Source organism: Nocardiopsis halotolerans DSM 44410 (assembly GCF_000341065.1).
GTDB lineage: Bacteria > Actinomycetota > Actinomycetes > Streptosporangiales > Streptosporangiaceae > Nocardiopsis > Nocardiopsis halotolerans.
In genome coordinates this window covers 1-51,709 of sequence record NZ_ANAX01000048.1, presented here as the reverse complement: position 1 = coordinate 51,709, position 51,709 = coordinate 1, and the positions used below count along the sequence as shown (strand labels likewise).

The 51,709-nt window shown below is 72.2% G+C and carries 45 protein-coding genes and 5 pseudogenes; 24 read left to right on the top strand and 26 right to left on the bottom strand.

Annotated elements, in window-relative coordinates; genetic code table 11:
* Positions 1–102 precede the first annotated feature (102 nt).
* Positions 103–1,310, bottom strand: a pseudogene (locus D455_RS29110) (sensor histidine kinase).
* A 240-nt stretch (positions 1,311–1,550) separates the two neighbouring features.
* Here D455_RS29110 and D455_RS29105 point away from each other — a divergent pair.
* A complete protein-coding gene (locus D455_RS29105) occupies positions 1,551–2,873 on the top strand; it encodes a DUF418 domain-containing protein (RefSeq protein WP_017569455.1) in 1,323 nt (440 codons plus the stop codon).
* Here D455_RS29105 and D455_RS0103870 read toward each other — a convergent pair.
* Positions 2,762–3,046: a MoaD/ThiS family protein gene (locus D455_RS0103870; RefSeq protein ID WP_026122289.1), complete on the bottom strand. Its 285-nt coding sequence runs from the start codon at positions 3,044–3,046 to the stop codon at positions 2,762–2,764. The genes D455_RS29105 and D455_RS0103870 overlap by 112 nt on opposite strands.
* 1 nt (position 3,047) lies before the next feature.
* A complete protein-coding gene (locus D455_RS0103865; protein ID WP_026122288.1) occupies positions 3,048–4,151 on the bottom strand; it encodes a WD40/YVTN/BNR-like repeat-containing protein in 1,104 nt (367 codons plus the stop codon).
* 459 nt (positions 4,152–4,610) lie between these two features.
* On the opposite strand from D455_RS0103865, the gene D455_RS0103860 reads away from it, so the two are divergent.
* Entirely contained in the window at positions 4,611–5,216 is a 606-nt protein-coding gene (locus tag D455_RS0103860; protein WP_026122287.1) for a TetR/AcrR family transcriptional regulator, read from the top strand.
* Between the two features lie 197 nt (positions 5,217–5,413).
* On the opposite strand, the gene D455_RS0103855 is transcribed toward D455_RS0103860, so the two are convergent.
* The 3 genes from D455_RS0103855 to D455_RS0103845 form a co-directional block, all read right to left on the bottom strand.
* Entirely contained in the window at positions 5,414–5,803 is a 390-nt protein-coding gene (locus D455_RS0103855) for a nuclear transport factor 2 family protein (protein ID WP_017569452.1), read from the bottom strand.
* A gap of 702 nt (positions 5,804–6,505) precedes the next feature.
* Positions 6,506–7,684, bottom strand: coding sequence for a beta-1,3-glucanase family protein (locus tag D455_RS0103850; protein WP_017569451.1), 1,179 nt, complete (start codon positions 7,682–7,684; stop codon positions 6,506–6,508).
* A 294-nt stretch (positions 7,685–7,978) separates the two neighbouring features.
* Positions 7,979–8,464 (bottom strand): GreA/GreB family elongation factor, encoded by a 486-nt coding sequence (locus D455_RS0103845; protein WP_017569450.1) that lies wholly within the window; start codon positions 8,462–8,464, stop codon positions 7,979–7,981.
* Positions 8,465–8,661: 197 nt separating this feature from the next.
* On the opposite strand from D455_RS0103845, the gene D455_RS0103840 reads away from it, so the two are divergent.
* Positions 8,662–10,206: a PucR family transcriptional regulator gene (locus tag D455_RS0103840; protein WP_017569449.1), complete on the top strand. Its 1,545-nt coding sequence runs from the start codon at positions 8,662–8,664 to the stop codon at positions 10,204–10,206.
* A 93-nt stretch (positions 10,207–10,299) separates the two neighbouring features.
* Here the strand turns inward: D455_RS0103840 and mnhG are convergent, their stop codons facing one another.
* Genes mnhG through D455_RS0103810 form a run of 6 tightly spaced genes read right to left on the bottom strand, consistent with a single transcriptional unit; the run spans position 10,300 to position 17,191 of the window.
* Positions 10,300–10,791 (bottom strand): monovalent cation/H(+) antiporter subunit G, encoded by a 492-nt coding sequence (gene mnhG / locus D455_RS0103835; RefSeq protein WP_017569448.1) that lies wholly within the window; start codon positions 10,789–10,791, stop codon positions 10,300–10,302.
* The gene (locus D455_RS0103830; RefSeq protein ID WP_017569447.1) at positions 10,788–11,144 is read right to left on the bottom strand and encodes a monovalent cation/H+ antiporter complex subunit F; all 357 of its coding nucleotides are present in this window, start codon (positions 11,142–11,144) and stop codon (positions 10,788–10,790) included. Before D455_RS0103830 ends, mnhG begins: the two co-directional genes overlap by 4 nt.
* On the bottom strand, positions 11,141–11,758 hold the full coding sequence (locus D455_RS0103825) for a Na+/H+ antiporter subunit E (RefSeq protein ID WP_017569446.1): 618 nt from the start codon (positions 11,756–11,758) through the stop codon (positions 11,141–11,143). Before D455_RS0103825 ends, D455_RS0103830 begins: the two co-directional genes overlap by 4 nt.
* Complete coding sequence (locus D455_RS0103820) at positions 11,755–13,416, bottom strand: Na+/H+ antiporter subunit D (RefSeq protein ID WP_193789412.1); 1,662 nt, start codon at positions 13,414–13,416, stop codon at positions 11,755–11,757. Before D455_RS0103820 ends, D455_RS0103825 begins: the two co-directional genes overlap by 4 nt.
* A 2-nt stretch (positions 13,417–13,418) precedes the next feature.
* Positions 13,419–14,249, bottom strand: coding sequence for a Na(+)/H(+) antiporter subunit C (locus tag D455_RS0103815; RefSeq protein WP_017569444.1), 831 nt, complete (start codon positions 14,247–14,249; stop codon positions 13,419–13,421).
* Positions 14,246–17,191, bottom strand: a complete 2,946-nt coding sequence (locus D455_RS0103810; RefSeq protein ID WP_026122286.1) for a Na+/H+ antiporter subunit A — start codon at positions 17,189–17,191, stop codon at positions 14,246–14,248. Before D455_RS0103810 ends, D455_RS0103815 begins: the two co-directional genes overlap by 4 nt.
* Before the next feature lie 249 nt (positions 17,192–17,440).
* Between D455_RS0103810 and D455_RS0103805 the strand changes: the two genes are divergently transcribed.
* The 3 genes from D455_RS0103805 to D455_RS0103795 all read left to right on the top strand — a co-directional run bounded on the left by D455_RS0103805 (position 17,441) and on the right by D455_RS0103795 (position 19,610).
* Positions 17,441–17,917 (top strand): MarR family winged helix-turn-helix transcriptional regulator, encoded by a 477-nt coding sequence (locus D455_RS0103805; protein WP_017569442.1) that lies wholly within the window; start codon positions 17,441–17,443, stop codon positions 17,915–17,917.
* Between the two features lie 422 nt (positions 17,918–18,339).
* Entirely contained in the window at positions 18,340–18,999 is a 660-nt protein-coding gene (locus tag D455_RS0103800; protein WP_017569441.1) for a ClpP family protease, read from the top strand.
* Entirely contained in the window at positions 18,996–19,610 is a 615-nt protein-coding gene (locus D455_RS0103795) for an ATP-dependent Clp protease proteolytic subunit (RefSeq protein ID WP_017569440.1), read from the top strand. The genes D455_RS0103800 and D455_RS0103795 overlap by 4 nt, the downstream gene beginning before the upstream one ends.
* A 67-nt stretch (positions 19,611–19,677) precedes the next feature.
* Here the strand turns inward: D455_RS0103795 and D455_RS0103790 are convergent, their stop codons facing one another.
* Positions 19,678–20,781, bottom strand: coding sequence for an NAD(P)-binding domain-containing protein (locus D455_RS0103790; protein WP_040684388.1), 1,104 nt, complete (start codon positions 20,779–20,781; stop codon positions 19,678–19,680).
* Between the two features lie 58 nt (positions 20,782–20,839).
* Positions 20,840–21,241, bottom strand: a complete 402-nt coding sequence (locus D455_RS0103785; RefSeq protein WP_017569438.1) for a helix-turn-helix domain-containing protein — start codon at positions 21,239–21,241, stop codon at positions 20,840–20,842.
* A gap of 246 nt (positions 21,242–21,487) precedes the next feature.
* On the opposite strand from D455_RS0103785, the gene D455_RS0103780 reads away from it, so the two are divergent.
* Positions 21,488–21,766 carry a GlsB/YeaQ/YmgE family stress response membrane protein gene (locus D455_RS0103780; RefSeq protein ID WP_017569437.1) on the top strand — a complete coding sequence of 93 codons (279 nt, stop codon included), beginning with the start codon at positions 21,488–21,490 and terminating at the stop codon, positions 21,764–21,766.
* A 47-nt stretch (positions 21,767–21,813) separates the two neighbouring features.
* Here D455_RS0103780 and D455_RS0103775 read toward each other — a convergent pair whose 3' ends face one another.
* From D455_RS0103775 to D455_RS0103755, 5 genes and pseudogenes are all read right to left on the bottom strand, one after another.
* Positions 21,814–22,728 (bottom strand): Gfo/Idh/MocA family protein, encoded by a 915-nt coding sequence (locus D455_RS0103775; protein ID WP_017569436.1) that lies wholly within the window; start codon positions 22,726–22,728, stop codon positions 21,814–21,816.
* Between the two features lie 287 nt (positions 22,729–23,015).
* Positions 23,016–24,130: pseudogene (gene galK, locus D455_RS29100) on the bottom strand (galactokinase).
* 40 nt (positions 24,131–24,170) lie between these two features.
* Positions 24,171–25,133 carry a UDP-glucose 4-epimerase GalE gene (gene galE, locus D455_RS0103765; RefSeq protein WP_017569435.1) on the bottom strand — a complete coding sequence of 321 codons (963 nt, stop codon included), beginning with the start codon at positions 25,131–25,133 and terminating at the stop codon, positions 24,171–24,173.
* Positions 25,130–26,212 carry a galactose-1-phosphate uridylyltransferase gene (gene galT / locus D455_RS0103760; RefSeq protein WP_017569434.1) on the bottom strand — a complete coding sequence of 361 codons (1,083 nt, stop codon included), beginning with the start codon at positions 26,210–26,212 and terminating at the stop codon, positions 25,130–25,132. The genes galE and galT overlap by 4 nt, the downstream gene beginning before the upstream one ends.
* On the bottom strand, positions 26,209–27,003 hold the full coding sequence (locus tag D455_RS0103755; RefSeq protein ID WP_017569433.1) for a DeoR/GlpR family DNA-binding transcription regulator: 795 nt from the start codon (positions 27,001–27,003) through the stop codon (positions 26,209–26,211). Before D455_RS0103755 ends, galT begins: the two co-directional genes overlap by 4 nt.
* Before the next feature lie 212 nt (positions 27,004–27,215).
* Between D455_RS0103755 and D455_RS0103750 the strand changes: the two genes are divergently transcribed.
* The 5 genes and pseudogenes from D455_RS0103750 (at position 27,216) to D455_RS0103725 (ending at position 35,469) form a co-directional block, all read left to right on the top strand.
* Positions 27,216–28,508: an ABC transporter substrate-binding protein gene (locus tag D455_RS0103750; protein WP_017569432.1), complete on the top strand. Its 1,293-nt coding sequence runs from the start codon at positions 27,216–27,218 to the stop codon at positions 28,506–28,508.
* Positions 28,509–28,527: 19 nt separating this feature from the next.
* Positions 28,528–29,499: a carbohydrate ABC transporter permease gene (locus tag D455_RS0103745; RefSeq protein ID WP_017569431.1), complete on the top strand. Its 972-nt coding sequence runs from the start codon at positions 28,528–28,530 to the stop codon at positions 29,497–29,499.
* Entirely contained in the window at positions 29,496–30,395 is a 900-nt protein-coding gene (locus D455_RS0103740; protein ID WP_017569430.1) for a carbohydrate ABC transporter permease, read from the top strand. The genes D455_RS0103745 and D455_RS0103740 overlap by 4 nt, the downstream gene beginning before the upstream one ends.
* Positions 30,392–32,531: pseudogene (locus tag D455_RS29095) on the top strand (alpha-galactosidase). The gene D455_RS0103740 and the pseudogene D455_RS29095 overlap by 4 nt, the downstream one beginning before the upstream one ends.
* A 1-nt stretch (position 32,532) precedes the next feature.
* Positions 32,533–35,469 carry a glycoside hydrolase family 2 TIM barrel-domain containing protein gene (locus D455_RS0103725; protein ID WP_017569427.1) on the top strand — a complete coding sequence of 979 codons (2,937 nt, stop codon included), beginning with the start codon at positions 32,533–32,535 and terminating at the stop codon, positions 35,467–35,469.
* Here D455_RS0103725 and D455_RS0103720 read toward each other — a convergent pair.
* Both D455_RS0103720 and D455_RS0103715 read right to left on the bottom strand, forming a co-directional pair.
* Complete coding sequence (locus D455_RS0103720) at positions 35,386–36,348, bottom strand: EamA family transporter (RefSeq protein WP_017569426.1); 963 nt, start codon at positions 36,346–36,348, stop codon at positions 35,386–35,388. The two genes, D455_RS0103725 and D455_RS0103720, sit on opposite strands and share 84 nt — an antisense overlap.
* The gene (locus D455_RS0103715; RefSeq protein ID WP_017569425.1) at positions 36,345–36,998 is read right to left on the bottom strand and encodes a nitroreductase family protein; all 654 of its coding nucleotides are present in this window, start codon (positions 36,996–36,998) and stop codon (positions 36,345–36,347) included. Before D455_RS0103715 ends, D455_RS0103720 begins: the two co-directional genes overlap by 4 nt.
* A 346-nt stretch (positions 36,999–37,344) precedes the next feature.
* Between D455_RS0103715 and D455_RS29090 the strand changes: the two are divergent.
* From D455_RS29090 to D455_RS0103695, 3 genes and pseudogenes are all read left to right on the top strand, one after another.
* Positions 37,345–37,850: pseudogene (locus D455_RS29090) on the top strand (GNAT family N-acetyltransferase).
* Between the two features lie 445 nt (positions 37,851–38,295).
* Entirely contained in the window at positions 38,296–38,808 is a 513-nt protein-coding gene (locus tag D455_RS0103700; protein WP_017569423.1) for a MarR family winged helix-turn-helix transcriptional regulator, read from the top strand.
* A 123-nt stretch (positions 38,809–38,931) separates the two neighbouring features.
* Positions 38,932–39,978: a ferric reductase-like transmembrane domain-containing protein gene (locus tag D455_RS0103695; RefSeq protein ID WP_017569422.1), complete on the top strand. Its 1,047-nt coding sequence runs from the start codon at positions 38,932–38,934 to the stop codon at positions 39,976–39,978.
* 70 nt (positions 39,979–40,048) lie between these two features.
* Here the strand turns inward: D455_RS0103695 and D455_RS0103690 are convergent, their stop codons facing one another.
* Both D455_RS0103690 and thiD read right to left on the bottom strand, forming a co-directional pair.
* A complete protein-coding gene (locus tag D455_RS0103690) occupies positions 40,049–40,240 on the bottom strand; it encodes a CsbD family protein (protein ID WP_017569421.1) in 192 nt (63 codons plus the stop codon).
* Between the two features lie 358 nt (positions 40,241–40,598).
* Complete coding sequence (gene thiD, locus D455_RS0103685) at positions 40,599–41,399, bottom strand: bifunctional hydroxymethylpyrimidine kinase/phosphomethylpyrimidine kinase (protein ID WP_017569420.1); 801 nt, start codon at positions 41,397–41,399, stop codon at positions 40,599–40,601.
* 14 nt (positions 41,400–41,413) lie between these two features.
* Between thiD and D455_RS35800 the strand changes: the two genes are divergently transcribed.
* Together D455_RS35800 and D455_RS35065 are read left to right on the top strand one after the other, a co-directional pair.
* Positions 41,414–41,683: a TetR family transcriptional regulator C-terminal domain-containing protein gene (locus tag D455_RS35800; RefSeq protein ID WP_275040872.1), complete on the top strand. Its 270-nt coding sequence runs from the start codon at positions 41,414–41,416 to the stop codon at positions 41,681–41,683.
* A 31-nt stretch (positions 41,684–41,714) separates the two neighbouring features.
* Positions 41,715–42,251, top strand: a pseudogene (locus D455_RS35065) (DUF418 domain-containing protein); the annotation flags it as partial.
* A 156-nt stretch (positions 42,252–42,407) separates the two neighbouring features.
* Here the strand turns inward: D455_RS35065 and D455_RS0103670 are convergent.
* Both D455_RS0103670 and D455_RS0103665 read right to left on the bottom strand, forming a co-directional pair.
* Complete coding sequence (locus D455_RS0103670; RefSeq protein ID WP_017569417.1) at positions 42,408–43,073, bottom strand: pyridoxamine 5'-phosphate oxidase family protein; 666 nt, start codon at positions 43,071–43,073, stop codon at positions 42,408–42,410.
* A 108-nt stretch (positions 43,074–43,181) separates the two neighbouring features.
* Positions 43,182–43,721 (bottom strand): globin domain-containing protein, encoded by a 540-nt coding sequence (locus D455_RS0103665; protein ID WP_017569416.1) that lies wholly within the window; start codon positions 43,719–43,721, stop codon positions 43,182–43,184.
* A gap of 686 nt (positions 43,722–44,407) precedes the next feature.
* Here D455_RS0103665 and D455_RS0103660 point away from each other — a divergent pair.
* The 6 genes from D455_RS0103660 (at position 44,408) to D455_RS0103635 (ending at position 49,525) form a co-directional block, all read left to right on the top strand.
* Positions 44,408–45,316, top strand: coding sequence for an ABC transporter ATP-binding protein (locus D455_RS0103660; protein ID WP_017569415.1), 909 nt, complete (start codon positions 44,408–44,410; stop codon positions 45,314–45,316).
* 26 nt (positions 45,317–45,342) lie between these two features.
* Positions 45,343–46,092, top strand: coding sequence for an ABC transporter permease (locus D455_RS0103655; protein WP_026122282.1), 750 nt, complete (start codon positions 45,343–45,345; stop codon positions 46,090–46,092).
* Between the two features lie 7 nt (positions 46,093–46,099).
* Positions 46,100–47,341, top strand: coding sequence for a sensor histidine kinase (locus D455_RS0103650; protein WP_026122281.1), 1,242 nt, complete (start codon positions 46,100–46,102; stop codon positions 47,339–47,341).
* Positions 47,338–47,958, top strand: a complete 621-nt coding sequence (locus D455_RS0103645) for a response regulator transcription factor (RefSeq protein WP_017569412.1) — start codon at positions 47,338–47,340, stop codon at positions 47,956–47,958. The genes D455_RS0103650 and D455_RS0103645 overlap by 4 nt, the downstream gene beginning before the upstream one ends.
* A 77-nt stretch (positions 47,959–48,035) precedes the next feature.
* Positions 48,036–49,082, top strand: a complete 1,047-nt coding sequence (locus D455_RS0103640; protein ID WP_017569411.1) for a type III polyketide synthase — start codon at positions 48,036–48,038, stop codon at positions 49,080–49,082.
* A 14-nt stretch (positions 49,083–49,096) separates the two neighbouring features.
* Positions 49,097–49,525: a nuclear transport factor 2 family protein gene (locus D455_RS0103635; RefSeq protein WP_017569410.1), complete on the top strand. Its 429-nt coding sequence runs from the start codon at positions 49,097–49,099 to the stop codon at positions 49,523–49,525.
* Positions 49,526–49,551: 26 nt separating this feature from the next.
* Here the strand turns inward: D455_RS0103635 and D455_RS0103630 are convergent, their stop codons facing one another.
* Complete coding sequence (locus tag D455_RS0103630) at positions 49,552–50,571, bottom strand: methyltransferase (protein WP_017569409.1); 1,020 nt, start codon at positions 50,569–50,571, stop codon at positions 49,552–49,554.
* Positions 50,572–50,948: 377 nt separating this feature from the next.
* On the opposite strand from D455_RS0103630, the gene D455_RS29085 reads away from it, so the two are divergent.
* On the top strand, positions 50,949–51,709 hold a 761-nt coding region (locus tag D455_RS29085; protein ID WP_017569408.1), incomplete at its 3' end, for an ABC-2 family transporter permease.

Here is a 51,709-nt window from a genome sequence, read left to right as displayed (position 1 = left end):
CGCCCCCCAGCAGCACCCGGATCGGCCCCCGACCGGCGGTCGCCGGCTCTCCGGCCGCTTCCGACGGTTCTCCACCAGACGTCACTTCCGCACCCCGCCCCGTCATCCGTTCACCTGTTCGTCTTCTGCTCCGTCCACCGGCAGCCACGCCTCCACCTTCCAGCCCGGTCCCCTCCCGTGGGGACCGGCGGAGAACCTCCCGCCGATCAGGCGCACCCGCTCCGCCATTCCGACCAGTCCGAAACCACCGCCCGATCCCGTGGCCGCGCGGCCGTCGTCGCGTACCTCCACCCGGACCCCGCCCGGCCCGGCCTCCACCACCACCTCCACACGGGCCGCGCCGCGAGCGTGCCGCAGCGCGTTGGTGACCGACTCCTGGGCGATCCGCAGCACCGCCGTGCCCACGGTCGGCGGAAGGCCGTCCACCGGGCCCCCGCACCGCACCGCCACCTCNNCAGACGGGCCAGTCCTCCGGCGGGGTCCGGATCCAGCGGAAGGTGCCCCGGGTCCCGGAGCCGGGAGACCATCCCCCGCATGGACTCCAGGGCCCGTGCGCCCGCCGCCTCGATCTCCGGCAGCGCCGACCGCACGGTGGCGGGGTCGCGGTCGGCGACGTGCCGCAGCGCCTGCGCCTGGACCACGATGCCGGTCACCTCGTGCGCCACGACGTCGTGCAGGTCCCGGGCGATCGCCAACCGCTCCTGGGCCCGCGCCCGCTCCACGTGGGCGCGCCGTTGGGCGTCGCGCCACCGCAGGTACAGCGCGGGGGCCAGACCCGCGGCCACCAACGACAGCGACGCGGTGACCAGACCCTCGTAGTAGGGCATCGGTTCACGCAGGTAGTCGGAGAGGGCGGCCGTGAACGAGCACAGCGCCACGGCGCCGATCTGCCAGGGGCGGCAGCGAAGACCGGCCAGTACGAGCAGTACGAGCAGCGCCGAGACCTCCGAACTGGCGAAGCCGTAGCCGAACGCCTCGCCCATGGGCAGCGGCCACAGCGACACCGAGGCCGCCAGTACCACGGCTCCCGCCGCCCCACCGGCCACCGTGGTCAGCGCCGGGCCCGACGCCGGGCGCAGGGCGAGCACGGCGAGCACACAGACCACCCCGCCGGAGACCACGGGCGCGTGGTCCATGGCGGAGTGCGGAGGGCCCAACCAGTTCGGCGCGGAGAGGTTGCCGTGGACGCGCGCCAGGTCCGCGCACCACACCGCCACGAGCGCGCACGCCACGGCCCACGGTGCGATCCGGGACAGCGCGCCGCCGGCCCGGGGACCGCCGAGCGCCGCGAACATCCTGTTCATGGCCATGGCGACCAGGCTAGACCGCCTCGACCAGGGCGGGCGTCGGCCAAAGGTACGAGACGGCGGTCGCGGGGGCTCGGCCGTTCGGTCGATGTGCGGGACCGGGGTCCGAAGCGACGCTTGGGGGTGTTCCGGGCGGCCGGTGTCCGTGGCCGTCGAGCGCGACCGCGTGAAGGCCCGCCCGGCACCCCCGGGCCGTCAGGACCCCCGACTGGCCCGTTCAACCCACGAACGAGGTAGGACCGCATGAGCGAGGTACACACGGACAGGACGGGCACGGGCGGAGCGCGCCCGGTCGCGGGTGACGCCGTGCGGGACGGCACCGGCCGGGGCCAGTCACCGACCGCACGGCGCGTGGTCTTCCTGGACGTGGCCCGGGCGCTCGCGATGATCGGCGTGGTCATGATGAACGTGTCCACCGTCGTCTACCCGGCCGAGATGCTGGGGGAGGTGGCCAGCGGCACGCTGACCACCATCGTGGACGTCGGACTCACCGTGGTGATGTCGGGTAGGGCCAGGACGATGCTCATGGTGCTGCTGGGCGCGGGCGCCGTCCTGGCCTGGCGCTCGGCCGCCCGGCGGGGCGGGCGGCCGATGGCGGTCATGCTGCGCCGCTACGCGGTCCTGGGGGTGCTGTTCGGGCTGCCGCACCTGGCGGTCTTCCCCGGGGACATCCTCGCCCACTACGCGCTCACGGCTCTGCTGCTGGCCCCGCTGATGCCGCTGCTGCTCGGGGGATCGCGCCGCCGCCCGCTGGTCGCGGCGGCCGTGTCCTTCGCCGCGGTGCCGGTGGCGGACCTCCTGCTCTCTCCGGTCATCCCCGAACTCGGCCAGGGTCTCTCGGTGGGTCTCGTTCCGCAGACTCTCGGGTTCTTCTGTGTGGGCGTGTGGTTGGCGCGCCGTCCCGAGCTCACCGCCGGAGCCGACGCGGCCGAGCCCGGTGGTACGGTCCGGCCGCCCCGTCTACCGCTGCGCATGCTCGTGCTCGGGGCGGGCACCCTGGTCCTCAGCACGGTGCCCATGTTCCTCGCCAGCGTGCTCTTTCCGGTCGAGTTCGGTCCCGACGGCATTCCGGTGCGGTCCGTGGGCGAGACCGTGCTCGTGCTCCTGGGGGACACGTTCATGAACCTGGGCGGCGCCCTGATCTACCTGGGCCTGGTGTGGTGGTTGGTGCTCAGGGGCAGACGGGCCGCACGTGTGCTGGGTGCCCTGGCACCGCTCGGACGGATGACCCTCACGATGTACCTGGGCAGCACGGCGGTCTTCCTGGTGGTCATGGGCCCGTTCGAGGGCACCGTCCCCCTGCTGGCCCAGTACGGCCTGGCCGCCGCCTACTTCGTGGTGAGCGCCGTCCTCGCCGGTCTGTGGGCGCGCCGGTTCCGGCTCGGCCCGCTGGAGTGGGCGTGGCGGAGCCTGACGTACCTGCGCCCCGTGTCCCTGCGTACCGCCGCCGGGCCTCAGCCCCCCGCCACGGACGGGAGCACGCGCACGTCCGCGCCGTCGTGGACCGGCGCCGACAACCCGCCGGCGCCGCGGCACTCGTCCTCGTCCACGAACACGTTGACGTAGCGGCGCAGCTGGCCCCGCTCGTCGCGGATCCTCCGGTCCAGGCCGGGGTACCGGACGGTGAGCGCGTCCAGCACACCGCCCAGCGCGGTGCCGTCCTCGACCTCCACCGGTACGTGGGCGGCGCCGTCGGCGTCCGCGCGCAGCAACCCCGGCAGGTGCACCGTCACCCGCATCTCACACCTCCGTGGCGCGGACGCACAGGACGTCGGGCAGGTGCTCGGCCACCCGGTGCCAGCGCCCGTCGTCGTCGGTCGCGGCGTAGACGTCGCCCGTGCGGGTGCCGAAGTAGAACCCGGGCACGTCCGCGCCGTCGGTGCAGGCGCCGTCGCGCAGCACGATCCCGAAGTAGGGGTCCTCGGGCAGCCCCCGTGTGAACGGCCGCCAGCTGACGCCCCCGTCCTCGGTCCGGTACACCCCCAGACGGTCGTCGGGCGGCAGGTGCACCTCCTGGCTGACCACCGGGAAGTTGAGCGCGGTCTCCGGCCGGTGCGGGTGGGCCACCACCGCGAAGCCGAAGTCGGTGGGCAGCCCGGTCTCCACGGAGGTCCACCCCTCCTTGGCGGGGTCCGCGCTGCGGTACACCCCGTGGTGGTTCTGGGCGTAGAGCACGCCGTTCGGCGCGGCGGTCACCTTGTGCACGCACTGGCCGTACTCGGGCTCCTCGTCGGGCAGGAACACCGCCGAGATGCCCCGGTTGGCCGGGGCCCAACTGGCACCGTCGTCGCGGGTCTGGTAGACACCACCGGTGGACATGGCCACCGTCACGGCGCCGGGCGTGCGCTCGCCCGCGCCCAGGATCCCGGGCAGGATCGTGTGGACCGCGCCGCCGCCCGCCCCGGGGAACCAGTTGGCGCGGTGGGGGTGGTCCCACAGGGCCCGGACCAGTTCGAAACGCAGACCTCCGTCGGAGGACCGGAACAGGGCGTGTGGTTCCACCCCGGCGTACACGGTGTCGGGATCGTCGCCGAAGGCGAACTGCCAGGCGCGTGTGAGGGAGGCGCCGGTGTCCTCGGGGAAGGCGATGGGCGCGGCCTCGGGCTCGTGCCAGGTCCGCCCCCGGTCGTCGCTGTACCAGACGCTCGGCCCGAAGTGCGAGCTCTCCGCCCCGGCGAGGACGCGTCCGCTGTGGGGGTTGATCCCGACCGCGTACACCGCGCTCATGCTGGCGTAGTCCGCGGCGTCGAGCCGGTGCGGTCCGCTCACCTCCCATCCCCGGCGATCTTCGCTGCGGGCCGTGAAGAGCCCCTTGCGCGTGCCTATGACCAGGAGATACGTCATAACCAACTCCAGAACGGGATCGAGGGCTCCACTGTGACACAGGCCACCGACAATCGGTGGTGACGCGGCGGTCGACGGATCCGGACCGCGGGGGCGAGAATAGTTAGGTTTCTGAACGTTTTTCGTGGAAGAGAACCAATGGGCGATGACCGAAAATGGATCTCCGGTCCTCCGTGGCGGCTCCGCGGAAGGCGAAACTGTCGGGAGGGAAGCGCCTTTCGGGGAGGCTCTCCCGCGCAGTGGGGAAGGCGGTTGTCAGACGGAGCACCCTTTGCAATAAAATTCCGGGCCAACCAGTACGCCCGCGTGGGTCGCGCCTGTGCCCACCGCTCGCGTTCCCACGACGAACAGGACAGAAGACTTCCCGCTCTCCCGGTCTCCGAGATGCGTTTCAGGACTACCGTCCTAATGGTCCTGCGTACCAAAGAGAACCGGGTTCCCACTCGATAGGGTCGCCTCATGCACCACCCCCCGGACACGCTTCACGCCCGCAAGCGGCGTAAGGCACGAGCCATGATCGTGTCGGCAGCCTTCCAGCTCTTCGCCGAACACGGATTCGACAACGTCACGGTGGCCGCGATCGCCGAACGCGCCGAGGTCGGCCGGACCACCTTCTTCAGGTACTTCGGCGACAAACAACAGGTGCTCTTCGCCGACGACGGAGCCGAAGCCGACCGCGTGTGCGCCTACGTGCGCGACAGGGCGGACCGGCCGCTGGGCGACGACCTCCGTGCCGCCGTCGAGCTGCTCCGGGAGGCCGACGCGGCCGCCAGGCCGCACACCGCGCTCTCCCCCGCCCACTCCGCCGTCCTGGCGCGTCTGTTGCGGGAGAGCAGCGAACTGCGTTCCCGCTACCTGCTCACACGGCAGCAGCGCGCGCACCGGTTCGCCGGTGCCCTGGCGGAGGCGGGAGCGGACGAGAAGGTCGCCGTGCTCGCCGCCCACACCGCCATGGCCTGCGAGCTCACCGCCATGCGGCTGTCGGAGAACCCGGAGGCCTTCCCCGCCCGCCTGGACGAGGCCCACGCCCTGCTGGGCTCCCTCGGAGAGCGGACGGCCCCCTGAACCGGACCGGTCCGACGTCGTGAGTACCGCCCCGGGACGCACCGTGAACGGCGACGGTCGGCCCGCGCCGACCCGTGCGGCCGGTGCGCCCCGGGGAATCCGGCCAGGACGGGCGCGTGAGCGGCACACACGACACGCGCGCGGTGACGGTCACGGCGCCGTCGCCCAGCCGGGCAGGAACGACTCCCGGCACGCTGTCAGGGGTTGTGCCGGGCCGCTTCGAGGGCGGCCTCCACACCCTCGTCGTAGCGGAGCGCGGCGGTGACGAGGCCGTGGCGCACCTCGAACAGGGTCGCGGTGCGTGTCGGCGCCGGGTCGGGGCCCGAGTCGGCGCGGTGGGGCCAGGTGGCGTCCTGCTCGACCACGACGCGCCGGTCGTCGACGGTGTGCCACGCGACCGGTTCGAGGCGGATGCCGGATTCGCGTACCCAGCCCAGGAAGACCTCGACGCCCCGCGTGGAGCCTCTGGGGCCGCCGATCCTGATGTCGGGGTCGACCACGGCCTTCGCCGCCGTCAGGTCCCGCCCGTTCACCGCCGCGTGCCAGTCCCTGACCGGTGCCCAGCGCGCGTCCTCGTCCTCGGCCATGTGTCCGCCCTCCCCGCTCCCGTCCGTCGGGCCTTCCGGCCGCATGCTCTCACGGGTGGGGCTCGGGGCCTCGGCGAACCACGACTCCGTTCGCCGTGTTCGCCGTCGGCCGTGCGCGGCCGACGCGTGGGGGCGGGGCGGCCCGGTGTCCCTCGTGGGGGAGTTCCGCCGGGACACGGGGAATGGATGCGGGGAATGGGCGCGGAACCGGTTCCGAAAGGGGGACCCGCACCGTCAGGGGGCGGCTTCGACAGTTCTCCGTTCCGGCGGAACGTGCGGACCAGGCCGGTGGCGGAACGCGTGGGGAACTCCGGTCGGAAGTCGGCCGTGGCGGGGGTCAACGGAGAGGAAGGCGCGCGGAACGGAGTCGGGGGACACGATCCGGGCGACTGGGCCGCTCGTGGCGGTCGGGGGAGGTCGGGCGGCGGACGTGCTCCGGGACGGAGGGCGCTGTCGGAGGAACCTGAGGTCTTCGCTCTCCGGTTCCCGTGTTCGCCGTATCCTTTTCCGTGAAGAATAAGCGGGGGGCGATTTCACCCCGTGCGGACTTTCTCCGGGGTGCGCGGTCACCACGGGAAGCGAATTCCCTTTCCCCGGCCTCCTTTCCGGGAGGCCGGGTGGATTCCGTTGGCGCGGAGGCACTGCGGGGGCGTCCCCGCGCCACCCGGCACGGGGCGCTCCCGCGGTTCTCCGGCCGCGCGCCTAGAACGGCGTCAGGGTGATCCCGAACTCGGCGGGGCCGTGGTCCTGGATGTAGGACGCGAACCCGGCCACGTCGTCGAAGGCGAAACCGTAGGCCCTGCCGTCCACGGTGTTGTCGTGGAAGACCTTCGCGTAGCGGTTGGTGATGTCCGCCAGGTAGAAGGTGTCGGGGTCGTCGGTGGGCTGCGCGGAGGAGGCCAGCAGGGTGGACCGGTTGAGGGCGGCGCCCAGGATGGCGGCCACGGGGCCGGTGATCCCGTCGTTGGGGGCGGCCAGGCTTCCGTGGCAGAAGAGGACGTCCCTGGTCGAGGGGCGGGAGAAGGGTGACACACCGCCGTCGAAGACGAGCCGGTCACCCTGCACCCGCCCGGTGAAGGTTCCCGCGTTGGTGGTGACCCGCAGGTCGTTGGCGGCGTAGTGGGACCAGACCCTGTCGACGTACGGGTCGTAGTAGTCGGCGGGGAACAGCCCGGCGTCGAGCCCGTGGCCGGGGGCGATCACCCGCAGGTCGTCGACGACGAGCGGGGAGAAGACGGGGTCCGCGGAGAGCGTCTCGAACACGGCGTCGCGTCCGCCGGGCACGAACGTGCCGGTGGTCTGGTCCGCCTCACCGGTCAGCCGGATGCCGATCGGGACGCTGAACTGGTCGACCATGCTGGTGTTGCAGTACATACCGGACGCGTCGTGGGTGAACTCGACCGAGTCGTGCAGCACTCCGTACCCGTGGTCGCTCTCCACCCAGCCCGCCGGAAGCTGGAGGGCCGGGTTGCCGTTCCCGTCGATCACGATGCGGATACCGAGCTTGCCGCCGAGCGCGACGTAGATCCGTCCGGACATGTAGGGCAGCGTCATGTCGGCGGGCAGCGCGTCGAGCGGGATGGCGTAGTCGGTGTAGCCGCCGTCGGTGTTGTCGTCCAGGCTGACGGGGCGCGGGGTCCCGTCGGAGTCCACCCAGCAGTGCCGGTTGGTGGTCAGGTCGGTGCCGACGACGTAGACGAGGACCTCGCTGTCGGGGTAGCGCCCCGTTTCGTTGACGATGCCGACCGGGAGCGCTCCCGTGTTGGCCGCGGTCGTGCCGGACCGGAGCGAGGCCCGGGCGGTGGCGCAGCCGCTGGCGCCGAGCAGGGGGACTCCCGCGGCCAGGGACGCGCCTCCGAGGAAGAGTCTGCGGTTGATCATGCCGTCTCCTCGAGTAGCGGGTAGAGACTGGAAACTAAGTGATCATTTAGTAACGCATGCGTCAACCGGGGTAACCGCACGTATTTTCCGTGGCGGATGTTTCCTGCGGTGGGGGTGTTGTTATGTGACTCAGCTCACAGATAAAGCCGCGCGGAGGAGGGACCGGTGAGCGCGGGCTCCCGGTCTCCTCCGCGCGCGGCTCGACCCCGCGGGTGGAAGCTCGAAGGGGCGTTCCGGGTCCGGAGGGGAGATGCCGCCCGGGGCGCGCGCCGGGACCCTCCGTCCCGGACGGGATCAGCCCGCGGCCGCCGCCCGGTACGGCTCCGCCTCCACCAGGGTGACCCCGATGACCGTGCCCCGGGGCGCCGTGAACGTGCGCCGCTCGCCCCTGCGAGCGCCCATCAACGACGCGCCCAGCGGGGACTCCGGTGAGTAGACGGTCACCCGGTCCGCCACGGACGCGTCCCGGACACCGAGCAGGAACGTCTCGGTCTCCTCCTCGCCGTCGTAGCGGATGGTGAGTACCTTGCCGGGGGCGGCGATCCCGTCGTCGGGCGCGGCCTCGTCCACCACGGCCTCGCTGAGCAGTCGCTCGATGGTGTGTACGCGCGCCTGGCGCACGGCCGGGTCGTGAATGTAGCGGGGCGCGGGGAGTGTGTCCCCCGCGCCCCCGTCCGCCCCGGTGCCCGGGGTGTCGTCAGGGAGTTCGCGTAGCGTCCGGAGCTCCTCCCGGAGTCGGTCGTAGGCCTCCCGGGTCATCCATCGTTCGGCGGTCCTCATGGAACATTCCTTGTCTTCACGGGCCCTCACCGCGGACGGTCCGGGGCGGGGCGAGCACAGCGGGATCCGACGAGGGGGTATCGCCGCTCATCCTGAGTGTGTCCACGGGCCAGGGGGCGGGCGTTATCCTCGGGCGACAATCACACGGTGTCCTTTTGTGGCTGTCGAACAACACTGCTGAGGGGAGAGGAGGGGACGTGATCAACCTCGACCGGCTCGTCAACGTCCTGGGCGGCTACGGGGCCAGGCTGGTCGGCCCGGAGCCGCTGCGGCGCAGGGAACTGCGCAGCGTCGCCATGCACGACCCCACCGACGACGTGCCGCCGCTGGGGGACGCGTTCCTCGCCGTCGGCGTGGACTCGTCGGCCGAGGCCGTGCGCCTCGCCGAGCAGGCCCGCGCGACCGTCGCCGTCGTCCGCTCCGCCCGCGACCCCGACGACGGCGTGCGGGCGCGCCTGCGGGAGAGCGACATCGCCCTCCTGGTGGTGGAACCCGCCGTGTCGTGGAGCCAGGTGTCCGGCGTCGTCTACGGACTGGTCCTGGAGGGCCGCGAGACCGAGGCCGGGCGCGGCCCCAGCGATCTGTTCACCCTCGCCGACACCGTCGCCGCCGAGGTCGGCGGTCCCGTCACGATCGAGGACCGCGCCTCACGCGTGGTCGCCTACTCCGCCTCCCAGGGGGACACCGACCGGGTCCGGCGCGACACCCTCGTCGACCGGCGCGTCCCGGCCCGGGTCCGCGCCAGGCTCGACGCCGACGGGGTGTTCGCCCGGCTGGCGTCGGACACCGGACCCCGGTTCGTGCCGGGGACCCCCGAGCTCGGCATGGGCGGACGCACCGCCGCGCCGATCCGGGTGGGGCGCGAACTCCTGGGATCGCTGTGGGTGGTGTGCGACGCCCCGCTGGACGCGGAGCGGTCGCGGGCGCTGCGCGAGGCGGCGCACACGGTCGGCCTCCACATGCTGCGTGCCAGGGTCAGCAGCGACCTGGAGCGGCAGGTGGAGTCGGAGTCGGTGATCGACCTGCTGGAGGGTTCGGCCGATCCCGCGCAGGTGGCGGGGCGGATCGGCCTTCCCTCCGGGGGGTTGCGGGTGATCGCCTTCCAGGCGCGCGCCCGGACCGAGCCCGAGGCCGCGATCCTGCACCTGTTCGAGCAGGTCACCACCGGCTTCGGATGGTCGCGTCCGGGACGCAGCACCCTGCTGGGAACCACCGTGTACACCGTCCTGCCCTGCGGGGGCGATTCCGTGCCAGCGGTGGAGTGGGTGCGTTCGACGCTGCACGGCCTGCCCGACCGCCCGGGGGTGGTCGCCGGTGTGGGAGGTGCGGCCGACGCCTCCGGCCTGCCCGCCAGCAGGCAGGAGGCGGACGAGTGCCTGACGCTGCACGGGCAGGAACCCGGGGGGACCGACGCGGTCGTCTACGACGACGCCTGGCACTCCGTGCTGCTGCGCCGCCTGCGCCTGGTGGCCGAGGGAGGGCGCCTGCCCACCCGCAACCCGGTGGTGGAGCTGGTCCGCCACGACGCGGAGCACGGCACCGACCACGCCCGGACGCTCCGCGCCTGGCTGTACTCCCACGGGGACCTGGGGCTGGCGGCCGAGTCCCTGGGCCTGCACCCCAACACGGTGCGGTACCGGTTGCGCCGGATGGGCGCGATCGCGGACCTGCGGCTCCACGACCCCGAGGCCCGGGTGGCGATGACGGTCGCCCTGGCGGCCCTCGCGCGCGATCCCGCGTAGACGTCGCCGCGGTGGTGGGGACCCGCTTCCCCACCGCCCTCGTGCGCGCCTTCCGGGACGGCCGTGGACACCGGACCCAGCGGCCCCTGCCGCCTACTCGGCCCTGTCGCCGTCGCCGTCGCCGTCGCCGTCGCCGTCCTCGTCGCGTTCGGCCCTCTCCCGCCCGGCCCTCGCCCGCCCGGCCTCGGCCTGCTCGGCGTCCAGACGGTCGGATTCCGCGCGCTTGGCGTCCAGGCGCTCGGACAGCTCGTCCAGGACCATCACGTCCCGTTCGATGCGCCCGGTCCGGTACCCCACCCGCGCGACGATGTGGCCCGCCACCGGGATGGTCACGATCTGGAAGAGCGCCACCAACAGCAGCGTTCCGACGCTGAACACGTTGGTCTCCACGGGTGTCAGCCGGATGCCGATCCCCACCAGTACCAGCAGCAGTCCCAGCACCTGTGGCTTGGCGGTGGTGTGCAGGCGCGAGAGCAGGTCGGGGAAGCGGATCAGCCCCACCCCGGCCACCAGGGAGAGCGCGGCCCCGGACAGGAGGCACAGCATCGCCGCCCAGTCCAGGACGGTCGCGATCTGGTCGCTCACGAGCTCTCCTCCCTCTCCGATCCGGGGACCGCGTCGGTGGGCGTCGCGGAGCTCGGGTGCGCCCCGGTCGGGGCGGCGAGGTGCTCCTGCTCCTCATGCCTCCTGCGGGCGACGAACTTGGCGATGCTGACCGAACTGACGAACCCCAGCAGGGACAGCACCAGCAGGGTCGGCAACACCGTGGGGTCGCGGCTGAAGGCCGCGTAGGCGCCCACGCCGGTCAGGGCCGAGGCGAGCAGCACGTCGACGGAGATGGCCCGGTCCAGGATGTCCGGGCCGATCAGCATGCGGGTCACACCCAGCAGCGCCGCCACGCCGAGCATGACGCCGATGGCGATCCACAGGACGTTCACACGCTCTCCTTCCCGCCGCGCCCCACGGCCTCCTCGGCCCGCAGCGCGGCGATGTCCTCACGGGTGCCCAGGGCCCTCACGATCCGCTCCTCCAGCCGCCAGACGTCCCGGCGGCCCTCCTCGACGGCCCTCTCGTCCCCCGTGCCCAGGAGGTGCACGTACAGGACGGGGCCGGGCCGGGCGACCTCGACGACCACCGAACCCGGGATGATCGAGCTGGCGATCGAGACGCACACCAGCATCAGGTCGGAGTCGGTGCGCAACGGCACCCCCACCACCGCGTTGCTGACCCGGGTCGGCCTGAAGGTCCACTTGGTCACCTGGAAGCTGGCGACGGCCATCCTGGCGAGGACGTACAGGACCATCCTGACCAGGTACACCGGCCGGAACCGGAAACCGGGGTAGATCGGCGGCAACGGGAACAGCAGCATGATCAGTACCGACACCAGGAACCCCAGTACCAGCAGACCGAGCGACTCCGGACGGAGCCGGAAGCCTTCGAAGAGCAGCATCCACACCAGGGTCATGCCGAGCGCGACCGGGATCTGCACCTTGCCCAGCCGCCTGCGCAGCGACGCCAGGCCGATCCTCTTCTTCTCCTGTAGGTCGATCACCGGTCGCCTCCGAGAACCGCCTCGATGTAGGGGGTACGCGCCTGGAGTTCGACCGCCGCGTCCGACGCGTACGTGATGAGCGGGCCCGCGAGCGCCGTCAGGGCGAGACTGAACACCACCAGAGCCACCGTGGCGCCGACCATGCTCTTCGGCAGCGCGACGGACGTGACCACCGGAGTGGTCGCGGCCGTGGCGCCCTCCAGTCGGGAGGACGGACCGACGGCCTCACCGGGCCCGAAGGCCGCGGTGGAGGACTCGTCGGCCTCGGTGTCCTCCTCCAGCACGGTGCCGGGCTCGGCCACCATGCCCTCGGACGGCGACCGCCAGAACGCGTAGTTCCACACCCGGGCGATGACGTACAGGGTCAGCAGGCTCGTCAGCACCGACGCGCCCACCAGGACGTAGGCGAGCGGCGTGCCCGCCTCCACGCCGGCCTGTATCAGGCCGAGCTTGCCGAGGAAGCCCGACATCGGCGGGATGCCGCCCAGGTTCATCGCCGGGACGAAGAACAGGACGCCGAGCACCGGCGCGATCCGGCTCAGACCGCCCAGGTGGTCCAGCGACGCGGACCCGCCCCGGCGTTCGATCAACCCCGTGACCAGGAACAGCGTGGTCTGCACCGTGATGTGGTGCGCGATGTAGAACACCGCGCCCGCCATGCCCTGCACGCTGCCCAGGGCCACGCCGAACACCATGTACCCGATGTGGCTGATCAGCGTGAACGACAGCAGACGCTTGATGTCGGTCTGCGCGACCGCGCCCAGGATGCCCATGATCATGGTCGCCAGGGCCACGACCATCAGCAGGTTGTTGAGCTGCTCGCTGGGGAACAGCAGGGTCTGCGTGCGGATGATCGTGTACACGCCCACCTTGGTGAGCAGGCCCGCGAACACCGCCGTGACCGGCGCCGGGGCCGTCGGATAGGAGTCGGGCAGCCACGCGGCCAGCGGGAAGACCGCCGCCTTGATGCCGAAGGCGAACAGCAGCACGATCTGGAGGACGGCCCGCAGGTCGTTCGACAGGTCGGGCAGCCGCTCGCCGAGCTGCGCCATGTTCACCGTGCCGGTCGCGCCGAAGATCAGCGCGATGGCGATGAGGAACAGTAGCGACGACACCAGCGACACCACGACGTAGATGGCGCCCGCCCGCATCCGCGACTGTGTGCCGCCCAGGGTCAGCAGCACGTAGCTGGCGGTCAGCAGGATCTCGAACCCGACGAACAGGTTGAACAGGTCACCCGCCAGGAAGGCGTTGGAGACGCCCGCCACCAGGATCAGGTAGGTCGGCTGGTACACCGACAGGGGCGCCACCTCGGCCTTGCCCACCATGCCCTGGCCGATGGAGTACACCAGTACGGTCAGCGTGATCGCCGCCGACACCGTCACCATCAGCGCGGACAGCCGGTCGGCGACCAGGGTGATGCCGATCGGCGCCTCCCAGCCGCCCACCTGCACGGTCTGCGGGCCGTAGGCGTGGGAACCGATCATCAGCACGAAGCCGATGACCAGGACCAGGGTCAGCGAGACGACGCTCAGCCACCGCTGGACGCGGGGCCAGCGGGCGCCGAGGGCCAGCTTCACCCCGGCCGCGAACAGTGGCAGTACCACCGGCAGGGGGATGAAGTAGTGCAGCAGACCGACGAAGTAGTCCGCGTCCATGGTCACTCACTCCCCTGGAGGTCGCTGTCCTCGGCACGGGCGAGGCGTTCGCGTTCGGCGCGCATGGCCTGGCGCGCCTGGCGCCGCTGCGAGCGGATGCGGCGGCGCAGCTCGCGCCACAGTTCGCGCTCGGCGGCGCGGTCGGCCCGCCGGTGTTCGCGCAGGCGCCTGCGCCCCTGGCGGATGTGTCCGCGCAGCTCCTGCACCTGGGCGGTCATGGACTCCGCGCGGTCGCTCAGACGGCGCATGGTCTCGCGGGACTTCTCGTCGGGGGCGCTCTCCTCCGCCTCCAGCTCGTAGCGGGCCAGTTCGGCCTGTGCCCGTGCGATCTCGGCCTTGATGCGGGCCTGCTCGGCCAGCTCCCGGGCGTCGGCCGTGGCGATGGTCGCCTGGAGTTCGGCGCGCTGGCGCCGGATGTCGGCCTGGAGCCTGCGGCGCTCCTTCTTGAAGCGCTGGCGCACGGCCCGGCGGCCCTCGCCCTGGACGATGCGGATGTCCTCGGCGTCGTCCTGGACCTCGTCGTTGCCCTCCAGCTGCCAGGTCCGGTAGGCCATGGCCAGCAGGAAAGCCGTGATACCGAGGGTGATGACGATCGCCGTCAGGATCATCGCCTGCGGCAGCGGATCGGTCATCCCCTCGGGGTCGGTCAACCACAGGAGCGGCGGACCGCCGGGTTCCCCCGCCATGGACAGGATCATCAGGTTGGCGCCGTTGCTCAGCACGATGACGCCGAGCAGCACGCGGGTGAGGCTGCGTTCCAGCAGGAGCACGACTCCCACGGCGACGAGGACACCGATGACGACGACGAGGAGCAGGCTGGGTGACTCGTTCACGAGATGACCTCCTCGGGGCGTGCCGTGGAGCCGTTCTCGGTCTCCTCCTCGTGCGCGGCGTCCCGCTCGATCTGCTCGTCGATACGGGCGCCGAGACTGCGCAGGATGTCCAGGACCAATCCGATGACCAGCAGGTACACGCCGAAGTCGAAGAGCAGGGACACCGTGACGTGGGCCTCGCCCAGGATCCAGAAGTCGATGTAGGCGTCTCCGCCCGCCAGGACGTCGGTACCGAAGACCGCACCGCCCAGCGCGGTGCCGGTGGCCACGGCCAGACCGGTGCCGATGAGCGCGCCCGGCTGCACCCACGCGGTGGCGTACAGCTCGAACCTGCCTCCGGCGAGGTAGCGGACGATGAACGCCAGGCCCGCGACGATGCCGCCCGCGAACCCGCCGCCGACCGCGGTGTGCCCGGTCAGCAGCAGGTACACCGAGATCACCATGACCACGGGGAACAGGAAGCGTGAGACGACCTCGAAGATGACCGACCGGCGTTCGGTGGGCAGGGCGTCGGCGCCCGGCAGCCAGGTGCGCTCCCAACGGGGTTCGACGTGCATGTTCCGCGGCGCGAACCGCAGTCCGCCGAGGTCGAGCTCGCTCCGGCCGTCGGCGGGCGGCGGGGGCTCGGTGACCGACAGGGCCATCAGCCCGCCCGGGGTCTTGCGGGGCTGGACGCGGCGGCGCACGAACATCAGGCTGGCCACACCGGCGGCGGCCGCGGCGAGCACGGAGATCTCGCCCATGGTGTCCCAGGCGCGGACGTCGACCAGCAGGACCGAGACGATGTTGTCGCCGCCCGCCTCCTTGGCCGCGTCCACGTAGCCCTCCGAGATGGACGGCTCCTGGCGGCCCACCAGGGCGAACCAGGACATCGACGCGACCACGACGCCGGTGGCCAGGCCCAGGGCCAGGTTCCACATCCGGCGTCCGCGCAGCGCGGGCGCGGAGAAGCGGGAGGGGAAGCGGCGCAGCACCAGGACGAAGACCACCAGGCTGACGGTCTCCACGAGGAACTGGGTGAGCGCGATGTCGGGCGCGCCCATCATGTAGAAGAGGACGGCGATGCCGTAGCCGACGGTTCCGACGAGGACCACCGCGTACAGGCGGCGCCGTACGAACAGCGTCATCAGGGCGGTGACGACGATGGTCACGGCCGGGATGAGCTGCACGGGGCTGTGCCACAGGCGCAGGTCCGGATAGTCCCCCTCCCAGATCTGGCCGCCGACCATCCACCATCCGGCGGCGATGACCAGGGTGACCAGGATGGTGCCGAGGTAGATCGGCAGGGAACCGCGCTGGGTGCGGCCCGTGACCTGGAGGGCGAAGGTCTCCAGCCAGGCGAGCATCCGGCGGTAGATCCGGTCGGCGTCGGGCAGAGCCGTCCTGGTGCCCAGCCACACGACCTCGTGTCGGAGGCGGAACAGCACCAGACCGCCGACGACGCACACCGCCGACAGCAGCAGGGGGAGCTCCAGACCGTGCCACAGGGCCAGGTGCTTGGCCTCGGAGCCCGGGGCGACGGGGACGCTGTCGGCGTACACGGCGAGGAAGGGGTCCACCAGGGTGGAGAGCAGGCCGCCCAGGAGGCCGAGTCCGGCCAGCACCGCGGCGGGCGCCTGGAAGAGCGGGCCCGGGGAGTGGACCGGCGTGGGGGTGACGTCCTCCTTGTCCCAGAAGGCGCCCCACAGGAAGCGCATGCTGTAGGCGACGGTGAGGACCGAGCCCAGGACGAGGCCGGTCAGGACGGCGATGTCGACGACGCCGTGGTCGAAGGTGCCGAAGGCCAGTTCCTTGGCGGCGAACCCGAGGGTGGGCGGCAGCCCCGCCATGGAGGCCAGCGCCACAACCGTGATCCAGAGGGTGCCGGGCATGGACCGGCGCAGGCCGGAGAGCTCGCGCAGGTCGCGGGTGCCGGTGCTGTGGTCGATGACGCCGACCACCAGGAACAGCGGCGCCTTGAACAGCGAGTGCGCGATCAGCATGGAGATCCCGGCGATGGCTCCCGCCTGGGTCCCGGCGCCGAGGAGGGCGATGAGGAAGCCGAGCTGGCTGATGGTTCCGTAGGCCAGAAGGAGCTTGAGGTCGAACTGGCGCAGCGCCTTCCAGCCCGCGAGGATCATGGTGAGCGTGCCGAAGAACAGCGCCGTGTACTTCCAGACGGCGACGTCGTGGAAGGCTGGAGTGATCCGGGCCACCAGGTAGACGCCCGCCTTGACCATCGCCGCGGCGTGGAGGTAGCCGGACACCGGCGTGGGGGCGCGCATGGCGGCGGGGAGCCACAGGCTGAACGGCAGCAGCGCCGACTTGGACATCGCGCCGACCATCAGGAGGACGAGCGCGACGTCGACGAGGGTGCCGCTGGGCGGCGCGGCGACGATCTCCGAGATCACGTACGTTCCGGCGGCCTCGCCGAGCATGATCATGCCGACGAGCATCGTCAGGCCGCCGAAGGTGGTCACGGTCAGGGCGGTCATCGCCGCCCGGCGGCTCTCTTTGAGCTCGGAGTTGTGGCCGACGAGCAGGTAGGAGAAGACCGTGGTCAGCTCCCAGTACACGAAGAGCTGGATGAGGTCGTCGGCCAGGACCAGGCCGAGCATGGCCCCGGCGAAGGCGACGAACACACCGGCGAAGCGCGCGAGTCCGGGTTCGGAGTCGTCGAAGTAGCGGGCGCAGTAGGCCAGGATCAATGCGCCCACGCCCGCCGCGATGAGCGTCATGACCAGGCCCAGGGCGTCCATGTACAGGCCGAGCCGGAGGGAGAACTCGGGCGCCCAGGCCATGGAGCTGGAGAGTGCCTCGCCGCGCATGATGGCGGGGACCTGGAAGAGGGCCCAGACGGTGGACACGCCGGGGACCGCGGCGAGCACGAAGAAGGCGTTACGGCCCCACAGACGCACCAGTAACGGCGCGACCGCAGCTGCGATGAAATGCGCGATCAGCACTGTTGTCAATGCGCCCCTCCCGGACCGATCCGGGCCCGCCCCGTCGTGGGCGGACGTCCACTGCCCCCGGCAGCGGTCCGTGTCGCCCACAACCGAATCAGTGGACGGGGGTGTCGCTCCGGTTTGACGGGGGCAAGGATGTATGTGAACTTGCGTGCCCAAGCTATTTAATAGCTAAGCTACACAAACGTCAAACCACCGCGCGGATTGTGGACCCGCGGTGCCCGCCCAGCCTGCGAGGACCGTTTCGTGCCCGACGAGACCCATGAGACCCGTGCCGAGCCCGATGACTGCGAGCTCGAGGAGTTTCAGCGCGCTTGGACCGAACTCATCAACGCGGCGATCCATGCCCGCTCACGCAGTGGGCACGGCCATCGGGGTGCCGAGGATCTCACTCTCACGCAGGCGCTGCTCATGGAGGCGGTGCGCGGCATGGACAGTCCCGGCGTCGGTGCCGTCGCCCAGATCGTCGGTGTCTCGTCTCCCTCCGCCACCCGCATGATCCAACAGCTGGAACGCAAGGGCATGATGGCGCGCCGTCGTTCCCTACGCGACGAGCGCAGCACCGTGGTGACCATCACCGAGGAGGGAGAGCGCGTGCTGGCGGCCCGCCGCGGGGACATGGAGCGGAAACAACGCCAGGTGTTCGACGCCATAAGGCCGTCACTGCGCCCGTTGGTGCTCACCCTCCTGCGCGACCTGCGCGAGGCCCTCGACGAGACCTGAACAGCAGGGGGAGTTTCGGTCAGCGTTCGACTCTCGTTCTCCGGGCCGATACCGCGACGTATGGGGTGGCAGGCCTGCGAGGGACGAGTTCTCCGGAAGGCCCCGACCACGTGACCGTGGAGCCCGAGCCCGGGCCGACCGTCCGCCCGGAGGCCGACCCGCCTACCTGGCCGACGCCCTGCTCACCCCGCTGGAGGACGCGCTCCGCGTCCACCAGCGGCGGACGCGGGGCATGGGCGTGGACCGGATCCGCGCCGGGGCGCACGAGGTGGTCGACCGCCTCGTGCGCAACGCCTGACCCGGAACCCGTGCGGGGCCTCTGCCCTCGGCAGATCTGCCCCCGGCCGAAACGCTGGAAGTCGCCCTCTCCGGCGCCGCAGGCTGGGTTCACCGGCCACGGGGGCCGGGGAAGGGAGAGTGCCATGTCGACCCATGCCGCCGCCTCGGACGAGACCTCCGGCGGTGCCTTCGACGACCAGCTGGCCGCGCGCCTGCTGCGCAGCCGCATCGTGATGCTGGGCACGCAGGTCGACGAGACCAGCGCCAACCGGGTGTGCGCGCAGCTCCTGCTGCTCGCCGACGAGGACCCACGCAGGGACATCACGCTGGCCGTCAACAGCCCCGGCGGCTCGGTCTCGGCCGGACTGGCCATCTACGACACGATGAACTTCGTGCCCAACGACGTGTCCACCCTGGTCATGGGGTTCGCGGCGAGCATGGGCCAGTTCCTGGCCTGCGTCGGTACGCCGGGCAAGCGCTACAGCCTGCCGCACTCGCGGATCATGATGCACCAGCCCTCCGGGGGCCTCGGCGGTACGGCCGCCGACATCGCGATCCAGGCCGAGAACCTCGCGCACACCAAGCAGACCATGGTGCGGCTGATCGCCAGGCACAGCGGCCAGACCGAGGAGACCATCGCCCGGGACCAGCACCGCGACGCCTGGTTCACCGCGCAGGAGGCCAGGGAGTACGGGTTCGTCGACCACGTGGTCGCGTCCGTGTCGGAGATGGACGGCCACGGTATCCGGCTGGCCTCCCACTCCCCCGGGTTCGCCACGTACGTGAGGGGAGGGGACCGGTGAGCGGTCGTTACACGGTGCCGATGGTGGTGGAGCGCACGCCCCACGGCGAACGGTCCTTCGACGTGTTCAGCCGACTGCTGTCGGAACGGATCATCTTCCTGGGCACCCCGATCGACGACGACGTCGCCAACGTGGTCATGGCGCAGATGCTCCACCTGGACCACGAGTCGAGCGACACCGACATCCAGCTCTACATCAACTCGCCGGGCGGCTCGAACACCGCCCTGACCGCCATCTACGACACCATGCGGTTCGTGCGGGCGGACGTGTCCACGGTGTGCATGGGTCAGGCGGCCTCCGCCGCGGCGGTGCTGCTGGCGGCGGGCACGGCGGGCAAGCGGATGGCCCTGGAGCACGCGCGGGTCCTTCTGCACCAGCCCTCCGGGGAGGGCCAGGGGGTCGCCGCCGACCTGGAGATCCAGGCCGGGGAGATCATGCGGGTCCGCTCCCAGGTGGAGGAGATCCTGTCCCGGCACACCGGGCAGACGCAGGAGCGGCTGCGCGCCGACACCGACCGGGACAAGATCCTCACCGCCCAACAGGCCAGGGAGTACGGCCTGGTGGACGGGATCATCACGACCCGGGAACTGCCCCGGAGCGCCGCCGCCTAGGGTCCGTCCGGGGCCGCTCCGCGGCCCCGGAGCCCGTCCGCCGAGGGTGGTGGAGGCCGGCCGTCGCTCAGCCCGCAGGAGGAGTCTCCTCGGCGACGCGGAAACCACCCAGGTGGTCGGCGAGCTCGCGGACGGCGCCGCGCCCGGCGCGGTTCGCGCCGATCGTGCTGGCGGTGGGGCCGTAGCCGATCAGGTGGACCCGCGGGTCCGCGACGGCCCTGGTGCCCTCCACCCGGATCCCCCCGCCGGGCTCCCGCAGGTTCAGCGGGCCCAGATGGGCGACACTCGGCCGGAACCCGGTGGCCCACAGCAGGGCGTCGGCGGGGACGAACCGGCCGTCGTCCCAGGCCACACCGTCGGGGGTCACCCGGTCGAAGGTCCGTCCCAGCGTGACGCGGCCGTCGTCCACGGCGTCGGCCAGTTCCGGCGGCAGGCGCAGCCCGGTGGCGCTGACGATGCTGCCGGGCGCCTCGCCGCGACGCACCCGGTCGGCGATCACCGCGACGGAGGCCCGTCCGTGTTCGGGGGTGAAGGGGCCGGTCATGAGGTTCAGCGGGCGGCGGGTCAGCCAGGTGATGTCGCGCGCCACGCCCAGCAGGTCCAGCAGCATGTCCACGGCGGAGCCCCCGCCGCCGACCACCACCACGCGCTGTCCGGCGAACTCGGCACCGCCCGCGAAGTCGGCGGTGTGCGCCTGGCGTCCCAGGAAGGACGAACGGCCCGGGAAGTGCGGCCAGAACGGGCGTTCCCACGTGCCCGTCGCGTTGATCAGACCGCGCGCCGACCAGGTTCCGTCGGTGGTCTCCACCCGCAGGCGCCCGTCGGGTCCGTCACCGACCCGGCGAACGCTCACGGGGCGGTGTACGCGCAGGTCGAACTCGCGCTCGTAGGCGGCGAAGTACCGCGGGACGACGACGTTCACCGGTGCGGCGCGGCTCGGCGCCGACCACGGCATCCCGGGCAGGGAGTGCACGCCGTTCACGGTCTCGGTGGTCAGCGAGTCCCAGCGGTGCCGCCAGGCGCCTCCGGGACCGCTGTTGTGGTCGACGACCACGAAGTCGCGTTCGGCCACCAGTCCCGCACGGCGCAGGTGGTGGGCGCCCGACAGTCCTGCCTGTCCCGCGCCGATCACCACGACCTCCACCGGCCGCGCGTCCTCGTCTCGTCCCACGCGTCTGCCAACAGCGCCGCCGCCGGGGGGATTCCGGCGGCCGTGGAGGCCCCGGTCGTCAGGCGGCCAGCGACATGACCTGGGCCCTCCGGGCGGGCGCGGCGACGGGGAGCGTGGTGCCCGCGGGCCGGTAGTCGCCGAGGCCGGCGCCCGTCCGCCGGAGCCGGACCGCCACGGTCCGCTCGTACAGTTCGCCCAGCACGTCGGACAGGTTGAGCCCGAGCGACCGGTAGATCGCGGCGAGCACCTCGGAGGAGGCCTCCTTGCGCCCGCGCTCGATCTCGGACAGGTAGGGCAGCGACACCTGGGCGTCCTCCGCCACGTCGCGCAGCGTGCGACCCTGCTCGGTCCGGGTGCGCCGCAGCAGGTCGCCGATGAGGTCGCGCATGAGCGGATCCTCCGGCTCCTCCGCGCGCCCGCCCACGCGGGCCTCGTCCAGGGAGCGTAGGACGTCGGTCATCGGGGGCCTCCACGTTCGTGCGCGACGGTCTCCCGTCGAGCCTACGCCGGGGGCGGGCGGAGGGGGAGCCGTCCACAGGCCTTCTGCGCACGGCAGAAACGGGCGCCCGGGCCGGAACGCACTTGCAGACGAAGGAAAGGCTCAGGTCAGGAGCAGGCCAAATCTTCGTTCCCGGGGTGTGTCCCTCCCGTTTTCCCGTGCACGGAGAGGGCAGGGGGAGAGCGCGTCAACATCCGGGAGGAACCCATGGAGATCACCGGAATCATCAGCGCGATCATCGTCGGACTGATCATCGGCGCACTGGGACGCCTCGTCGTCCCCGGAAAGCAACACCTGCCCATCTGGCTCACCCTGGTCCTGGGCATCGTGGCCGCCTTCGTCGGCGGCTGGATCGCCGCCGGGCTCTTCAGCGCGGGGTGGATCATCACCCTGATCGTCCAGATCCTGGTGGCCGCCGCGATCGTCTACCTCGCGGACGGCTTCTACTCCCGGGGCAGCAAGGGCGCCCGGGGCAGGACCGTGTAGGCCCCGCACCGGGCGCGGTCGTGTGGTGCCGTCGGGCCGCCGGGTGCCTATCCGGCGGCCTCGTCCACGCCCACGGCCCTGCCCAGGCGCACCGAGGCCTCGGCCGCCTCCAGCACGGCCACCACGTCGCGGCCGAACCGCACGTCGCACGGGTCGCCGACCGTGCCCTCCACCTGCTTCACCAGTCGGTCGATCGCGGCGCCGAACGCCTCCACCGGGGTCCGGTCGCCGTTCGGCACCGGCACCCAGCCGCGCTCGCCGTGCAGGACGACCTCGAAGGTCATCGCCTCGGGAGCGGAGTCCAGCGTCACCGCGAACGAGCCGACCGCGCCGCCCTCGTGCCGGGTGAGCATGTGCACGGTGTCGCGCGGACCGGCGAACGCCGTCACCTGGGTGACCGGGCCGAGCACCGGCAGCACCTGCGACAGCACGTGCGGACCCACGTCCCACAGGCCGCCCTTCTGCCTGCGCCAGGGCGAGGCGCCGAAGGGGTTGTCCGGCTGGAAGATCGACGCGAACAGGGTCGCCCGCACCCCGTCCCAGCCGCCCTGCCCGGCGGCCTCGTCCACGAACTCCGCCACGTTCTCGGAGAAGCGGTTGGTGAAGAACACCACCGACGCCAGCCCGCGCGCCTCCGTCTCCGCGACCACGGCGTCGGCCGCGGTGGTCGACAGCGCCACCGGCTTGTCCAACAGCAGGTGCTTCCCGGCCTGGGCCGCGCGCAGGGCCAGGTCGCCCTGGATGTGGGGCGGCAGGGCGATCGCCACGGCGTCCACCTCGGCCAGCAGCGCCTCGAAGTCCTCGTGGGCCGTGGTCCCGTACCGCTCGGCGAGTGCCGCCGCCTTGGCGTGGTCGCGCCCCCACACCCCGGCGATGGTGGCGTCCGGGTGCTTGTCCAGCGCCGCGGCGTGCGTCTCCGCGGCCCAGTAACCCGTGCCCAGTAGTCCGAATCTGAGACCCATGCGTCCTCCCTCGTCACTTTCCGACCGTTCACCATTGTCTATGGAAGCGCTCCCATGACCGGAGGCGCCCCGTTGCGTTCCCTTCGGGCTCCGCTCCGCTTCGGCCCGCCCGTCGTCCGCCACCACCCCTCAGCGGACGCCGCACGCGGCACTCGCCCTTGTTCGTGCGTCCGAAGGACGGGAACGGGGTCGAAGAGGGACGGCGGCGCCTCCGGTGAGGTTGCTCGTTCCCCGCAGTCCCGCCCCCAGCCCCTCCGGAACCCCGTGGACGCCCGAACCCCGGCGGCTCAGGGGTGGACGCGGCGCGCCCCCGCCGACGGGACGGCCCCGAAGACAGCCGGTTCGGCGAAACCCCGCTCCTGGTAGGCCGCCCGCACGGCCTTCTCACAGGCCTCCACGCGGTCGGTTTCCACAAGGGCGATCACGCAGCCGCCGAACCCCCCGCCGGTGATCCTGGCCCCCAGCGCCCCGGCGGCCAGGGCCGCGTCCACGGCGGTGTCCACCTCGGGGACGCTGACCTCGTAGTCGTCGCGCAGCGAGGCGTGGGAGGCGGTGAGCAGCGGTCCCACCTCCCGCGTGCGTCCGGAGCGCAGCATGTCCACGGTTTGGAGCACCCGCGCGTTCTCGGTCACCACGTGGCGCACCCTGCGGCGCGACACGTCGTCGGTCAGCGCGGACCAGGCCCGCGGCAGGTCGGTGACGTCCCGCAGGGCCGCCACCCCCAGGGCGCGCNGTCGGCGTAGGCGCCCTCCACCAGCCGGTGCGGGGCGCGGGTGTCGATCACCAGCACGGTCAGCCCCTCCGCCCCGGGGGCGAAGGGCACCTGCTCGACCTCCATCGTCCGCGTGTCCATGAACAGGGCGTGCCCCTCCTCGGACAGCATGGACGCGGACTGGTCCAGGATCCCGCACGGCATGCCCACGAAGTCGTTCTCCACCCGCTGGGCCAGCCGGGCCACCTCGGCGGGTTCGGGCGGGGTTCCGTGCAGCGAGGTGGCCGCCAGGACGGTCGCGCACGACAGCGCGGCCGACGAGGACAGGCCCGCTCCGGTGGGGATCGTGCTGTCCACCAGCAGGTCCAGCCCGTCCACCGCGTACCCCTCGTCCCGCAGGACCCACAGGGCCCCCGCGGGGTAGGCGGCCCACCCCTCCACCGTGCCGGGCAGCAGGTCGGGCACCCGGGCCCCGAACCCCTCAGCGGACTGCCGGGACCGGAACCGCGCGCCGCCGTCCGCGCGCCGGGCGGCGGACGCCGTCAACGCCTGGGGCAGGGCGAACGGGAGCACGAACCCGTCGTTGTAGTCGGTGTGCTCCCCGATGAGGTTGATCCGCCCCGGAGCGGTCCACACGCCCTCGGGCCCGTACCCGAACGCCGAGCGGAACGCGGTCGTCACGTCCTCCATGCGGCCTGTCTCCTTGTCCGACTGCTGGTCCGGTTCCCCGTCAGACCGCGTTCCGGCGCGCCAGGGTGAACTCCCAGGCGTCGGCGACGGTCTGCTCCAGTGTGCGCACCGGCTCCCAGCCCAGTTCCCCACGGGCACGGTCGTTGGCCGCGACCAGGACGGCCGGGTCGCCCGCGCGGCGCGGGGAGTCCACCACGGGTACCGGCCGCCCGGTGACACGGCGGACGGCCTCGATCACCTCGCGCACGCTGTGCCCGCCGCCCGTCCCCAGGTTGTGGACGCGGAAGACGCCGGGCCGTGCGTGCTCCAGGGCGCGCAGGTGCGCCTCGGCCAGGTCGGCGACGTGCAGGTAGTCGCGCACCGCCGTCCCGTCCCGCGTCGGGTAGTCGGTGCCGAACACCGTGGCGTGCCCGCCCTCCCCGGCGGCCACCCCCAACAGGTTCGGCACCAGGTGGGTCTCCGTGTCGTGCCGCTCGCCGCACCCCAGGTGGGCGCCGGCCACGTTGAAGTACCGCAGACTCACCGCACCGAGCCCGTGGGCCCGCGACCACGACTCCAGCATGTGGTCGACGGCGAGCTTGCTCGCGCCGTACGGACTGGTGGGTACCGCCGGGTCGGTCTCGCGGATCGGCGCGTCGGAGGCGGGTTCGCCGTAGGTGGCCGCGCTGGAGGAGAACACCAGCCTCCGCACCCCGTGCCTCCGCACGGCCTCCAGCAGTGCCAGGGTTCCGGACACGTTGGTGCGCCAGTACGGTCCCGGGTCCGCCACCGACTCGCCCACCAGCGACTTCGCGGCGAAGTGCAGCACGGCGTCCACGGAGGGGTCCAGCACGTCGGCCGCCTCGCGCACGTCGGCGACCACCAGACGGGCGCCCTCGGGTACGGCGTCCGCGTGGCCGGTGGACAGGTCGTCGAGGACGGTCACCTCGTGGCCCTCCCGCAGCAGCAGGGCGGTCACCACGCTTCCCACGTAACCGGCGCCGCCGGTGACGAGCAGTTTCACGGCGCGACCTCCCGGAGCCGCTCGGCGGTGGTCTCGGGTGCGACGTCGCTGATGAACGCGCCCATGCCGGACTCGGTTCCGGCGAGGTACTTGAGCTTGCCCGGCGCGCGCCGCACCGAGAACAGCTCCAGGTGCAGGTACGCGAGGTCGCGCCGGTCGTGCACGGGCGCCTGGTGCCATGCGGAGATGTAGGGCAGGGGCGCGTCGTAGAGCGCGTCGAAGCGGCGCAGCACGTCCAGGTACAGGTGGCCGAAGTCCTCGCGCTCGTCCTCCGAGAGCGCGGGCAGGTCGGGCACCTGGCGGTGCGGGTACAGGTGCACCTCCACGGGCCAGCGGGCCGCGGCCGGGACGAAGGCGGTCCAGTGCTCGGTCCGGGCGATCACCCGTGTCCCGGACTTCTGCTCGGCGCGCAGCACGTCGGCGAACAGGGAGCTCCCGGTGCGAGCACGGTACTCCTCGGCGGAGTCGAGCATCCGCCGCGTGCGGGGGGTGACGAAGGGGAACGCGTAGATCTGCCCGTGCGGGTGGTGCAGGGTCACCCCGATCTCGGGCCCCCGGTTCTCGAAGCAGTACACCTGCTCCACGTCCGGCGTCGCCGAAAGCGCCTCGGTCCGGTCGACCCAGGCGGCCATGACCGTGCGCACCCGCTCGGGGGGCAGGTCGGCGAAGGACGCGTCGTGGTCGGAGCCGAAGACGAGCACCTCGCAGCGGCCCGCGGCCACGCGCCGGGACGCCTCCAGTTCGCCGACGTCCTCCAGGGTCCGGCCGTCGTCGGCGACCAGCGACGGGAAGCGGTTCTCGAAGGCGACCACGTCGTAGGAGGAGGCCGGGACCTCGGTCAGCCGCCCCTCCGCGGAGGGGCACAGCGGGCAGTCGTGGCTGGAGGGCAGGTGGGTGCGGCCCTGCCGGTGGGAGGCCACGACCACCCACTCACGCAGCAGGGGGTCGAAGCGCATCTCCGCGCCCGTCGCGGACGGGGGGAGCTCGCGCAGGTCGGGGGCGGGTTCGCGGACGGTGTCGCCCTCGTCGAAGTAGACGATCTCGCGGCCGTCGGCCAGGCGCGACGAGGTCCTCCTCATCCGTCCTCCTTTCTCGGTCGGACGTCGGCGACCACCAGTCGGCCCACGTGCTCGGTCAGGGTCGCCCGGACCGCCGGGTCGGTCCCGGAGTCGGTGACCAGAACGTCGCAGCGCTCCAGCGGCACGATCGTGCTGATGCCGACCGTGCCCCACTTGCTGTGGTCGGCGGCGACCACGAGGGAGGCCGCGGCCTCCACCAGCGCCCGGTTGGTCTCGGACTCCATGAGGTTGGGGGTGGTGAACCCGCTGCGCTCCTGCATGCCGTGCACGCCCAGGACGAGGGTGTCCAGGTTGAGGCCGCGGATGGAGGCGAGGGCGAGCGGACCCACGAGCGCGTCGGAGGGCGTGCGGAAGCCGCCGGTGAGCGCCACGGTCTGGTCGGGGCGCGCGGCCCGGTGGAACACCTCGGCCACGCGCAGGGAGTTGGTGACGACCGTGAGCCCGGGGGTCTCGGTGAGGTACTCGGCGACGGTGGCGGTGGTGGTGCCCGCGGACAGGCCGACGGCGCTGTGCGGTTCGACCAGCTCGGCGACGGCCCGGGCGATCGCGTGCTTCTCGTCCTCCTGGCGGGTGGACTTGGCCTCGAAGCCGGGCTCCTCCGTGCGGGCGCCGTCCGGGGCGACGGCCCCGCCGTGCACCTTGCGCAGCTCGCCCCGGCCCTCCAGGGCGTCGAGGTCGCGGCGCACGGTCATGTCCGACACCGCGAGGTCCTCGACGAGCTCGGCGACCCGTACGGCCCCGGTGCGCCGCACCTGTTCGAGGATCAGCTCCTGCCGTTGCGCAGCCAGCATCCGCCCCCCAGGCGTGATCGGAGAATGTTTGAACGTGTTGGTTCCAGTGTTGCATGTTCCGTGTCGGTGTCAATGTCTGTGGGTTTTTCCAGGGAAAGCTGTTGGAAAGCGTTGGTAGCTGTTGACAGGCCGGGAATGAGTCCCCACCATGATTAAAACGTTCGTGTGACTGCGTTCACACGTGTTCCACCCCCTGTTCGGAGGGATCCCCGATGCACCACAGACCTGCGGGACCACCGGGCCTGCGGCGCCGCACCCTGCTGCGAGGGCTGGCCGGTGCCGGGACGCTGCTGGCACTGCCCGGACTGGCCGGATGCGGGAGCGGACGCGGTGATCCGAACCTGGTCACCATGGCCTCCAACCGGGCCAACCCCGCCCAGCGCGAGGCCATCGCCGAGAGCGTCGGACTCTTCGAGGAGGACTCCGGGCTGACCGTGGAGATCAACACCTTCCAGTCCACCCCCTTCCAGCAGAGCGTCAACAACTACCTCCAGGGCACCCCGGACGACGTCATCGGCTGGTTCGCGGGCTACCGGATGCGCTTCTTCGCCGAACGCGACCTCATCACCGACGTCACCGACGTCTGGGACCAGCACTTCCGGGACGTCTTCACCGACCAGGTGCGGAGCCTGTGCACCGCCGACGACGGCAAGCAGTACATGGTCCCCGACTCCACCGCCCCCTGGGCGGTCTTCCACCGCAGGAGCCTGTTCGAGGAGAGGGGGTACGAGGTCCCCACCACCCGCGAGGAGTTCGTCGCCCTGTGCGAGCGGATGCGCGCGGACGGGATCGCGCCCCTGGCCTCGGGCATCCGCGAGGGCTGGCCCGCGATGGGCACGTTCGACCACCTCAACCTGCGGCTGAACGGCCCCGAGTTCCACCTGGAGCTGCTCAACGGCGACCACTCCTGGGACTCACCCGAGGTCAGGAGCGTCTTCGGTGCCTGGGCCGAACTCCTGCCCCACCACCAGGCCGACTCCCTGGGCCGGGGCATCAACGAGGCGCAGACGGCCCTCGTCCGCCGTGAGGCCGGGATGATGCTGTGCGGCATGTTCATCACCCACGCCTTCCCCGAGGAGGACCTGGACGACCTGGACTGCTTCGCCTTCCCCGAGTTCGACCCCGCCATCGGGGCCAGCGCCGTGGAGGCCCCCATCGACGGGTTCATGCTCTCCGGGAATCCGCGCAACCCCGACGGGGCCCGCGCGCTCGTGGGGCACATGGGGACCCTGGAGGCCCAGGAGATCTACACCGCGATCGACCCGCAGGCACTCCCCACCCACCTGGACGCCGACACCAGCGAGTTCAGCCCCCTCGACACCAAGGTCGACGCCATGGTCGACGACGCCGAGGCGCTCACCCAGTACATGGACCGGGACACCCGTCCCGACTTCGCGTCCGTCGTCATGATCCCCGCGCTCCAGCGCTTCGTCAGCCAGCCGGACGACATCGCCGACCTGACCGCCAGCATCCAGCGCCAGAAGGTCTCCATCTTCGGCCGCTGAACCAGAAGGGAGAGCAGGTGTGGTGTCGAACGCCCCCTCACCGCCTCGTACCCGGGCCCCCGGACGGGCCACGTCACCCCGCGCCACCGCACGCGGACGCGCGGGCCTGCGCAACAGCCGAGGGGACCGGATCACCCTCGCGCTGATGCTGGGCGTGCCCGCCGCACTCGTGGTGGGACTCGTGTGGCTGCCCGCGACGGTCACCGTCCTCCTGTCGTTCACCCGTTGGGACGGCATCGGCGGCCTGGACACCATCGAGTGGATCGGCGCCCAGAACTACGTGGACGCGTTCACGATCTACCCGCCGTTCGAACCGGCGCTGCGCAACAACCTCGTCTGGCTGGTGGTGCTGTTCGCCGTCCCCACGGTCCTCGGCATGTTCCTGGCCGTGCTGCTGGATCGGCGGATGCGCGGCGGAGCGCTCTACCAGAGCGTCTTCTACATGCCGGTCGTGCTGTCGCTGGCCCTGGTCGGGTTCATCTGGCAGCTCGTCTACTCCCGTGACCAGGGACTGCTCAACGCCTTCCTCGCCGTGGTCGCCGACGCCCCGCCCGTGGACTGGTTCGGCGACTCCGACATCAACCTGTACGCGGTCCTGGTCGCGGCCAGCTGGCGGCACACCGGTTACATCATGCTGCTCTACCTGGCCGGCCTGAAGGCGGTCGACCCGTCCCTGCGCGAGGCCGCCGCCATCGACGGCGCCGGACCGGTGCGCACGTTCACCCAGGTCGTCTTCCCGGCCCTGCTGCCCATCAACCTGGTCGTGCTCGTCGTGACCGTCATCGACGCGCTGCGCGCCTTCGACATCGTGTGGATCATCAACCGGGGCCGCAACGGCCTGGAGCTGATATCGGCGCTGGTGACCTCCAACGTCATCGGCGAGGCCAGCCGGGTGGGCTTCGGCTCGGCGCTGGCCGTGATCATGCTGTTGATCTCGTTGGTGTTCATCACCGTCTACGTGTCCACCATGCTGAGAAAGGCCTACCGGTGACCGCCACGACCCTCCCCGACGCTCCCCGGCAGCACCGCCGCCGCAGGATCCGCCCGGCCCGGGTGGTGCTGCACACCTTCCTCGTCACGACGGCGCTGGCCTGGTTCTTCCCCATCCTGTGGGCGCTGATCAACTCGTTCCGCGACTACGACCACACCGCCGTCCACGGCTACCTGTCCCTGGGCGGGTTCACCCTGGACAACTACGCCCGCGCGTGGAACGAGGGCGAGCTCCCCACGTACTTCTGGAACTCGGTGGTCATCACGGTCCCGGCCGTGCTCCTGACGCTGTTCCTGTCCTCCTGCGCCGCGTTCGTCCTGTCCAACCACTCCCGCAGGTTCAACCTGACGATGCTCGCGGTGTTCCTGGCCGCGAACCTGCTGCCCGCCCAGGCGCTGCTCGTCCCGCTGTTCCGGCTCTACACCTCCATCCCGCTGCCGTACTGGATCAGCGAGTCCGGCTCCCTCTACGACAGCCACATCGGCATCGTCCTCATCCACACGGCCTTCCAGATCGGGTTCTGCACGTTCGTGCTGAGCAACTTCATGAAGGCCATGCCCTCCTCCCTCCTGGAGGCGGCCCGGGTGGACGGGGCGTCGGTCTTCCAGCAGTACTGGAAGGTGGTGCTCCCGCTGTGCCGCCCGAGCCTGGCCGCCCTGGCCACGCTGCTGGTCACCTGGATCTACAACGACTTCTTCTGGGCGCTGGCACTGCTGTCCAGCGGGGACAAGCTGCCCATCACCACCGCGCTCCAGAACCTCCAGAGCGCCTTCTTCATCGACTACAACCTGCTCTCGGCCGGGTCGATGATCGTCGCCCTGCCGACGCTCATCGTGTTCTTCGTGTTGCAGCGCCACTTCGTCGCCGGACTCACCCTGGGAGCGAGCAAGGGATGACCCACCGCACCATCCACCTGAGCGCCGCGGGGACCTCCCTGGTCCTCGGCGTGCCCGGAACCGGGCTTCCCCACGTCCTGCACTGGGGCGCCGCCCTGCCCGACACCGACGGACTCGCCGCCGTCGCGGCGCCCGCCGCCGCGCACAACGACGTGGACACGCCCCGCCGGGTGTCTCTGGTGCCCACCCAGGGGGAGGGCTGGCGCGGCCACCCCGGGATCTCCGGACACCACGAGGGCCGGGTCACCTTCCCGGAGTGGACCGTCCGGGAGGTCACCGTGGAACCGCTGGAGGACGCCGCTCCCGGGGTGGGCGGCGCCCTCACCGTCCTGGCGGACTCCGCCGGGCTCGCGCTGCGGTGCGAACTCCGGATGGAGGCCTCCGGGCTGGTCCGCGCCCGCAACACGGTCACCAACACCGACCCCGCCCCGTGGACCCTGGACTCCCTCCGCGTCACCCTGCCCCTGCCCCGCGAGGCGGAGGAGGTCCTCGACCTGACCGGACGCTGGTGCCGCGAGCGCTCGCCCCAGCGCCAGGACCTCACGACGGGCACACGGCTGCGCGCCTCGCGCCGCGGCCGGACCGGCCACGACGCACCGCTGCTGCTCACCGCCGGGACCCGCGGGTTCGGTTTCCGCGGCGGCGAGGTGTGGGGCGTGCACACCGCGTGGAGCGGCGACCACGTCCACCTGGCCGAACGCCTCCCCGAGGGCGCCGGGCAGGCCGACGGCGTGATCGCGGGGGGCGAGCTGCTCCACCCCGGCGAGGTCCGCCTCGACCAGGGGGCCTCCCACACCACGCCGTGGGTGTTCCTCTCCTGGTCCGACCGGGGGCTCGACGGGATGTCCTCCCGGATCCACCGCTGGCTGCGCGCCCGGCCCGGACACCCCTCCTCCCCGCGCCCGGTGGTCCTCAACACCTGGGAGGCCGTCTACTTCGACCACGACCTGGACACGCTCACCCGGCTCGCCGACACCGCGGCCCGGATCGGTGTGGAGCGGTTCGTGCTGGACGACGGCTGGTTCCGGGGCCGTCGCGACGACACCGCCGGACTCGGCGACTGGACCGTGGACACCGGCGTGTGGCCCGACGGCCTGCACCCGCTCTTCGACCACGTCCGCTCCCTGGGCATGCAGGTCGGACTGTGGGTGGAGCCGGAGATGGTCAACCCCGACTCCGACCTGATGCGCGCCCACCCCGGGTGGGTCCTGGCCGAGGAGGGGCGCCCGGCCCCGCCCAGCCGCAACCAGCAGCTCCTGGACCTGTCCCGTCCCGAGGCCTTCCGGTACGTGTTCGAGCACCTGGACGCCCTGGTCACCGAGTACCGGCCCGACTACCTCAAATGGGACCACAACCGGGACCTGCTCGAACCCGTGCACGCGCCCACCGGCGCCGCGGGGACCCACCGGCAGACCCTGGCCGTCTACGAGCTCCTCGACCAGCTGCGGGCGAGCCACCCCGGTCTGGAGATCGAGTCGTGCTCCTCCGGCGGCGGACGCGTGGACCTGGGGATCCTGGAGCGCACCGACCGCGTGTGGGCCTCCGACACCAACGACCCCCTGGAACGGCTGGCCGTCCAGCGCTGGACCNCTGCCGCCCGAGCTGGTCGGCAGCCACGTCGGCGGACGCACCGCGCACACGACCGGACGCGGCGCCGACCTGTCCTTCCGCTGCCTGACCAGCCTCCTGTCCCACGCCGGTATCGAGTGGGACGTCACCCGGTGCACCGACGACGAACTGGACGCGCTGGCCTCCTGGATCGACCTGTACAAGGAGCTGCGCCCCCTGCTGCACTCGGGCGCGCCCGTGCACGCCGACGCCCCCGACCCCGCCGAGCAGCTCGACGGGGTGGTCGCCGAGGACGGGAGCGAGGCGGTGTTCCGGTACGCGCGGCTGGCCACCTCCACCCGCGCCCTGCCGGGCCGGGTCCGCCTGCCCGGCCTACGCGAGGACCGCGCCTACCGCCTGACCCGGCGGGAGGTGGCGGGACCGCCCTCGACCACGCAGCGGGTGCCGCCGGAGTGGTTCGCCGAGGGCGGGGTGACCGTGCCGGGCGCGGTGCTCGTCCGCTCCGGGGTGCAGCTGCCCAACCTCAACCCGTCCCAAGCCCTGCTCCTGCACCTGAGGGAGGCCTGACGTGCCCGCGACCCGCAAGCCCGCCTACCTGGAGGACTTCGCCCCCTCCCGGGGCGCCCGCGCGCCCCGCGCCCGCTTCACCTCCGACGCCCCGACGCTGGACCTCAACGGCACGTGGCGCTTCCGTCTGCTCTCCGGGGCCCGCGCCGACACCGACGGGTTCGAGGCGCCCGACCACGACGACTCCGGATGGTCCGACCTGCCGGTGCCCGCCCACTGGCAGATGCACGGACACGGCGCCCCCGCCTACACGAACATCTCCTACCCCTTCCCGATCGACCCGCCGCACGTGCCCGACGACAACCCGACCGGCGACTACCGCCGCGTCTTCGACCTGCCCGGGGAGTGGCCCGAGGGGGCGGCGGTCCTGCGCTTCGACGGGGTCGACTCCTGCTTCCGGGCATGGCTCAACGGCACCGAACTGGGCTTCTCCACCGGGAGCCGCCTGGTCACCGAGTTCGACGTCGGCCACCTGCTGCGCCCCGGGCGCAACACCCTGGCGGTCCGCGTCCACCAGTGGTCGGCCGCCAGCTACCTGGAGGACCAGGACATGTGGTGGCTGTCGGGGATCTTCCGCGACGTCACCCTGCTGTCCCGCCCCTCCGACGGGATCGACACCCTCGCCGTGAACGCCGCCTACGACCACACCACCGGGACGGGCACCCTGCGCGTCGACGTGCGGGGGAGGGCCGACGCCCTGGTCAGCGTCCCCGAACTGGGCCTGGTGGACGCCGCGACCGGTGTGGACCACGAGGTCGGCGCGGTGGAACCGTGGACGGCCGAGGTGCCACGCCTCTACGACCTGGAGGTCCGTGCTCCCGGCGAGCGGGTCCGCACGCGCACGGGCTTCCGGACCGTGGAGGTGTCCGACGGGCTGCTGCGCGTGAACGGGCGCCCGCTGCTGCTGCGCGGGGTGAACCGGCACGAGTGGCACCCCGACCACGGTCGAGCCGTGCCGTGGGAGACCATGCGCGAGGACGTGCTGCTGATGAAGCGGCACAACGTCAACGCGGTGCGCACCAGCCACTACCCGCCCCACCCCGACTTCCTCGACCTGTGCGACGAGCTGGGCCTGTGGGTCGTGGACGAGTGCGACCTGGAGACCCACGGGTTCGAGGAGGTGGGGTGGCGCGGCAACCCCTCCGACGATCCGCGCTGGCGGGAGGCCTACCTCGACCGGATGCGCCGCACGGTCGAGCGCGACCGCAACCACCCCAGCGTCATCCTGTGGTCCCTGGGCAACGAGGCCGGAACCGGGCAGAACCTGGCGGCCATGGCGGAGTGGACGCGCGGGAGCGACCCCTCCCGGCCGGTCCACTACGAGGGCGACCGGGACAGCCCGTACGTGGACGTGTACTCGCGCATGTACGCGCCGCACGACGAGGTGGACGCCATCGGCAGGAGGGAGGAGGCGAAGACGGCCGACCCGGGGGCCGACGCCCACCGGCGCGGACTGCCCTTCATCCTGTGCGAGTACGGGCACGCCATGGGCACCGGTCCCGGCGGGCTGGAGGAGTACCAGCGGCTCTTCGAACGGCACGACCGCTGCCAGGGCGGGTTCGTCTGGGAGTGGATCGACCACGGGGTCCGCCGCAGGGAGCCGGACGGCACCGAGTGGTTCGCCTACGGCGGCGACTTCGGCGAGGTCCTGCACGACGGCAACTTCGTCGCGGACGGCCTGCTGCTGCCCGACCGCACGCCCAGCCCGGGGCTGGCCGCCTACGCCAGGACCATCGAACCCGTGCGCGTGGTCCCCGACCCCGAGGGCGGCGGCGTCCGTGTCACCAACACCTGGGACTTCCGGGACACCTCGGGTCTGGCCTTCGTGTGGCGGGTCGAGGAGGAGGGGGCGCTCCTGGGGGAGGGGGCCCTGGACGTGCCCGTGCTCGCCCCCGGAGAGACCGCCGACGTGCCGCTGCCCGCACCGCCCGAGGCGTCCGGGGCCGCCGGCTCCTCGGGGGAGACCTGGTTGACCGTGTCCGTCCGCCTGGCCGACGACCAGCCCTGGGCGCCGGCCGGACACGAACTGGCCTGGGGGCAGGCCAGGATCGGCGCTCCGAAGGACGGCCCGACGACGGCCGCCGCCTCCGCCGCCAGCGCTCCGGCGAAGCCGTCCGCCACCAGTGACGGGACCGTGCGGATCGGCCCGGGCCTGCTGGACGCGGAGACCGGCGCGCTGCTCTCCGTCGGCGGTCTGCGCGTGGACACGCCCGTGGTGGACCTGTGGCGCGTTCCGACCGACAACGACGTGGCCCGGCACGGGGTGTCCGTGGCGGTCCCGTGGCGTGAGCACGGCCTGGACCGCCTCACCGTGCGCCTGCTGTCCACCGGGTGGGAGGGCGACGCGTTCGTCGTCCGGACCAGGCTGGCCCCGGCCGCCGAGGATTTCGGCATGCGCGCCGCCCACCGGTGGAGTTCCGAAGGAGGGCGCCTGCTGCTGACCGTGGAGGCCGAGGCGGAGGGGGAGTGGCCCTGTCCGCTGCCGCGCTTCGGCGTGCGCATGGCCGTGCCCTCCTCCCTGGGCGAGGCGGAGTGGTTCGGGCGCGGACCCGGCGAGGCCTACCGGGACGTGTCCCAGGCCGCGAGGGTCGGCCGGTTCACCAGCACGGTCGACGGTCTCCAGACCCCCTACCTGCGTCCCCAGGAGAACGGCAACCGCGCGGACGCCCGGTGGCTCGTCCTGCGGGCCCCGGACGGAACGGGGCTGCGGGTGGAGGGTGATCCGGTGTTCGACTTCACCGCGCGCCGTTGGGACCCGGCGGCGCTCGACGCGGCCGACCACCCCCACGAGCTGGTGCCCGGTGACCGGATCCACCTGCACCTGGACGGGGCGCACCACGGTGTCGGCACGGCCTCATGCGGTCCCGGCGTGCTTCCCGGGCACGTCCTGACGGCCGGGAGCCACCGGCTGGGGCTCGCCTTCACCCCGGTCGGCTGACTCCTCGGGCGGCGGTCGCCGCGCGGAGGCGAGCTGGACCAGCACCACCGCCGCGACCGCCGCCAGGGCGCCCGCGCCCTGGACGGGGGTGAGGGTCTCCCCGAGCACCAGGAAGCCCAGGACCGCGGCGGTAAGCGGGCTGGCCAGGGACAGGAAGGACACGGCGACCGCGGGCAGGCGTTCCAGGCCCCGGAACCAGATCGCGTAGGCCAACAGGGCGCCGACCACGCCCAGGTAGGCGAACCCGAGGACGTTGGGCACGGTGACGCGGTCGGGCAGCCCCTCCACCAGCAGCGCCGCGGGGGTCAGGAGGAGCCCGCCCGCGGTCAGCTGCCAGCCGGTCATGGCCAGGACACCCACGCCGGGCGGGCGGCCCCACCGCTTGGTGAGCACGACCCCGGTCGCCATGGAGGCCGCGGCGGCCAGCCCGGCCAGCACCCCGACCGGGTTCAGCGCGGCCTCCGGACCCAGGACGAGCAGGGCCACGCCCGTCGCGCCGAGCAGGGTGGCCACGACGTGGACCGGGCGGATCCGGTCGCCGAGCAGAAGTGCGGCCAGCACCAGGACAAGCAGCGGCTGCACCGAGGTCACCAGGGCCGCCACGCCGCCGGGCAGCAGGTAGGCGGTGACGAAGAGCAGGTGGAGGAACACGCCGATGTTGAGCGTCCCCAGGACCGCGGCGCGCCACCACCACGTGCCCGAGGGCAGGGTCCGCGTCACGGCCAGCAGCACCAGTCCGGCGGGCAGGGCGCGCACGGCGGAGGCGAGCAGGGGGCGGTCGGGCGGCAGGAGTTCGGTGGTGACCAGGTAGGTGCTGCCCCACACGGCCGGGGCCAGGGCCGTGATCAGGGAGTCCAGGGCGAGGCGTCCGCGGCTCACACCAGTGTCCTTCCGTGTCGTTCGCCGAACACGACGTGCTCGCGTGACCGGCGTCCGGGATGGGCCCTGCGCTCGGCCGGGTGGCCGACGGAGAGCAGGAGGGCGACGGAGAGGTCGTCCCGGTGGTCGATGCCGATGACCTTCCCGACCTCGGCCTCGTCCCAGCCGTTCATGGGGGAGGTGCCCAGCCCCGCGTCGGCGGCGGCGAGCATCACGTAGGTCGCGGCGATCATGGCGTCCTTGACCGCGTACTCGCGGAGGAGCCCGCGCGCGGCCAGGTCGCCCTGGAAGTCGGCTCCGACGGTGGCGGTCGTGCGGGCGAAGTCGTCGTTCCACGCCCCGTTGCGCACGGCCGTCCCGCAGATCTCGTCCAGGGCCCCGCGCCAGGAGTCGTTCTCGGCGACGAAGACCAGGGTGACGGGCGCCTCGCGGATCTGGCGCTGGCCGTTCGCGGCGCGGGCGAGGGCCTCGCGGTTGTCGGGATCGCGGACCGCGACCACCGAGCGGGACTGGAAGTTCCAGCTGGAGGGGGCCTCCACGGCCATGTCCAGGAGTTCGTCGAGCAACGCGGCGGGGAGGGGGTCGGGGAGGAACCGGCGGACGCTGCGCCGGGAGCGGATGATCTCGGCCACGGGGAGGTGCCTGCTCATCGACAACGACCTTTCGATATCGAACATTTCGATGTCGAAAGATTAGGGCGGAGTGCTCCGGTCCGTCAAGGGGCCGGTGCGGAGACCGGTCGCCACGGGGAGACGGCGTGCCCTTCCGCGCGTGTGGCACCACGTGGTCGCCGCCCCGTACAGTGGTCCGCGTTCGTGCTCGTTCGGGAGGAAGCGGGAGGTGGGGTCGATGACCGCGTCCGAGGCCACCGTGTGCGGCGTCCGGGTCTCCCCCACGTCCCGGGCCGTGGCCTGACCTCGCCCCGACCGCCCCGCCGGGAGCGTGAGCCCGCGGGGCCCCTCCACGAACACCACTCCGGAACGGACTTCCGCCACCATGCGCGAACCCTGGATCACGCGCGCTGAGACCAGCGCCGACACCACCGCCATCCGCGACGTCAACCTCGCCGCGTTCGAGACCTCCGAGGAGGCCGACCTCGTCGACGCCCTGCGCGCCGACCCCTCCTGGATCGACGGGCTGTCCCTGGTCGCCGCCGACGCGAGCGNCCCGTCGGCCACGCGTTGCTGACCCGCTGCCACATCGACCGGACCCCGGCGCTGTGCCTGGGGCCGTGCGCGGTGCTGCCCGGGTACCAGCGGAGGGGGGCCGGTTCGGCCGCCATCCGCGCCGCCCTCGCCGCGGCCCGGGAGAAGGGCGAGTACTTCGTCGTCGTCCTGGGGCATCCGACCTACTACCCCAGGTTCGGCTTCACCCGTGCCTCCGTCCACGGCATCGGCCTGACCATCGACGTCCCGGACGAGGCCCTGATGGCCCTCGCCCTCGACAGCGGTCACCCGCTGCCCGGCGGAACCGTCCGCTACGCCGCGCCGTTCGGCATCTGATCCCCGTCGTTCCGGGGGCGCCGGTGGCGTCCCCGGAACGGCTCCCGTGTCGAACCCGCTCCGCACGGGTTGTGCCGGGGCCGCACGGCCGTGACGGCCGCCCCCCGTGGCCTGTGGGGCGCGCAGGTGCACACCCACCCGTCTACCCGAGTCGCGGCGGGTAGACATCGGCCCGCCTCGCCACGGCCGCGGTTTCGTGGAACACTCCCCGGGCGGCCGCTCCGGCCTCCTCCGGTTCCGCGCCGTGCGTCCGGACCGAGCCGGAGGCCCCCGCCGAGGGGGCGCCACCACCGTGCGGCGGACGTTCCCCGTGCCGTGTCCACGACGTGGATGCGGAACCACCCCGGCGAGGGGAACCGTCGGGACCCGCTCCACGGGACGCCCACCAGCCCCGTCGCCGGGCGGCCGGGAGCGCTGGCCGGTGCTGCGCCGTTATGATCACCGGATGAACGACGCCGTCGACGTTATCCTCAGCCAGTGGGCGCGTGCGCGCCCCGACCTGGACGCCTCCCCGATGGGGATCTTCGGACGGCTCACCCGGGGCACCCGGCTGCTGTCCCGGAGCGCGGCGGAGCGCCTGGCGGAGGAGGGGCTGGAACTCTGGGAGTTCGACGTGCTGGCCACCCTGCGCCGCGCGGGCCACCCCCGGCCACTGTCCGCCAAGGAACTGGTCTCCATGACCATGGTCGGCTCCGCCGCCATGACCCACCGGGTGGACCGGCTGGTCGGCCGTGGCCTGGTCACCCGCGAGGTCGACCCGGACAACCGGCGCCGCACCCTGGTGGGGCTCACCCCGGAGGGGCTGGCCCTGGTGGACCGGGCCGTGGAGGTACACGTCGCCAACGAGGCGCGTCTGCTCGGCGGCCTGGACGCCGGGGAGCGCGAGCAGCTGGCCGGGCTGATGCGCAAGCTGCTGCTCTCCCTGGACGACACCCTTCCGGAGGGTCCCCGGGGTTGACACCCGGACGCGGACGCCGTGGCCGGTGCCTCCCCGTCGCCGGAAACCCGGGGGAGGAGGGCTGTTCAGCAAACCGGTTTGCTGCTGCGATGGAGTTCCCGACCACGAAAGGGAGTTCCTTCCATGGCCGATGCGACCGGATCTGCCCCCGTTCGGCGCCCCTCGCGGATCGACCGGAAGGCGTTACGCGCCGATCTGCGGCGCCTCCTTCCCGACACCGCCGCCGCTCTGGCCGTCACTCTGGCGATCTTCGTCCTGCTCTACGCCCGCGTCGAGGCGGGCACCTCACAGACACTCATGGTCATGCCCGCCCTCGCCGACGCGGGTGAGTACTGGTTGTACTGGCTCTGCCAGGCCTTCGGCTGGTCCGGCCTGTTGTGGGCGTGGATCACCGTCATGCTGGGCCTGCTGCGCTCCACCGCGCCCGTTCCCGGGGCGCGGGTCTCCCATGCCCGCGTCGAACGCTGGCACCGCGTCACCAGCCTGACCACGATCGGGCTGATGTTCGCCCACGCGTTCGCGTTCTTCCTCGAACGCGTCCGGGGCGACGGGGAGGGGCCGGCCCTGGGTGAGCGCCTCCTCGCGGCGTTCGTCGAGGTCTTCGTGCCCGGAGGCTACTCCACGGGGACCGGCCAGGTGGCCGTCCTCATCGGACTGATCGCCCTCTACCTGGCGATCCCGCTCAGCCTCGCCTACTACGTCCGCTCCTGGACCGGAACGCGCGTGTGGCGGGCCCTGCACAGGTTCGTTCTCATCGTGTACGTGCTCAGCGTGTGGCACACCCTGCTCTACGGCACGAACGTGTGGTTCGACGGCTGGTTCCGCACAGCGGTGTGGGCACTCCAGCTGCCCGTGGCGCTCCTGCTGCTGTCCCGCCTGTTGGCGCCGCTGCGCGCCGACGAGCGGTTCGCCCTCCGCGACCTGGTGGGAGCGTCGCGTGCGCGGGCGCTGGCCAGGCTCGGGGCGCGCCTGGCCGCCGTGGCCGCCATCGTGGTCGTGCTCACCGTGACCGCCACCGGGCGTGACGGCGGCCGGACCCCCGGAGCGGAGACGGCGGAACCGATGGTCAGCACCGACATGCTCTGGGGAGGGGTGGCCGTCGTGCTCACGGCGATCGGCGCGGTCGTCCTCGCGTCCCGCGGCCCCGCCTCCGCCCGCGAACGGGAGTGAGGCGCCCGCACCCGGACGGGGAGGCACCGTGGCCGGTGCCTCCCCGTCGCCACCGGGGGGTGGTTCCTCGCTACTTCCCGGGCTTGTCGTTCCTGGTCAGGGCCTCCTTGGCCTTCTCCCCGGCCTGTTTGAGCTGTGAGGTCTTCTTCTTGGCCGCGCCCTCGGCCTGCCACTGCTCGTTGTCCGTGGCCTTGCCGAGACCCTCCTTGGCCCTGCCCCGGAGCTCCTCGGCCTTGTTCCCGGCCTGGTCGTCCTTGGACATGTCCGCCTCCCTTCGGGGTTCGGTCCTACTACCGGACCTGACCGCTCAGCGGGTTCCGGAACCCCATCCGAGGCAAAAAACAGACAGAAGACGCAGATGGCGGACCTCCGGGGCCTGTTCCTCGGAGCGGGCCCCGGTCCCCGGAGGGCGGTGGCGGGCGGCGCGGAGAACCCGCTAGGCGGTGTCTTTTCGGACCTCCGCTCCGCTTCGGTCCGTGTTCGGGCGCCCGGAGAACGGGAACCTTCGGCGCCTACGACGGGTTCGCTCGTTCCTCACGAACCCGTATCCGGCCCCTCCAGAACCCCGTGGGCGCCCGAACCGACCCCCACGAGCTGAGACCGGTCCAAAAGAACAGACCCTAGGCCCGCGGGGCGACCGTGGCCACCGAGGCGAACGGGGCGTGCGTGGTCACCCGGCCGCTGATGCCCTCGCGCACCATCGCCTTGGCCACCTCCGCGGCCCGGCCCACGCCACCGCCCTTGGCCAACTCGGCGGTGATCGCGGCGGCGAAGGTGCAGCCCGCGCCGCTCACCCGCGCGTCACCGATCTTGGGAGCGCTGAGGACGGTCGTCTCCTCCCCGTCGAAGTACACGTCCACCGCGTCCGGGCCGGGCAGCTCCGCGCCGCCCTTGACGATGACGTGCCGCGGGCCCAGCTCGTGGATGCGGCGGGCGGCCTCGACCAGGTCGTCCACCGTCTCGATGGCCTCCATCCCCGCGAGGGTGCGCGCCTCGAAGAGGTTGGGCGTGATCACGGTGGCGAGCGGCAGGATCCGCGCGGTGAGAGCCTTGTCGGTGTCCAGCGCGGCACCCGGCTCCTGCCCCTTGCAGATCAGCACGGGGTCCAGGACCACGTGCCGCCACGGCTGGCGCCGGAGCCCCTCGGCGACCACGTCGATGGTGTCCGGGGTGCCGAGCATGCCGAGCTTGACCACGTCCAGGTCGTGGCAGGAGGTCGCCGCCTCGATCTGGTCGGCGATGACCTCGGGCGCGACCGGAACGAAGCGGTGGCCCCAGTCGTGCTTCGGGTCGAAGGACACGATGCAGGTGATCGTCCCCATGCCGTAGACGCCGAGTTCCTGGAAGGCCTTGAGATCGGCCTGGATGCCAGCGCCGCCGGTGGCCTCCGACCCCGCGATCACGTACGCGCGGTTGGTCATCGGACAACACCCCCTTGTGTCGATGTGCTGTTGCGGGGCCCGCGTCCGGTCCGCGGATCCCCGAACAATTCCACCACAACGGACAGGTCGACCGTTCTCCCTGGTCGCGCCGGGCGTCACCGCCTGGCCGGATACGGTCAGGCGGCGCCACCAGCCTCGTCGCCCTCGTGGACGGCCTGACCATGCACCACCTCGTCACCGGCGGGGCCTTCTCCGGGGACGCGGTCCGCGCGGCACTCGCCACCCATGTCGACCGGCTCTTCCTGACTCCCGGGAGTTCGTGACCTCCGTGTTCCACGACCCAGGGAGAGCCGCATGACCAGCACGGACCCACGGACCGCCGACCCCTCGGCCGGACCCGGAGCCAGGCTCCCCCCGCTCGACGTCCTGCGCGGCGTCGCCATCATGGGCACCCTGGGCACCAACGTGTGGCTGTTCGCCGCACCGGGCGCCGAGGGCCACGTCCTGTACGCGACGGACGCCCTCTCCCCCATGGCGGCGTTCCTGGAGTCCCCCTCGGCGGCGACCCTGGCACAGGGGCTGTTCTCCCTCGCCGCCAACGGCAAGTTCCTGTCCCTGCTCACCCTGCCGTCCGGCGTGGGCCTGGCCGTCCAGTTCCGCTCCGCGGCCCGACGCGGCCAGCGCTGGCCCGGTCCCTACAGGTGGCGCGCGCTGTTCCTGTTCGCCGAGGGGCTCGTGCACTTCACGCTGGTCTTCGCCGCGGACGTGCTCATGGGGTACGCGGCGGCCTCGATCGTGGTGGCCTGGATCCTCACCCGCTCCGAGAGGACGCGGAACGCGGTCATGTGGGTGGCCGCCGCGCACGCGCCTCCGCCTGACGGCGCGGGGGTCCGCCCACCGGGTCGGACGGACCCCCGCCGTGTTCCGCTCCGTTCAGCCCTGTTCCCGCGTCCGCCACGCACCGACGAACCCCTCGTGGACGGGGCGAGGGCGGTGGGTGACCGACCGGGGCCGGGAGCGCCTTCCCGTCCGCCGACCGGACGCGGTTCAGGACGGGTAGGCGGGGGTGTGGGGCGCGCTCCACCGCGTGGGGGTGCCCTTGGCCTCGAAGAAGTCGCCGCCCTTGCGCAGGGTGTCGTCGGTGCCCCAGGACTCCTCCCGGCCGACCTCGCGCAGGTGCGGTATGTGCTTGCGGCAGTGGATGTAGGCCTCCTCCACATGCACCACGGTCCACATCAGCGCGCGCTGTCCGGGGACCTCGGGCTCGGGCAGGCCGCGGATGTGGCGCCGCAGCTCCACGTCCTCCAGCAGGGAGGCGCGGCCGTTGACGTGCAGCCCGATGCGTTCGCGCGTGAAGTCCAGGAACATCAGGCCCACGTGCGGGTTCTCCAGGATGTTGCCCACGCTGGCGAACACGCCGTTCCCCCGGAACTCGGGGTAGGTCAGGGTGTGCTCGTCGATCACGTGGACGAAGCCCGGGGGGCCGGCGCGGAAGCTGGAGTCGCACTCGCCCTGGCGGTCCGCGGTGGCGATGAACATCATCTCCTGGCGGGCGACGAACTCACGCATCCGCGGGTTCAGGTGGTCGAGCATCTGGTCGCGGTAGAAACGGTCGGCGCGCTCACGCGTACCGGTGATCTCCTGTACGCGGTGTTCGCCCGCGCTCCCGGGCGCGTGCCGTGGGGGCGCATGCCGTGGGGAGTTCTCGCGCATCACTGCCTCTCGGTGGGGCTGATGGGGCTGGTGTGACTCCGGGTGGCGGGGTGGGCCACAGCCGTGGAGTCAGGGGAAGGGCGGGGTGGAGGGCTGCGGGACCGGAGGTCAGCGTGTCGGGGTGCTGGCCGTCTCGGTCCGCTCGGCGGCCTCGGGATCCGGGTCCTGGGCCGCGTGGCGACTGCCGCGCGCCGGGGCGGCGGACTCGGGATCCTCCGCGCCGGCGAGCATGTTGGCGGTGATCCACTCGTAGACGTCGATCCACGCCGAGCTCATGGAGGAGGACCAGGTCGGCGAGACCTCACTGACCGCGCGCACCAGGGCGCGTCCCACGTAGGGGTAGTGCTCGGGTCTGACGCCGAGCGAGCGCTTGTGCTGGGCGCCCAACTGCCGCAGGTACCCGGCGACCTCCTCCGGTTCGTCGAGGTAACGGACGACCTCCAGCAGGGCGAAGGCCATGCGTTCCTTCTGGGTCCGCATGTTCTGGGGGAACATGTCCCGCACCGCGGGCGCCATGGCGAACAGGTTCTGGTAGAAGCGGTCGGCCAGGTGGGTGGAGCCGGGCGGTAATCCCGCGCACGACTGCCGGACCGCGTCGATGACGGCCGGGGCGGGGAGCGGAACCTCTTGGATGGAACGGGGAGACAAGGAGAGCCTCCAATCGGGTTACGGGGAGGAACGCCACCGGGAGGGTGTACGTACCCCTACTGTCACGGAGGGTGATCACGCTGGAGGTGGTGACGGGTGCGCACCCGGGAGCGGGTGACGTGTGTCGAACCGAGGCGTGGGACGGGTGTCAACTCACCGTGGGCACGGCGGCCTCTCTGAGGACGGGCGGCGCTGTCGGGCGACGGCCGGTCGCGTGTTCCCTGCCCCGGGCCTCTCTGGCGGGACCGTGTGCGCGGGCTGGGGCGAAGGGAGCGGCCGCGCCGCTCCTTCGGCAGTAGCGAGGTTGGCGGGAACCCTCATCGCTGCCTCATCTTTTCCGGATTCAGTACCCATCCGGGGGCCGGATGAGTACGAATGCCCTATGAGAGGGGGAGGCGAGATCGTTTCACTGGTCGCCTGCCCTCTTCCTTGCGGGTTCTGTCGCAATGTAACAGAAGTGTGGACAGATGCGAATGTTACCCTCCGGTAGCCAGTGGGGTCACGGTGCTACCAGGGGCTTCTGTTGTGCCCTCTGTTCTTCGCGCACCGTGGTGGCCCGTGTGCCGGCGCGCGAGGGTCACGCCGTTCGGCGGGGCGTGTCCACCGGTCGGTTGACAGCGTGATCCACCGATCCCGTGGCCGTTCGGGCGATCCGCGGACGGCTCCCCCCGGGCGATGCTCGGGACATGCCGATCATCGACGTCAGGAACCTGCACAAGCGCTACGGGGAGAAGGTCGTCGTCGACGACGTGTCCTTCTCCGTCGAGGAGGGGGAGATCTTCGGGATCCTCGGCTCCAACGGAGCCGGGAAGACCACCACGGTCGAGTGCGTCGCGGGGATGCGCCCCACCGACTCCGGCTCGATCTCCGTGTTCGGCCGGGACCCGAGGCGGGACCGGGACGAGGTCCGTGAACGCCTCGGCGTGCAGCTCCAGGAGGCGCGGCTGCCCGACCGGCTGAGGGTCGGGGAGGCCCTCGACCTCTACGCCTCGTTCTACCGCTCCTCGGCCGACACCGGTCAGCTCATGGAGAGGCTGGGGATCGCCGACAAGCGCGACACCCAGTACCGCAGGCTGTCCGGAGGGCAGAAGCAGAGGGTGTCCATCGCCCTGGCCCTCGTGGGCCGCCCCGAGGTGACCATCCTCGACGAGCTGACCACGGGCCTGGACCCGCAGGCTCGGCGGGACACCTGGGACCTCATCGAGGACGTGCGCGACTCCGGCGTCACGGTCGTGCTCGTCACGCACTTCATGGACGAGGCCGAGCGGCTCTGCGACCGGCTCGCGCTGATCGACGCGGGCCGCGTCGCCGCCCTGGACACCCCGTCCGGGCTCGTCACGCGGGCCAGCCCGGGGCAGCAGGTGACCTTCCGCGCGCCCCCGGAGTTCGACGAGCAGGTCCTCGCCGCGCGGCCCGAGGTGGCCTCCGTGCGACGCGGGGGGAGCCAGGTCCGGGTGACCGGTCAGGGCAACCTGCTCCACGCCGTGACCGCCGTCCTGGCCCGCGAGCACGTCATCGCCGAGGACCTGCGCGTCGAGCGCTCCAGCCTGGACGACGCGTTCGTCGCCCTGACCGGAAGGGCGCTCGAATCATGACCACCGGTACCGAGAGGAGAGCCCCCGTGTCCGCCCTGCTTCGCATCGCCGTGACCGAGGCCCGGCTGCTGACGCGCGAGCCCGTGGCGATCAGCGTCGGGATCCTGCTGCCCACCGTGCTCCTGCTGGGGCTCGGCGCCCTGCCGACGCTGCGGGAGCCCTCCCCGGAGTTCGGCGGCCTGCGCTTCGTCGACACCTGGGCTCCCATGGCCCTGATCCTGGGCATGGGAATCCTGTGCGTCCAGCACCTGCCGTCCGTCCTGGCCGCCTACCGGGAGAGGGGCGTGCTGCGCCGGATGTCGACCACCCCGGTACACCCCGGAATGCTCCTGACCGCGCAGATCGCCGTGGTGTTCGCGGCGGCGGCCGTCTCCGCCGCGCTCCTGGTGCTGTCCTCCTGGCTGGTCCTGGACGTCGAACCGCCGAGCCAACCGCTGCTGTTCACCGCCGCGTTCGCCGTCGGCACCGTCTCGCTCATCGCGCTGGGGGTCCTGGTCGCCGCCCTGGCGCCCAGCACGGGCGCGGCCAACGGCCTGTCGATGACCCTGTACATGCTGGTGCTGTTCTTGGGCGGGGTCTTCCTGCCCCGGCACGTCCTGCCCGACTTCCTGGTGCGCATGGGGGAGTTCTCGCCCCCCGGTGCGCAGCTCCTGCTGGAGAGCTGGTCCGGGAGCGTCGGGGACGCGGGGCTCCCACAGCTCGTCCAACTGGCGATAATGGCGGGTGTCGCCGTGGTGGCCGCCTCGCTGGCGGCCAGGACGTTCCGATGGGAGTGAGCGGCGGATGAGCCGACGGAGCACCGGGGTGGACACCACCCGGGACTGGGACCGGTGGTGGGACGGGTTCATCGCCGTCGTCCCCTGGGCCCTGCTGCTGCCCTCGGCGGCGCTGGTCCTCCTGTCCCAGCCCGTGTCGGACTGGACCGAGCACGCGGTCACCGTCGGCCTGACCGGGTTCACCGCCGCCTGGGTGCTCCTCGGGTACGTATCGCCGTGGAAGGACGGCCGCCCGCTGTTCTCCGGGGTCCACTTCGCGGGGCTTCTCGCGCTGGCCTCGGCGTTGATGGCGCACGACGGCCTGTTCCTGATGTTCACGATCTCGCTGTTCTTCCGGGCCATGGTGCTGCCCCGGCGGCTGACCTTCTTCGGGATCGCGGGCACCTCGATCGCGCTGTACACGACCACCATGGGGTTTCCCGGGACGAACACGGAGATGCCGCTCCTGGAACACCTGTTCATCTACGTCGGCACGGTCACCATCCAGACCGTGGCCGTCGGCGGAGGGCTCGTGATCGCGTCCAAGACCGCCGAACAGCACCGGGAGCGCCGGGTGGTGGTGGCCAGGTTGGAGGCGGCCCTGGAGGAGAACGCCGGGCTGCACGCGCAACTGCTCACCCAGGCCCGGGAGGCCGGGGTGCTGGACGAGCGCCAGCGGATGGCGCGGGAGATCCACGACACCCTGGCCCAGGGGCTCACCGGGATCGTGACGCAGATCCAGGCGGCGCAGCGGGTGTGGGAGACCCCCGGGGCGGCGCGCCCGCACGTGGACCGCTCGCTCGACCTGGCGCGGGAGAGCCTGACCGAGGCGCGGCGCTCCGTGCAGGCCCTGCGCCCCCGGCAGCTGGCGGAGAGCCAGCTGCCCGAGGCCCTCAACGAACTCACCCGCCGCTGGGCGGAGGAGCACGGCGTCCGCCCCGAACTCGACGTCACCGGTGAACGCGTCGCCCTGAGCCCGGCGATCGAGGTGGCCCTCTTCCGTGTGGCCCAGGAGGCGCTCACCAACGTCGCCAGGCACGCCGACGCCTCGCGCGTGGGCGTGACCCTGTCCTACCTGGACGACGTCGTCCTGCTCGACGTGCGCGACGACGGCAGGGGCATCACGGGACACAACCAGCACGGGTTCGGGCTCAGGAGCATGCGCCAGCGCATTCGCGGGATCGGAGGAACGGTGGAGATCGAGAGCGACGAGGGCGAGGGTACCGCCATCAGCGCCACGGTGCCCGCGATCCCGGTGGAGGCGGCGTGATCCGGGTCCTGATCGCCGACGACCATCCCGTCGTGCGCGACGGCCTGCGCGGCGCCTTCACCGCGCAGGACGACATCGAGGTGGTCGGTGAGGCGTCCAACGGCCGCGAGGCGGTCGAACGGGTCGGGCGGTTGGCCGTCGACGTGGTGCTGATGGACCTGCGCATGCCGGTCCTCTCCGGCGTCGAGGCGATCGCCGCACTGGCCCGCTCGTGGCCGGACGTGCGCGTCCTCGTCCTCACCACCTTCGACAGCGAGGGCGACGTGCTCCCGGCGATCGAGGCGGGGGCCACCGGTTACCTGCTCAAGGACGCCTCGCCGGACGAACTGCTGCGCGGGGTGCGCGCGGTGTACCGGGGGGAGTCCGTCCTGGCGCCGACGGCGGTCAGGCACCTGATCGGGCAGGTCCGCAGACCCGTCGGCCAGAACCCGAGCGACCGGGAGCTGGAGGTCCTGCGGCTCGTCGCCGACGGCGCGTCCAACCGGACCGCCGCGGCGCGGCTGTTCATCAGCGAGGCGAGCATCAAGACCCACCTCCAGCGCGTGTACGACAAACTCGGCGTGCGTGACCGTGCCGCCGCGGTCGCCGAGGCCTACCGCCGCGGTCTCCTTGACTGAGGAGGAGGGAGCGAACCCTGTGCCATGTGCGACGAAGCCGGGTAGGTGTTCACCGAACCGTCCGGGAGGCGCACGACATGGACATGGCACGGATCAGCGCTCTCAGCGCGGCCCTTCCGCCCACCTCCCTGGAGCAGCGGGAGCTCGCCGGGCTGCTGCCCTCCGGGCACCCCGGCCGGGAGGTCCTGCACAGGATCGTGGCGGGTTCGGGCATCGCCAGGCGCCGCATGGCCGTCGACCCGCGCGTCGAGGACGTGTCCCGCTGGTCCACCGCCGTCCGCATGCGCCGTTTCCAGGAGGAGGGGCTGCCCCTGGCCCGAAGGGCGGTCGCGGACGCACTCTCCGAGGCGGGGGTCGCCCCGGACGGGGTCGGCATGCTGTGCCTGGTCTCCTCGACCGGTTACGGGACGCCGGGTGTCGACTCCCGCCTGGTGCGCGACCTGGGGATGAGCCAGTCCACGCAGCGGTTGGCCGTCGGCCACATGGGGTGCTTCGCGGCGCTCCCGGGCCTGGCGGCGTGCGTCGACTTCGTCGCGTGCCACCGGAGACCGGCCGTGCTGCTCAACCTCGAACTGTCCTCCCTGCACGTGCAACCCCCGCCCTGGGACACGGAGCAGTTCGTCATCAACTCCCTGTTCGGTGACGCCGCGGTTGCCATGGTCGTGGAACACGGCGGTGGGCGCCCGGGCCCGGTCGTACTGGACCGGGCCTCCCACACCGCCCACGAGTACGAGGAGCACATGACGTGGGAGGTGGGCGACGAGGGTTTCCGCATGGGCCTCTCCGCCAAGATCCCCGACCTGATCGCCGCGCGGCTCCCCGACCTGGTCGACGACCTGCTCCGGCCGCACGGACTGGCGTCGCGGGACGTCGGCTGGTGGGCGGTCCACCCGGGGGGACGGCGGATCATCGACGCCGCCGAGGAGTGCCTCGCGCTTCCGCCGGAGGCGACCGCGGCCTCGCGCCGTGTCCTGGAGGAGTACGGGAACTGCTCCTCGGCCGGTCTCCCCCTGGTCATGGCCGAACGCCAGAGGGCCGACCCGCTGCCGCCGGGGCGGCACGGCGTCGCCATGACGTTCGGTCCCGGCCTGACCCTCTACACCGCCCTCCTGCGGGGAACGTGACCGGAAGGGGACCCATGCCCGACGAGCCGCGTCTGCGCCGTCTGCTCGACCGCGCGGACATCCACGACCTGTTGGCCCGGTTCGTCCACTGCCTCGACCGGCGCGACTTCACCGGTTACGCCGCCCTGTTCACCGAGGACGGGACGCTGCGCCTTCCGGGTTCGGAGCACCGGGGGCGCGCGGGGCTCGCGGAGTTCGTGGCGGCCGACCTGGGCCGCTACCACCGCACCCACCACATGAGCACCAACCATGAGGTGGAGGTCGACGGTGACACCGCCACCTCCAGGTCCAGCATGCGCGCCGTTCACCTCAGGAGCGCCGACGACCCCACCGACTGGTGGTCGGTCGGCGGTCGCTACGAGCACGCGTACCGGCGGGTGGGCGGGACGTGGCTGATCCACACGGTCGACATCACACCGGTCTGGATCGGTGAGGGGCCCTGACCCGGGCGGCGGGCGAGGGCCCCGGCTCAGGCGGTGACGGCCTCGACGAGGCTGTAGGGGGAAGCCGTCGGGATGACGCGTTCCAGGCGCAGACCGGCCCGTGACAGCAGGTCGGCGAGCTCCCGCTCGGAGCGTTCCCGCCCGCCGGAGACCACGAGCATGGCCAGGTCCATGGACTTTCCGGGGTGTTCGCTGTCGTCCTCGGGCAGCATCGACTCGACGGCCAGCAGGCGCGAACGCGGCTTCATGGCCCGTCGGCAACTGCGCAGGATCTCGACGGCGCGTTCGTCGGACCAGTTGTGCAGGATCCACTTCAGCACGTAGAGGTCGCCGTCCCCGGGCACCCCCTCGAAGAAGTCCCCGCTCACGGTGGAGCAGCGGTCGGCCAGCCCCTCGGCCCGGAGCCTCTCGGCGGCGACCTCGACCACACGGGGGGTGTCCAGCACCACCCCGGTGACGTCCGGGTGCCGTCGCAGGAGGGCGCTCATGAAGGTGCCGCTTCCGCCCCCGACGTCGACGACCAGGCGCGTGTCCGAGAGGTCGTAGGCATCGAGCACGACGGGCGCCGTGATGCGGGTCAGGTCGTCCATCGCCCGGTCGAACACCTGCCCCTCCTCGGGGTGGTGTTCGAGGTAGTCGTAGAAGTCCTCGCCGGTCACGGTGGGGAAGGTGGGCTCCCCGGTCCGCAGGCTGTGCTCGACTCCTCCGAAGATCAGTGGAGCCACGGTCGAGTCCATGACCAGCACGGACCGCACGGTGGCCGGGTGGTCGGAGCGCAGCGGGCCGCCCATGCGGGTGAGGCCGAAGACGCCGGGTCCGCTCTCCTGGAAGACTCCGCGCGATGCCAGAAGGCGCAACAGCCGGTGGAGCGCGTCGGGGTCGACCCCCGTCTCCTCGGCGAGGTCACCGCACGGGCGGGGCCCCTCGGTGAGGAGGTCGGCCACCCCCAGCTCCGCGGCGATCTGGAGCGCCCTCGCGTGGATGAGCTGGTCGGCCAGTCCGAGCAGGGCGTAGGCCTGATCCGTGTCACGTGGCTCACTGTTCACGGGCCCCACCCTAGGAACTGGAGGACCAACCTTCCGGCAGGTTCGGTACGCGGCGTGTCCGGGCGGACACGGTCCCGGTGCCCGCCGTCTCCGTTCGGCCCGCTGAGCGGGTGCCGCGGTCGGAGGAGGGCGCGTCAGCCCGGGCGTGGCTTCGGGTTCGGGTTCGGCGGCGTCGGTGCCGATTCCGGGGAGGGACTCCTCGTCCCGCTCCGGTCCGCGCACGACCCCGAGGAAGGGGTGATGGCCGCGTCCGGGGCGTCGAGTGGTGGACGGGTGCCGCGGGCGGGTGACGCGGGTCACTCCCGGAAGGGTGAACCCGTGCGGAGGCCGGGTGCTACGTACTCCTCGACCGCGAGTTCCGAGTCCGAGGAGACCTCATGACAGCCGCCGCACCCGACGCGGGAGCAGGGGCACATCGCCGTGACGCCCCCTCCCTCCTGACGGTCGCCGCCGTCGAACTGGCCCGGACGCGGCGCGGTTTCCCGCTCTGGTTCACCCTCGGGCTCCCGTGCGCTCTGGTGCTCCCCCTGGGCCTGATCTCGTTCGCCTCGCCCGAGGGCCAGGCCGGGCAGGTGTGGGGCGTCTGGTCCGGCGTCGTCGCGATGTTCTGGGGCGTCTCGCTGCCGATGGTCAGCGCCCTCTACGCGTCGACGGCCGCGCGCCAGGACGAGGGGGCCCGGGCGGTGCTCTACGGCTACGCCGTACCCCGGCACCGCTTCCTCCTCGGCCGGTTCGCGGCCCTGGCCGTCCTCGGGCTCTGCCAGGCCGTCCTGCTGACGGTGTTGTTCGTGCCGATGGGAGTGGTACTGGAGGGGCCGCACGTCGTCGGTGCGACCGCGCTGTCGGTCCTGCTGCCCTGGGCGGCGTCCCTGGGCGCGTTGGCGCTGTGCCTGCTGGTCGCCGAGGAGTGGGGGTTCGCGCCCACCGTCTGCCTCGGTGTCCTGGGGTCGATGTTCGGTGCCCTGCTCGCCGACAAGGACGTGTGGTGGGCCGTCCCGCTGGGCTGGCCCATGACCGTGGTCGTTCCCCTCGTCGACGTCCACGCCAGCGGGGTCCCGCTGCCCGAGGGGCATCCGCTCGCCGACGCCGGGAACGTCCCGGTCGTCGTCGCCCTGTCCCTGGGGCTCGGCGCCGTGCT

Coding starts and splice junctions, on each gene's coding strand:
- D455_RS0103845 (WP_017569450.1), bottom strand. CDS start 8,464: ATGAGGACCGCCGAACGATGGATGACCCGGGAGGCCTACGACCGACTC.
- D455_RS0103870 (WP_026122289.1), bottom strand. CDS start 3,046: ATGCGGGTGACGGTGCACCTGCCGGGGTTGCTGCGCGCGGACGCCGAC.
- D455_RS0103660 (WP_017569415.1), top strand. CDS start 44,408: ATGCCGATCATCGACGTCAGGAACCTGCACAAGCGCTACGGGGAGAAG.
- D455_RS0103670 (WP_017569417.1), bottom strand. CDS start 43,073: ATGCGCGAGAACTCCCCACGGCATGCGCCCCCACGGCACGCGCCCGGG.
- galT (WP_017569434.1), bottom strand. CDS start 26,212: ATGAGGAGGACCTCGTCGCGCCTGGCCGACGGCCGCGAGATCGTCTAC.
- D455_RS0103695 (WP_017569422.1), top strand. CDS start 38,932: ATGGCCGATGCGACCGGATCTGCCCCCGTTCGGCGCCCCTCGCGGATC.
- D455_RS0103860 (WP_026122287.1), top strand. CDS start 4,611: ATGCACCACCCCCCGGACACGCTTCACGCCCGCAAGCGGCGTAAGGCA.
- thiD (WP_017569420.1), bottom strand. CDS start 41,399: ATGACCAACCGCGCGTACGTGATCGCGGGGTCGGAGGCCACCGGCGGC.
- D455_RS0103700 (WP_017569423.1), top strand. CDS start 38,296: ATGAACGACGCCGTCGACGTTATCCTCAGCCAGTGGGCGCGTGCGCGC.
- D455_RS0103775 (WP_017569436.1), bottom strand. CDS start 22,728: ATGGGTCTCAGATTCGGACTACTGGGCACGGGTTACTGGGCCGCGGAG.
- D455_RS0103640 (WP_017569411.1), top strand. CDS start 48,036: ATGGACATGGCACGGATCAGCGCTCTCAGCGCGGCCCTTCCGCCCACC.
- D455_RS0103820 (WP_193789412.1), bottom strand. CDS start 13,416: ATGGACGCGGACTACTTCGTCGGTCTGCTGCACTACTTCATCCCCCTG.
- D455_RS0103785 (WP_017569438.1), bottom strand. CDS start 21,241: ATGACCGACGTCCTACGCTCCCTGGACGAGGCCCGCGTGGGCGGGCGC.
- D455_RS0103750 (WP_017569432.1), top strand. CDS start 27,216: ATGCACCACAGACCTGCGGGACCACCGGGCCTGCGGCGCCGCACCCTG.
- D455_RS29105 (WP_017569455.1), top strand. CDS start 1,551: ATGAGCGAGGTACACACGGACAGGACGGGCACGGGCGGAGCGCGCCCG.
- D455_RS0103855 (WP_017569452.1), bottom strand. CDS start 5,803: ATGGCCGAGGACGAGGACGCGCGCTGGGCACCGGTCAGGGACTGGCAC.
- D455_RS0103690 (WP_017569421.1), bottom strand. CDS start 40,240: ATGTCCAAGGACGACCAGGCCGGGAACAAGGCCGAGGAGCTCCGGGGC.
- D455_RS0103635 (WP_017569410.1), top strand. CDS start 49,097: ATGCCCGACGAGCCGCGTCTGCGCCGTCTGCTCGACCGCGCGGACATC.
- D455_RS0103755 (WP_017569433.1), bottom strand. CDS start 27,003: ATGCTGGCTGCGCAACGGCAGGAGCTGATCCTCGAACAGGTGCGGCGC.
- D455_RS0103650 (WP_026122281.1), top strand. CDS start 46,100: ATGAGCCGACGGAGCACCGGGGTGGACACCACCCGGGACTGGGACCGG.
- D455_RS0103800 (WP_017569441.1), top strand. CDS start 18,340: ATGTCGACCCATGCCGCCGCCTCGGACGAGACCTCCGGCGGTGCCTTC.
- D455_RS0103715 (WP_017569425.1), bottom strand. CDS start 36,998: ATGAGCAGGCACCTCCCCGTGGCCGAGATCATCCGCTCCCGGCGCAGC.
- D455_RS0103780 (WP_017569437.1), top strand. CDS start 21,488: ATGGAGATCACCGGAATCATCAGCGCGATCATCGTCGGACTGATCATC.
- D455_RS0103865 (WP_026122288.1), bottom strand. CDS start 4,151: ATGACGTATCTCCTGGTCATAGGCACGCGCAAGGGGCTCTTCACGGCC.
- D455_RS0103850 (WP_017569451.1), bottom strand. CDS start 7,684: ATGATCAACCGCAGACTCTTCCTCGGAGGCGCGTCCCTGGCCGCGGGA.